The sequence below is a fragment of the Escherichia sp. E4385 genome (genome assembly GCF_963883145.1).
GTDB lineage: Bacteria > Pseudomonadota > Gammaproteobacteria > Enterobacterales > Enterobacteriaceae > Escherichia.
The window spans coordinates 57,672-114,774 of the sequence record NZ_CAWOOJ010000008.1; the positions used below are offsets into that span (position 1 = coordinate 57,672).

Genomic DNA, 57,103 nt, shown 5'->3' on the forward strand with positions numbered 1-57,103 from the left:
TTACATTGGTTTTCTTCAGATTATGCGAGGCGCTTTCCAGAACGAAAGGAGAATTTCAGCGCCGACTCTTTTCTGAGGAGGCGGCGCTGGAGCAGGGATTAAACTTCCAGCCAGTTCATAATGCCGTCTGCCGCTTTGCGACCTTCGGCAATGGCGGTAACGACCAGATCGGAACCACGGACGATATCGCCGCCAGCAAAGATTTTCGGATTGCTGGTCTGGAAAGCGTTGTCGTTGCCTTCCGGGGCGATGATGCGGCCTTGGGAATCCAGCTCGACGCTGTGTTTTGCCAGCCATTCCATGTTGTGCGGGCGAAAGCCAAACGCCATGATCACCGCATCTGCCGGAACGATATGTTCGGAACCTGCCACAATCTCCGCGCGGCGACGGCCTTTGGCATCCGGTTCGCCCATTTCTGTGCGCACCATTTTTACGCCGCTGACTTTGCCGTTGCCGTTCACTTCAATCCCCAGCGGCTGGACGTTGAATTTGAACTCTACGCCTTCTTCCCGCGCGTTTTTCACTTCGCGGCGGGAACCCGGCATGTTCTCTTCATCACGACGATAGGCACAGGTAACGTGCTTCGCCCCCTGGCGTACAGACGTGCGCACGCAGTCCATCGCAGTGTCGCCACCGCCAAGTACCACCACGCGTTTACCTTCCATGCTGACAAACGGTTCGTCGTTGGTTTCACCAAAGCCCATTAACTGTTTGGTGTTGGCGATGAGGAACGGCAGCGCCGCGTATACGCCGTCGGCGTCTTCGTTTTCCAGTCCGCCGCGCATTGATTGATAAGTCCCGACGCCAAGGAATACAGCATCGTAATCGTTCAGTAGATCGTCCAGCTGTACGTCACGGCCCACTTCGGTATTGAGTTTGAACTCAATGCCCATGCCAGTGAAGATTTCACGGCGGCGCGTCATTATCTCTTTTTCCAGCTTGAAGGCCGGAATACCGAAGGTCAGCAGGCCGCCGATTTCCGGGTGACGGTCGAAGACGACCGCTTTTACGCCGTTGCGCGTCAGGACATCCGCACACGCCAAACCTGCCGGACCAGCGCCGATAATCGCCACTTTTTTACCGGTCTGTTTCACGCCGGACATATCCGGACGCCAGCCCATTTCGAACGCTTTATCATTGATATAACGCTCAATGTTGCCGATGGTCACCGCGCCAAACTCATCGTTCAGGGTGCAGGAACCTTCGCACAGACGGTCTTGCGGGCAGACACGTCCGCATACTTCCGGCAGGGTGTTTGTCTGGTGCGACAGTTCCGCCGCTTCAAAAATACGCCCCTCATTGGCGAGCTTCAGCCAGTTTGGGATGTAGTTGTGTACCGGGCATTTCCACTCGCAGTATGGGTTGCCGCACGACAGGCAGCGGTCAGCCTGCGCTTTGGCCTGGCTTTCGGAAAACGGCTCGTAAATTTCAACAAACTCAATTTTGCGGATCTTCAGCGGTTTCTTTGGCGGATCAACACGCTGCAGGTCGATAAATTGATAAACATTCTGACTCATTGTTGCTACCCCTTACTGCGCCTGCACGCGCAACTCTGCTGCGCTACGACTACGGTGACCCAGCAGTGCTTTTACATCACTGGACTTCGGTTTAACCAGCGCGAATTTAGTGGCGAAGGTTGACCAGTTTGCCAGAATCTCTTCACCACGCTGAGAACCGGTATGCTGCACATGCTCGGTGATAAGACCACGCAGATGCTCTTCATGGATAGCCAAATCGTCAACGCTTAAGACCTCGACCAGTTCCGGGTTAACGCGTTTGCGGAAATCGCCGCTTTCATCGAGAACGTAAGCGAAGCCGCCGGTCATGCCTGCGCCGAAGTTAACGCCGGTTTTACCCAGAATACAGACAATACCACCCGTCATATATTCACAGCCGTTGTCGCCAATACCTTCTACCACGGTAATCGCACCGGAGTTACGCACGCCGAAACGTTCACCCGCGCGGCCTGCGGCATACAGACGACCACCGGTCGCGCCATACAGGCAGGTGTTGCCGATAATGCTTGCTTCATGGCTGCGGAAGGCTGAGCCAACCGGAGGACGAATGGCGATTAAGCCGCCCGCCATGCCTTTACCAACATAGTCGTTGGCATCACCGGTCAGGTACAGTTCCACGCCGCCCGCGTTCCACACACCGAAGCTCTGGCCTGCGGTGCCGTTGAAGTACGCTTTGATAGGATCGGCTGCCAGCCCCTGATCGCCGTGCGTTTGGGCGATATAGCCTGAAAGCGACGCGCCGACAGAACGGTCGGTGTTGCGGATATCGAACCAGAAGGTTTTGCTCTGGCGTTCATCGACAAACGGTTTCGCCTGTTGCAGCAACTGCGCGTTCAGCAGGCCGTTATCAAACGGCGGGTTGTTTTCGGTGCAGTAGAGAGCCTTACCTGCATGTGGCTCGGCAGTCTCCAGCAACTTCGACAGCGCCAGTTTCTGCTGTTTGGCGGTGAAACCGTCCAGCTCTTTCAGCAGGTCGGTGCGACCAATCAGATCCACCAGACGCGTTACGCCCAACTGTGCCATCAGCTCGCGGGTTTCACGGGCGATAAACTCAAAGTAATTCGTCACCTTGAACGGCAGGCCGTGATAGTGATTCTTACGCAGTTTGTCGTCCTGAGTTGCCACACCCGTTGCGCAGTTGTTCAGGTGGCAGATTCGCAGATATTTACAGCCGAGCGCCACCATCGGACCAGTGCCGAAGCCAAAGCTTTCTGCGCCGAGAATCGCCGCTTTGATGATATCAACGCCCGTTTTCAGGCCGCCATCAACCTGCAACCGAATTTTATGACGTAGACCGTTAGCAACCAGCGCCTGCTGGGTTTCCACCAGACCGAGTTCCCACGGGCAGCCTGCATATTTCACCGACGACAGCGGGCTTGCCCCCGTACCGCCGTCATAGCCTGCGATGGTGATTAAATCGGCATAAGCTTTCGCCACGCCAGTCGCGATGGTACCGACGCCCGGTTCGGACACCAGTTTTACGGAGATCATCGCTTTCGGGTTGACCTGCTTGAGGTCGAAAATCAGCTGCGCCAGGTCCTCGATAGAGTAGATATCGTGGTGCGGCGGCGGGGAGATCAGTGTCACGCCCGGCACCGAATAGCGCAGTTTGGCGATGTAAGGCGTGACTTTATCGCCCGGCAACTGACCGCCTTCACCCGGCTTCGCGCCCTGGGCGACTTTAATCTGAATGACGTCGGCATTGACCAGGTACGCCGGAGTAACACCGAATCGACCGGAAGCCACCTGCTTGATGCGCGACACTTTGTTGGTGCCATAGCGGGCAGGGTCTTCACCACCTTCACCGGAGTTCGAGTTACCGCCGATGCTGTTCATCGCTTCTGCCAGCGCTTCGTGGGCTTCCGGGCTTAATGCGCCAATAGACATTGCAGCGGTATCGAAGCGTTTAAACAGTTCGCTTGCCGGTTCAACATCAGCAATGTTGATCGCTTCATCACCCGGCGTAATTGCCAGCAGATCGCGCAGCGTTGTTGCCGGACGCTCATTAACCAGCTTCGCGTATTCCTGATAGTCGCTGTACTCGCCACTCTGGACCGCCTGTTGCAGCGTGCGCACCACGTCCGGGTTGTAGGCGTGGTATTCGCCGCCGTGCACATATTTCAGTAGGCCGCCCTGGCTGATGGGCTTGCGCGCCAGCCAGGCACGTTTCGACAGATTCAGCAGATCCTGCTGGAAGTCTTCAAAGCTCGCCCCGCCAATGCGGCTGACCGCCCCCTGGAAGCACAGGCCCACTACATCATCGTGCAGACCGACCGCTTCAAACAGTTTCGAGCAGCGGTAAGAGGCGATGGTGGAGATGCCCATTTTGGACATGATTTTGTACAAGCCTTTGTTGATGCCGTTGCGGTAGTTCAGCATCACGGTACGATAATTTTTGGCAATCGCCTGAGTGTCTACCAGGCGGCCCAGCGTTTCATAGGCAAGGTATGGATAAATAGCCGTCGCGCCGAAGCCCAGCAACACGGCGAAATGGTGCGGATCGCGGGCGCTGGCGGTTTCGACGATGATGTTGGCATCGCAACGCAGACTTTGATCGACCAGACGGGTCTGGATTGCGCCAACCGCCATCGGGGCCGGAACTGGCAGGCGATCTTTGCCGATATTCCGGTCGGAAAGCACCAGCAATACGGTGCCGCTACGTACCATTTTTTCGGCTTTGTCGCACAGCTCTTTGACCGTCGCTTCGAGCGTGGTTTTGGTGACGTCAAAGGTGATATCCAGCGTATCTGCGCGGTAGTGCTCCTCTTTCATCGTCGTGAGCTGTTTGAAATCGGAGTAGAGCAGAATCGGCGATTTAAAGCTTAAACGGTGCGCCTGGCCTTCTGCTTCGCAGAAGACGTTCATTTCACGACCGATGCTGGTGGCGAGCGACATAACGTGCGCTTCACGCAGCGGGTCGATTGGCGGGTTGGTTACCTGCGCAAACTGCTGACGGAAGTAGTCGTAAATAATGCGCGGCTGACTGGAGAGCACGGCGAATGGAGTGTCGTCGCCCATCGAACCGACCGCCTCCTGGCCGTTTTCGCCCAGCACACGGATTACAGAGTCCAGCTCTTCCGCGCTGTAGTTAAACTGTTTCTGGTAGCTGGCAAGCGTGTCGTCGTCCAGTTCGCGGCTACCCACTTCTTCATCGGGCAGATCTTCAAACGGTACCAGACGGCGGACGTTTTTCTCCATCCACTCTTTATATGGATGGCGGCTTTTCAGATCGTCATCGGTTTCTGCCGAGTGCAGAATGCGCCCACTGCGAGTGTCGATTACCATCAGTTCGCCTGGCCCGACGCGGCCTTTTTCGACCACTTCGTCAGGCTGATAATCCCAGATACCGACTTCAGAGGCGCAGGTGATGAGCTTATCTTTGGTGATGACATAGCGCGCCGGACGCAGACCGTTACGGTCAAGGTTACAGGCGGCAAAACGACCGTCAGACATCACGATGCCCGCCGGGCCATCCCACGGCTCCATATGCATGGAGTTAAAGTCAAAGAAGGCACGCAGTTCCGGGTCCATATCCGGGTTGTTCTGCCAGGCGGGTGGTACTAACAGACGCATAGCGCGGATGATATCCATCCCGCCAGCCAGCAACAGTTCCAGCATGTTATCCATTGAGCTGGAGTCGGAGCCGGTTTCGTTGACGAACGGCGCGGCGTCGTGCAGGTCAGGGATCAGTGGCGTCTGGAATTTATAGGTACGCGCACGCGCCCATTGGCGGTTACCGGTAATGGTGTTGATCTCGCCGTTATGCGCCAGATAGCGGAACGGCTGCGCCAGCGGCCAGCGCGGTACGGTGTTAGTGGAGAAGCGCTGGTGGAACAGGCAAATGGCCGATTCCAGACGCAGGTCCGCAAGATCCAGGTAGAAGCGCGGCAGATCCGCCGGCATACACAGACCTTTATAGATGTTCACCAGATTCGACAGGCTACAGACGTAGAAGTCTTTGTCGGCTTCGAGACGCTTTTCAATGCGGCGGCGGGCGATAAACAGACGGCGCTCCATATCACGCGGACGCCAGCCAGCCGGAGCGTTAACGAAAATTTGCTCAATGCGTGGTAGAGAAGAGAGGGCGATTTCACCCAGCACGCCTTCGTTAGTGGGGACATCACGCCAGCCCACAATCGACAAGGTTTCGCGTTGCAGCTCTTCTTCAACGATGCGGCGTGCGGCAGCGGCGAGTTCAGGATCTTTATTCAGGAAGAGCATCCCGACGGCGTAGTTTTTTGCTAAACGCCAGCCGCGCTCCTGCGCAACGATGCGAAAAAAGCGATCCGGTTTTTGTAATAGCAGGCCGCAACCGTCACCGGTTTTACCATCGGCGAGAATCGCACCACGGTGCTGCATTCGGGCCAGTGCGTGTATTGCAGTACGCACTACCTTGTGGCTAGGTTCGCCTTCTATGTGGGCGATCAGGCCGAAACCACAGTTATCCTTCTCAAGGGATTTATCGTACAACATATCAGTGAACCTCCCCAGGCTCTGCGGGAACCCCACTTCCGAACCGCTACGCACGGGCACAGAAAGAGCGTGGCGACGGGGTTTGCGTGTCATACGCGCGCCTCGCATTCGCCCCCTTGTTGTCCTTTTCGCATCGGTTAATACGGTGAAGAGGGGATCTCAATTACTGCATAAATATGATGAGCAGGCTGCTCATCCAGAAAGCTTCCAGCGGATTTCCAACTTATCGGGAAAGCTGATACAGGTCAAATGGCAAGCTTATTGGTACAAAAATGTGCTTTAGCGCAAAATTCTTTATTAATTAGCTGAAATTAAAATAGATTTTCTATTTAAGGCTAAAGAGGACGTCGTTAGAGAAACAGCCAATTCCTGACTGTCATTAAGGCGTGTTAACCCTTATCCTGCCTTGAACTGACGAGAAAACTAGCATTTTATACTGCCTTAATTGGTAATGACGTTTCATGCTACTGTTTTTGCCTAAAATCCATAAGGAGATAAAAAAATCTGACACAAGATAAGCAAAAGTGATTTATGTGATTATGCATGAAATTTCGGTAATTTTGATTGATTATGCAGTTGATAAAAGCAAGCCGGGGCGATTGATCCAGGTCATCGCCGAATTGAGCTAAAAATGGCAGGCTTTGGCCTCTTTTCAAGGCGCGGTCTATCAGATTATGCAGTTACAGAAATTAGTCAATATGTTTGGTGGTGATCTCACCCGTCGCTATGGGCAAAAGGTGCATAAGCTGACGCTGCACGGCGGTTTTAGCTGCCCTAACCGTGACGGTACCATCGGGCGTGGCGGCTGCACATTCTGTAATGTTGCCTCGTTTGCCGATGAAGCGCAGCAGCATCGTTCCATTGCCGAGCAACTGGCGCACCAGGCGAATTTAGTTAACCGCGCGAAACGCTATCTGGCTTACTTTCAGGCGTATACCAGCACCTTTGCGGAAGTTCAGGTGCTGCGTTCTATGTATCAACAGGCGGTAAGCCAGGCCAATATCGTTGGTTTGTGTGTTGGTACGCGCCCGGACTGCGTGCCAGATGCGGTGCTTGATCTGCTTTGTGAATATAAAGACCAGGGCTATGAAGTGTGGCTGGAACTGGGGCTGCAAACCGCACACGACAAAACGCTGCATCGCATCAATCGCGGCCATGATTTTGCCTGTTATCAGCGTACAACCCAGCAGGCACGTCAGCGCGGTCTGAAGGTGTGTTCTCACTTAATTGTCGGACTGCCTGGCGAAGGGCAGGCTGAATGTTTGCAAACGCTGGAGCGAGTGGTTGAAACCGGCGTGGACGGTATAAAGCTGCATCCGCTGCATATTGTAAAAGGCAGCATTATGGCGAAAGCCTGGGAAGCGGGGCGTTTGAACGGTATCGAACTGGAAGATTACACGCTCACTGCCGGAGAAATGATTCGCCATACGCCGCCGGAAGTTATCTACCACCGCATTTCCGCCAGCGCCCGTCGCCCGACGCTACTTGCACCGCTATGGTGTGAAAATCGCTGGACGGGTATGGTTGAGTTGGATCGCTATCTTACTGAACATGGCGTACAGGGATCGGCGCTGGGACGTCCGTGGCTACCTCCAACGGCGTAGGCCATTGAGGGGAATTCCGCATTTCTCACACAATTTATAACGTAACTGTCAGAATTGGGTATTATTGGGGCAGGTTGTCGTGAAGGAATCCCCTAATGAAGCAAATTCGTCTGCTGGCGCAGTACTATGTTGACCTGATGATGAAGTTAGGTCTGGTGCGCTTCTCAATGTTGCTGGCGCTGGCCCTCGTCGTTCTTGCCATTGTGGTACAAATGGCGGTAACCATGGTGCTGCATGGTCAGGTCGAAAGCATTGATGTTATCCGCTCTATTTTCTTTGGTTTGTTGATTACGCCATGGGCGGTCTACTTTCTTTCGGTAGTCGTTGAGCAACTCGAGGAGTCACGGCAACGCCTGTCACGTCTGGTACAAAAGCTGGAGGAGATGCGCGAGCGCGATCTAAGCCTCAACGTTCAGTTAAAAGATAATATTGCCCAGCTAAATCAGGAAATCGCCGTTCGTGAAAAAGCAGAAGCAGAACTGCAGGAAACCTTCGGTCAGCTGAAAATTGAAATCAAAGAGCGCGAAGAGACGCAAATTCAACTCGAACAACAATCTTCGTTCTTACGTTCCTTCCTTGATGCTTCACCCGATCTGGTTTTTTACCGTAACGAAGATAAAGAGTTTTCCGGCTGTAACCGTGCGATGGAACTGCTGACCGGGAAAAGCGAAAAACAGTTGGTGCATTTGAAACCTGCGGACGTTTACTCGCCGGAAGCCGCAGCGAAAGTCATTGAAACCGACGAGAAGGTGTTCCGTCATAATGTGTCACTGACCTATGAGCAGTGGCTGGATTATCCGGATGGACGCAAAGCCTGCTTTGAAATCCGTAAAGTGCCGTACTACGACCGCGTGGGTAAACGCCACGGCTTGATGGGGTTCGGCCGCGACATTACCGAGCGTAAGCGTTATCAGGATGCGCTCGAACGCGCCAGCCGCGACAAAACAACCTTTATCTCCACCATCAGTCATGAGTTGCGTACGCCGCTGAACGGTATCGTCGGCTTAAGCCGAATTCTGCTGGATACAGAGCTCACCGCCGAGCAGGAAAAATATCTCAAAACTATCCATGTTTCCGCCATCACTTTGGGGAATATCTTCAACGATATTATTGATATGGATAAGATGGAGCGACGTAAAGTTCAGCTCGATAACCAGCCGGTTGATTTCACCAGTTTCCTGGCCGATCTGGAAAACCTCTCCGCACTGCAGGCGCAACAAAAAGGCTTGCGCTTTGTTCTTGAACCAACACTGCCGCTGCCACATCAGGTGATTACCGACGGGACTCGCTTACGCCAGATCCTGTGGAACTTAATCAGTAACGCTGTGAAATTTACCCAGAAGGGCCAGGTGACTGTTCGCGTACGTTATGACGAAGGCGACATGCTGCATTTTGAAGTGGAAGACTCCGGCATCGGTATTCCACAGAATGAACTGGATAAAATTTTCGCCATGTATTATCAGGTGAAAGACAGCCACGGTGGCAAACCTGCAACCGGTACGGGTATTGGCCTGGCGGTTTCTCGTCGACTGGCGAAAAATATGGGCGGTGATATCACTGTCACCAGCGAACAAGGTAAAGGCTCTACCTTTACCCTGACGATCCACGCGCCGTCGGTGGCGGAAGAAGTGGATGATGCGTTTGACGAAGATGATATGCCTTTACCGGCGCTGAATGTGCTGTTGGTAGAGGACATTGAGCTGAACGTCATCGTTGCCCGTTCGGTGCTGGAAAAACTGGGCAACAGCGTTGATGTGGCGATGTCTGGTAAGGCAGCACTGGAGATGTTTAAGCCGGGCGAATACGACCTTGTATTGCTGGATATTCAGTTACCAGATATGACCGGGCTGGATATATCACGCGAACTGACGAAGCGTTATCCGCGTGAAGATTTACCACCGCTGGTGGCCTTAACCGCCAACGTGCTGAAAGATAAACAAGAGTACCTCAATGCTGGAATGGATGATGTGCTGAGTAAGCCGCTTTCTGTTCCGGCGCTAACCGCGATGATCAAGAAATTCTGGGATACCCAGGATGATGAGGAGTGCACGGTGACGACAGAAGAGAGTGGTAAATCAGAAGCATTGCTCGATATTCCCATGCTGGAGCAGTATCTCGAACTTGTAGGACCGAAGTTGATTACCGACGGGTTGGCCGTGTTTGAGAAGATGATGCCGGGCTATGTCAGCGTACTGGAGTCGAACCTGACGGCACAGGACAAAAAAGGCATCGTTGAGGAAGGACATAAAATTAAAGGCGCAGCGGGTTCTGTGGGGTTACGCCATTTACAACAGCTGGGTCAGCAAATTCAGTCTCCCGATCTTCCTGCGTGGGAAGATAATGTTGGTGAATGGATTGAAGAGATGAAAGAAGAGTGGCGTCACGACGTAGAAGTGCTGAAAGCGTGGGTGGCAAAAGCTGCTAAAAAATGACCCCGGCTAAACCGGGGTGCGCGAATACTGCGCCAACACCAGGGAAATCTTGGCTGCGCCGTAATTTTTTATGATAAGTAACAAAGGCACAGCACTGTTTTTCAGGCCGCATGCAGTTAAGATAGCAAATCTTAAATGATTTGTTACGTGAATCAGTTAAATGTGTGATGCGTAGCGTTTTTATTAAAAAAATTAATGTGTTTCAGTCAATTGGGAAAGGATGATCACAATGAAGAAAATTGGCGTAGTTCTGAGCGGATGCGGCGTCTATGACGGTTCTGAAATTCATGAAGCGGTATTGACGTTATTAGCGATATCTCGCAGCGGCGCGCAGGCAGTTTGTTTTGCTCCAGATAAGCAGCAGGTTGATGTCATCAACCATTTAACCGGTGAAGCAATGGCGGAAACGCGCAATGTGTTGATTGAAGCGGCGCGTATTACGCGTGGTGAGATCCGCCCTCTGGCACAGGCTGATGCCGCCGAACTGGATGCGTTAATTGTGCCGGGTGGATTTGGCGCGGCAAAGAATTTGAGTGATTTTGCCAGTCTTGGCAGTGAATGCAGCGTGGACCGTGAGTTAAAGGCGCTGGCGCTGGCAATGCATCAGGCCGGAAAACCGCTTGGCTTTATGTGCATTGCCCCGGCAATGTTGCCGAAAATCTTCAATTTCCCGCTGCGTTTGACTATCGGTACTGATATCGATACCGCAGAAGTGCTGGAAGATATGGGCGCGGAGCATGTGCCATGTCCGGTAGATGATATTGTTGTTGATGAAGACAATAAGATTGTTACCACACCTGCGTATATGTTGGCACAGAACATTGCGGAAGCAGCAAGTGGTATTGATAAGCTGGTTTCCCGCGTACTGGTTCTGGCGGAATGAGCAAACGCCGCGTAACGGCGTTCGGTTTCGTTCGCCGTTTCATTCTGCGGTTATCGATTGTCCTCTTTGTGCTCTGGGGCGGAGGTATAGCGCTGTTTAGTATAGCGCCAGTCCCGTTCTCTGCGGTGATGGCCGAGCGTCAGCTAAGTGCCTGGCTGCACGGTAACTTTCGTTACGTGGCGCATTCTGACTGGGTCAGTATGGATCAAATCTCGCCGTGGATGGGGCTGGCGGTGATTGCCGCAGAAGATCAGAAATTTCCCGAGCACTGGGGTTTTGATGTCGCTTCCATTGAGAAAGCCCTGGCGCACAACGAGCGCAATGAAAACCGCATTCGCGGCGCATCAACAATTTCGCAGCAGACAACCAAAAATCTCTTTTTGTGGGATGGGCGAAACTGGGTACGAAAAGGGCTGGAAGCCGGATTAACACTGGGGATAGAAACGGTCTGGAGCAAAAAGCGCATCCTGACGGTTTACCTGAATGTCGCCGAATTTGGCGACGGTGTGTTTGGCGTCGAGGCTGCGGCACAGCGTTATTTCCATAAATCCGCCAGCAAACTTACCCGTTCGGAAGCAGCGTTATTGGCGGCTGTATTACCCAATCCACTTCGTTTCAAAGTTACTGCACCTTCGGGCTACGTGCGTAGCCGTCAGGCGTGGATTTTGCAGCAAATGCATCAGTTAGGCGGTGAGTCGTTTATGCAACAACACCAGCTGTATTAGGCTTCGCGCGAGGTGAGGGAGAGCTTTTTGCTTTCACGCGGTTGCGCCTCTTTTTGCAGAGCAACAGCTAACGCCGGTTGAGTGATAAAACGTCGCCACAACCGCTCTTGCTTACGCAGACAACACCACTTCGACCAGGTCGCCAATGGAATCAACGTGCTTTCACCAATGTTGTCACAGACGACGGGGATAATTTCTGACTCACTGATGCGGTGGCAGAGAATATTCTGCGGCTTCAGCGACATCGTCACGATGTGGTTATTCTGCAAATAACGCTTTAACTGTTTCAATAACTGACGCAGTTGCGCGATATCTTCTTCGTAATGGCATTGTTTAGCAAATTCGCTCAGTGTAATAGACGGTTTGCCATCAAAATCGGCAATCACATCGTAGACATAACCGGTTCCGCAATCAGTCTCAACCGTACCGTGATAGCGCGGAATACTGCTCCAGTCTTTCAAACGACGACCAAGATGTGCATAGTACTTTAACTCACGGCGGATCTCTTTATCACCACCGTCGCCACGGTGGTAGACAATTTTAATACAGCGTTGGGCATCTTCCGGATGCGCATAACATTTTCGATGTCTTCCGGTGCCCAGGGGACTTTGTTCAGATAAGCGAATCATGCCATCTCCTGGAGGTATTTTCTGACCGTCTCCAGTATGAGGGCTTAACTTAAACAAAACCTAAACAAGCTTTTTTAAGGTTTTCTTAAGGTTTTATACTTACAGAAAAGCGCACGAAATGTACAATTTGCGAGAAATTGGGATATTGGGGGTTTGTACTTTTTTCGTACGTTAGGGCGGAAGGGGCGTGTCTGGGGGAATTAAGTGTCGGAATGACGAAGATTAATCTTCGTCAAAACCTGAGTTAAAGAGGGCGATGACGGCGGCCAGCGCCTCAACTTCCTGCGGACCGGTCGCTTCGACTTCAATCTGTCGTCCTTTGGCAGAATCCAGCATCAACAGCGCAATAACGCTGTTGGCTTCAGCCTCGGTGCCTTCGTCATTACGTAAAAGCACTTCGGCGTCAAAACCCTGCATTAATTCAAACAGTTTCATAGCAGGCCGGGCATGCATGCCCAGCTTGTTAGTGATTTCGACAGTTTGTTTGACGGTCATGGTTTACGTTTTTCCAGCGTGCGATGGCGTGACTGGACGTTTTTACCGCGTGAGCGGAAGTAGTCAGCCAACTGTTCTGCAATATACACCGAACGGTGTTTCCCGCCAGTACAACCAATGGCGACCGTCAGGTAGCTACGGTTGTTGGTTTCCAGCATAGGTAACCATAGCTCAAGATAGCTACGCGTCTGGTAGATAAAATTGTGTACTTCTGTGTGCCTATCGAGGAATGCGGCGACAGGTTTATCAAGGCCCGTCATCGGACGCAGTTTCGGATCCCAGTGTGGGTTCGGCAGGAAACGTACGTCAAAGACGTAATCCGCGTCGATAGGAATACCGTGTTTGAAGCCGAAAGATTCAAAGACCATTGTCAGTTCACGCTCGCGTTTACCCAGCAGGCGGGTACGCAGCATTTCTGCCAGTTCATGAACGGACATTTCAGACGTATCGACAATCAGATCCGCCCGTGAACGCAGCGGTTCCAGCAGATCGCTTTCTTTGTCGATAGCACTTTCCAGCGACAGGTTTTTGCTGGAAAGCGGATGCAGGCGGCGCGTATCGCTGTAACGACGAATCAGCGTGTTACGATCGGCATCGAGAAACAGGAGTTGCGGTGAGAAAGCATCAGGCAGATTGCTCATCGCCTGTTCGAATATTTCTGGCGACTCTGGCATATTGCGGACATCAATGCTGACGGCGGCAGAAATCTCGCGATCGGCCAGAGTCCGAGCCAGATCGGGTAACAGCACTACGGGAAGGTTATCCACGCAGTAAAAACCCATATCTTCCAGCGCCCGCAGGGCGACAGATTTGCCTGACCCTGAACGTCCGCTGACGATCATCAGTACCATGTACTGTTTCTCCTCACAACGTCTAAAAGAGACATTACAGAATAACTACGTTTCATCCGGAGTACCTTCGGTATCCGTAATGATTTGATACAGCTCTTCATCGCTCTGGGCTGCACGTAAACGGCGGCAGATAGTTTTGTCCGCCAGACGTTTCGCGACCAGCGAAAGAGTGTGCAGGTGCGTTTTGGTTTGGTCTGCGGGTACCAACAGGGCAAAAAGTAAGTCTACCGGCTGGTTATCGATGGCATCAAAAGCAATGGGTGTTTCTAGCTGAACGAAAACGCCAACCGCGCGTAGGGTATCTTCTTCCAGTTTGCCGTGCGGAATGGCAATGCCATTACCAATACCGGTACTGCCCATTTTTTCCCGCGTCAGAATAGCTTCAAAAACCACCTGCGGTGGCAGGCTAAGTTGTTTTGCCGCCAGTTCGCTGATGATTTCCAGGGCGCGTTTTTTGCTCTGACAGTGGACGCGGCTTCGCGTACATTCCCTGTTAAGAACACTGCTAAGCTGTAGAGTTGTATCATTATTTGTCATAATTTCACCTAAGAATCTGCCCACTCAAACAGTGGGGCAGATTCGGAGCATTAACCGTACAAATGGCCTGTTGTGCCATACAACAGGCCGCCATGCACTTGCTAATTGCCCGGACAATTAGTGTTGTTTCAATTTATCTTTATGCTTGGTTAGCTGACGTGCCAACTTATCAATTAAGCCATCAATGGCGGCGTACATGTCCTGACCTTCCGCGCTGGCATGAATTTCGCCACCGTTAACATGCAGTGTTGCATCTGAAGTGTGGGTGACTTTCTCCACTTTCAGAACAACATAAACCTGGTTGATTCGGTCAAAATATTGCTCAAGTTTGGCAAACTTTGAGGTGACAAATTCGCGCAGGGCCTCGGTGATCTCGACGTTATTTCCGGTAATGTTGAGCTGCATAGTGTCTTCCTTATCGGTTGGGTCAAACGAGCTGTTTACGCTGGTTTGACGGCGGAATGGATAAAGACTCTCGGTACTTCGCAACAGTGCGGCGTGCCACCATGATACCTTGTTCTGACAACAAAGAGGTTAACTTGCTGTCGCTCAACGGTTTCGCTGGGTTTTCCGCCGCGATTAATTTCTTCACCAGTGCACGAATCGCCGTGGAAGAGGCCTCGCCACCCCCTTCGGTATTGACGTGACTGGAAAAGAAATACTTCAGTTCAAAAATGCCTCGTGGACTATGCAGGTACTTTTGCGTGGTCACGCGAGATATCGTCGATTCATGCATCTCGACGGCTTGGGCGATATCAGCCAGCACCATCGGTTTCATATATTCTTCGCCTTGCTCAAAGAAGGCTTGCTGTTGTTCAACAATACAGCGACTGACGCGCAGCAGCGTATCGTTACGGCTTTCCAGGCTCTTAATCAACCATTTAGCATCCTGCAGATTGCTGCGGATAAACTGACTGTCGCCATCGTTACGTGCGTTATTGCACATTGAGGCGTAATGCTGGTTGATTTGCAGACGTGGAATACTGTCGCTGTTCAGTTCAACCGTCCACTGGCCGTTATGCTTACGCACCAGCACATCAGGGATGACATATTCCGGTTCACCGGTCTGGATCGACTGGCCGGGGCGTGGATCGAGTGACTGGATCAGATTGACGGCTTCTTTCAGCACATCTTCTTTCAGACGCGTGACGCGCATTAATGAGCGAAAGTCGTGATTGGCCAGCAGATCGAGATGATCGCTAATGATCAGTCGAGCTTCTTCCAGCCACGGCGTGGTTTTATCGAATTGGGAAAGTTGGATCAGCAGACAGTCACGCAGATCTTTCGCCGCCACACCGACCGGATCAAAACGCTGGATCCGTTTCAGGACTGCTTCAACTTCATCGATGTCGATCTCTTCATCGCCCATACTTTCGAGAATATCTTCCAGCGGGACGGTTAGATAACCGGTGTCATCAACGGCATCGACTATGGAGGTGGCGATAGCGCGGTCAGTGTCGGAAAACGGTGTCAGCTCGACCTGCCACATCAGATAATCCTGCAAGGTCTGCGTCGTTTCGCCCTGATAGACCGGCAGCTCATCGTCGATGTAGTCACCGCTGGTGCCTGATGGCGTACCGGCGGTGTAGATGGTATCCCAACTGGCATCGAGCGGCAGCTCTTCCGGCATCTCTTTTTGTTCGAGTGCGTCAGCGGTATCCAGCGTTTCGCTGTCTGGCGTTTCGTGAGTGTCGATTTCATCATGAGTGTCGATTTGCTCAAGCAATGGATTACTTTCCAGCGCCTGCTGTAGCTCCTGCTGAAGCTCCAGCGTGGACAACTGCAACAGACGAATCGCCTGTTGTAGCTGAGGCGTCATCGCCAGTTGTTGGCTAAGCCTGAGTTGCAAACCTTGCTTCATGTTCAGAATCGTACTCTCCTGCTAAAACGTCGCAAACTTCTACCCTATCAGAGTCTGAAGTCTTCCCCAAGGTATACACGCTTAACATGTTCATCTTGTAAGATTTCTGTCGGCGTGCCATGAGCGATTAAATGCCCCTGGCTGACGATATAAGCGCGTTCACAAACAGCCAGCGTTTCACGCACGTTATGGTCGGTGATAAGCACACCCAGGCCGCTGTCGCGCAGGTGTTCAATGATACGTTTGATGTCGATAACCGAGATCGGGTCAACCCCGGCAAATGGTTCATCGAGGAGGATAAATTTCGGATTCGCAGCCAGTGCGCGCGCAATTTCTACACGACGGCGTTCACCACCGGAGAGCGATTGCCCCATGCTGTCGCGTAAATGCTCAATGTGGAACTCTTCCATCAGCTCGTTCGCGCGATCTTCACGCTGTTCAGCGGATAAGTCGTCACGAATTTGCAGTACCGCCATCAGGTTATCGTAAACGCTGAGGCGACGGAAAATAGAGGCTTCCTGCGGCAAATAGCCGATACCGCGACGCGCACGCGCATGCAGCGGCAGAAGGCTGATATCGTCGTCATCAATAATAATGTTGCCCGCATCGCGCGGCACAATGCCAACGACCATGTAGAAAGTGGTCGTCTTACCGGCACCGTTTGGCCCCAGCAGACCGACAATCTCCCCGGAGTTGACGGTCAGGCTGACGTCTTCCACCACGCGGCGGCCTTTATAGGCTTTTGCAAGGTTCTTTGCAGTTAAAGTTGCCATAACGAATTAATTACCCTTCTTCTGCGCCGGGGTCTGGCCTTTGTTGTTTTTGTCCTGCAACTGTGACGGCACCAGAACGGTGGTCACACGCTTACCTTTGTCACTGAAAGCCTGCATTTTCTGCTCTTTCACCAGGTAAGTGATCTTATCGCCCTTAATATTGCTATCGACCTGCTGCAGATAAGCATTACCCGTCAGAACGACAAAATCTTTTGCCAGTTCGTAATGCATCTGGGAAGCATGGCCTTCGACTGGCTTACCGTTATCCTGCATTTGATAGAAGGTGGCCGGGTTACCGTAACCGTCGATCACTTCCTTGCCTTGTTCACCACCCGGACGGGTGACGACCACTTTATCGGCATTAATTTTAATGGTGCCTTGAGTCACAACGACATTACCGGTAAAGGTAACCACGTTGCCTTGCATATCAAGAGATTGCTGGTCCGACTCAATGTGGATCGGTTGGTCAGTATCTCCGGTAACGGCAAATGCCGGAATGCTGGCGGCCAGAAGTGAGCTGGCAAGCACAAGATTAAGGCTGAGTTTGTTTGTTTTGAATTTCATAGGATGTTCTAACCTTTTCAATCAGCTCGGCATTCTTGCTGCGTAAGTTGCCGCGCATTTTCAGACCGCTGGAGTTAAATGTTGTTCCGTATAACGTGACGAGGTCTTCAGAGGTAACATCCTGCGTCACCAGATTGATCTGCGCGTTATCCGTCGTGATTCTGCGAAGTTGAGAGTCCGGCACGAGTGCGTTGACTTCAACGTGTCCATATAAATAGAGCATCCGGTCATTGGTTAGCTTGGCTTTATCTGCTTTAACCGACCATGTCGGGATTTTATCCTTATCAAACGTGGTAAGTACGGGTTGCGTAAACCACGAAACGGCCTGATCGGAATAATATTCAACGTGTTGAGCAATCAATCGATAGCTTAGGGCTCCTTCTGGGTTATAGACGAGCGTGTCCGTATGCTCGCTTTTATAGGTGGGATCATTGTTGTTGACGACCACCTGGGCGGTATCGTCTTTCTCGGTCATGTTAACGCCGATCATCACCAGTACCGCCAGTGATAGCACAATGATAACCCAACGTCTGGCTTTACTCATATCGATTGCCCTTTGGCTTCATCCAGTTTGCCCTGCGCCAGAAGTAATAAGTCGCAAACTTCACGAACCGCGCCACGACCGCCAGCAATGCGCGTCACGTAATCAGCGCGCGGAATCAATAGCGGATGCGCATCGGCTACGGCCACGCTTAAGCCCACTTTTTCCATCACTGGCCAGTCGATAAGATCATCACCAACGTAAGCCACGTTTTCTGGCGCAATCGCCAGTTTTTCCAGCAGATCGCCAAAGGCGATAAGCTTGTTTGATTGCCCCTGATACAGATGGGTGATCCCTAACGTTGCACACCGATCTTCTACCAGTTTAGCCTTTCGTCCAGTAATGATGGCGACTTCAATATCAGAGGTGAGCGCACAGCGGATACCGTAACCGTCACGAACATTGAACGCTTTCAGCTCTTCGCCATTGTTACCCATATAAATCAGACCATCTGACAATACGCCATCAACGTCGAGGATCAGCAGACGAATGTTCTCTGCTTTTGCCATCACATTGGCGCTAACAGGGCCGTAACAGGTCGCAAGCGACGCACCTGCTTTACTCATTGTTGTTTATCCTTGAATCTTTACACTACGCCAGCACGCAATAAATCGTGCATATGTAACACACCGAGTAAGTGGTCGCCATCGGCAACCATTACGGAAGTGATATGGCGGGACTGCATTAAGTTCAGCGCCTCAACGGCCAGAATGCCAGGACGTACACGAATTCCCCCTGGCGTCATCACATCGGCAATACCTAACTGACGGACATCCACGCCCATATCGAAGACACGGCGTAAATCACCGTCGGTAAAGATGCCTTCAATCATCATATTGTCATCGCAAATGACGGTCATACCAAGATTTTTGCGGGTGACTTCCAGCAGCGCATCGCGCAGGCTGGCCGTTTTCTTGACATGCGGGATCTCGTCGCCCGTATGCATAATATCGCTGACGCGAAGCAGAAGTTTACGACCAAGTGCGCCGCCTGGATGCGAAAGTGCAAAATCTTCGGCGGTAAAGCCGCGCGCTTTCAACAAGGCGACGGCGAGCGCATCTCCCATGACCAGCGTCGCGGTAGTACTGCTGGTTGGTGCCAGCCCTAACGGACAAGCTTCTTTTGCTACTTTAACACACAGATGCACGTCTGCTGCGCGTGCCATGCTGCTCTCCGGACGACCGGTGATGCAAATTAACGGTACATGCAGGCGTTTGAGTACCGGGATTAAGGCCGTGATTTCGCTGGATTCACCTGAGTTAGAAATCGCAATGACCACGTCCTGCGGGGTGACCATGCCTAAATCGCCATGTGCGGCCTCACCGGGATGGACGAAAAATGACGGAGTACCGGTGCTTGCAAAGGTTGCTGCCATTTTGCGCCCAATGTGTCCCGATTTACCCATTCCCATGACCACGACTTTACCTTTACACCAGAACATCTTTTCACAGGCGAGCGTGAAATTCTGATTGATGTATTGATCAAGCTCTGCCAGGCATTCACGTTCAATCGCCAGGACTTCTTTACCTGCTTGCTGAAAGTCAAAACCCGGTTGCAACTCTACGTGCGACATAATGCGTTTCCAGTTATTCAACGAGTATTGGCGATAACCAGTACAACATCGCCAGCCATACGACAAATCCGCCTGTTAATAATACCCCAACACCACGGCCAGATTGCCGGGAGCGCCGCCAACATAGCAACGCAAAAATAATACTGACCAACAGCATCACGCTGCAGTCACGGCTGTACGCCAGTGAGTTAACCTCCCCGGGCGTTATCAGCGCGGGTAAACCCAGCACGATGACAATATTAAAAATGTTTGCGCCAATGATATTACCGACAGCAATGTCGTTTTCACCTTTGCGAAAACCTGCTATCGCGGTTGCCAGTTCCGGCAGACTAGTGCCGATAGCGATTGCCGTCAGACCAATAGTCAACTCGCTGATGGCAAAGTAATTCGCCAGTACGGTGGCGTTGTCAATCACCATCCGTGTTGCTACCGGCATGATAATCAATGCAATGCCGAGCCATAAAAACGCGACAGGTAAACCGCCTTCGCGCGGTAGCTCTGCAAGCTGTTCTCTGGTCAGGCTGTCAGTCCCCTGACGTTCTGCCTGACGTGCAAGTTTAACAATGAACAGCAGCCATAGCACAGCCAGAAAGAGGAGAAAGATACCATCGCTGCGACCAAGTTGTCCGTCATAGAGTACGGAACCGGCCACCACACTGACTAATAACATTAATGGTAATTCACGGCGCAGAACATCGGAATGTACGGTAAAAGGGCGCACCAGCGCAGCCAGACCGAGGATCAGTAAAATATTGATTATGTTTGAGCCGAGTGCTGTGCCGACGGCTAAATCTCGTTGTTCATGCAGCGACGCGGCAAGCGAAACGATTATTTCTGGAAGTGACGTACCAATACTGACTACGGTCATGCCGATGATCAGCGGTGGGATGCCAAAAGTGCGGCAAAGAATTGAGGCGGCAAATACCAGACGGTCGGCACTGTAAACGACCAAAAGTAAACCAACAATTAACAGTGCCGTAGCTAAAAGCATCTAACGTCCTTTCTTCAGGTATACTCGCCGGTCCGCTGAAGATTTTCAGAAAGCCGTAATGAATTCTTAATTTTGACTTTATGCGGCTAAAAAGTAAAACAAATGCCAGCTTTCGCTAACCGCGGCGGGTAATATTCTGTAAATATGTTGGGTTCAAGGTTAAATTGAGCGCCATGCTTAGAAAATCAACGCAAGACAAAGGGTGAATTATGGAGCAGTCTGTGGCGAATTTAGTCGATATGCGCGATGTCAGTTTTACGCGTGGCAATCGCTGCATCTTCGATAATATTTCCCTGACCGTGCCGCGAGGGAAGATCACGGCGATTATGGGGCCATCAGGCATCGGTAAAACGACGCTACTCCGTCTGATTGGTGGGCAAATCGCGCCAGATCACGGCGAGATCCTTTTTGATGGTGAGAATATTCCGGCGATGTCTCGTTCGCGCCTGTATACCGTGCGTAAACGGATGAGCATGTTGTTTCAGTCCGGCGCGCTGTTCACCGATATGAACGTTTTTGACAACGTCGCCTATCCACTGCGCGAGCATACCCACCTTCCCGTGCCGTTGCTGCATAGCACGGTGATGATGAAGCTGGAAGCCGTTGGGCTGCGCGGAGCGGCCAAACTAATGCCATCGGAGCTTTCAGGCGGGATGGCGCGTCGTGCGGCGCTGGCGCGTGCAATTGCGCTGGAGCCGGATCTCATCATGTTTGATGAGCCGTTTGTTGGGCAAGATCCCATCACTATGGGCGTCCTGGTGAAGCTGATTTCCGAGCTGAACAGCGCGCTGGGCGTAACCTGTGTGGTGGTTTCTCACGATGTGCCGGAAGTCTTAAGTATTGCTGATCACGCCTGGATCCTGGCAGACAAAAAGATTGTCGCTCACGGTAGCGCCCAGGCGTTGCAGGCGAATCCTGATCCTCGCGTACGTCAGTTTCTGGACGGGATTGCTGACGGACCAGTTCCGTTCCGCTATCCTGCCGGCGATTATCACGCTGATCTTTTACCAGGGAGTTAAGCCACTCATGCTGTTAAATGCGCTGGCGTCGCTCGGACATAAAGGGATTAAAACCCTGAGAACGTTCGGGCGGGCCGGGTTAATGTTATTCAATGCGCTGGTCGGCAAACCGGAATTTCGCAAACATGCGCCGCTGTTGGTGCGTCAGCTCTATAATGTCGGCGTCCTGTCGATGCTGATTATTGTGGTTTCTGGCGTGTTCATCGGAATGGTGCTGGGTCTGCAAGGTTATCTGGTACTGACCACTTATAGTGCGGAAACCAGTCTGGGGATGCTGGTGGCCTTGTCGCTGCTGCGCGAACTGGGGCCGGTGGTCGCAGCACTGCTGTTTGCCGGACGTGCCGGTTCGGCGTTAACTGCGGAAATCGGTTTGATGCGCGCCACAGAGCAGCTCTCCAGCATGGAGATGATGGCCGTGGATCCACTGCGCCGCGTCATTTCCCCACGTTTCTGGGCTGGGGTAATTTCACTACCGCTGCTGACGATAATTTTCGTCGCCGTGGGGATCTGGGGCGGATCGCTGGTTGGCGTCAGTTGGAAAGGCATTGATAGTGGGTTCTTCTGGTCGGCAATGCAAAACGCCGTCGACTGGCGTATGGATCTGGTCAACTGTCTGATTAAGAGCGTGGTGTTCGCTATTACGGTGACGTGGATTTCGCTGTTTAACGGTTATGACGCCATCCCGACCTCTGCCGGGATTAGCCGGGCAACCACTCGTACCGTTGTCCACTCGTCTCTGGCCGTACTGGGGCTGGATTTTGTGCTGACCGCATTGATGTTTGGGAATTGAGTTCATGCAAACGAAAAAAAATGAAATTTGGGTGGGTATCTTTTTATTAGCAGCACTGCTGGCGGCGCTGTTTGTTTGCCTGAAGGCGGCAAACGTGACGTCAATGCGAACTGAACCGACCTACACGCTTTATGCGACGTTCGATAATATCGGTGGCCTGAAAGCGCGTTCTCCGGTCAGTATTGGTGGTGTTGTCGTCGGCCGGGTTGCAGATATTACGCTGGACCCGAAAACCTATCTACCGCGCGTGACGCTGGAAATTGAACAACGTTATAACCACATTCCTGATACCAGTTCATTGAGCATTCGTACTTCCGGTTTGCTTGGGGAACAATATCTGGCATTAAACGTCGGTTTTGAAGACCCGGAACTGGGGACTGCTATTCTGAAAGAGGGGGATACGATTCAGGACACCAAATCTGCGATGGTTCTGGAAGATCTCATTGGTCAGTTCCTTTACGGCAGTAAAGGTGATGACAATAAGAATAGTGGCGATGCGCCAGCCGCTGTGCCAGGTAATAATGAAACCACTGAACCTGTGGGTACAACGAAATAATTTCAGGAGAACCGACGCATGTTTAAACGTTTAATGATGGTCGCTTTGCTAATGATTGCACCTCTGAGTGCGGCAACCGCGGCAGATCAGACCAATCCGTATAAGCTGATGGACGAGGCGGCACAGAAAACGTTCGATCGCCTGAAGAATGAACAATCGCAAATTCGGGCTAATCCTGATTACCTGCGTACCATCGTCGATCAGGAACTGCTTCCATACGTACAGATAAAATACGCCGGTGCGCTGGTACTGGGTCAGTACTACAAAAGCGCGACCCCAGCCCAGCGTGAAGCCTACTTTGCCGCTTTCCATGAGTATCTGAAGCAGGCTTACGGTCAGGCGCTGGCGATGTATCACGGTCAGACCTATCAGATTGCGCCAGAACAGCCGTTGGGTGATAAAACCATTGTGCCTATCCGCGTCACCATTATTGACCCGAATGGCCGTCCACCGGTACGTCTCGATTTCCAGTGGCGTAAAAACTCTCAGACTGGCAAGTGGCAGGCTTATGACATGATTGCCGAAGGCGTCAGCATGATCACCACGAAACAAAATGAGTGGGGGACTTTACTGCGTACGAAAGGCATCGATGGTCTGACCGCACAACTGAAGTCTATTTCTCAACAGAAAATCACCCTGGAAGAGAAAAAATAATGAGCGAGTCACTGAGCTGGACGCAGACGGGTGACACCCTGGTATTGACCGGAGAGCTGGATCAGGACGTTCTGCTGCCGCTTTGGGAAATGCGTGACGAAGCGGTGAGGGGGATTACCCGCATCGATCTTAGTCGAGTGTCCCGCGTTGATACGGGTGGACTGGCGTTGCTGCTCCATCTGATCGATCTGGCGAAAAAGCAAGGCAACAGCGTGACGCTTCAGGGGGTAAACGACAAGGTGTATACCCTGGCAAAATTGTATAATTTGCCGTCTGATGTTCTGCCTCGTTAATTTTTTTCAGGCTGGATAAGGCGTTACCCGCCAGTCCGGCAAACCTACCAGTAAGTCGAGCCTTGTCTGATTAAACAGCAAGGCTTTTTGCTTATTTATGACAGCGCAACTTTGCTCTAAGATGTTTCGCTGGTTTATTAACTGATGAATGAAGATCCCATGGAAAATAATGAAATTCAGAGCGTGCTGATGAACGCTCTTTCCCTCCAGGAAGTCCACGTTTCCGGCGATGGCAGCCACTTTCAGGTTATTGCCGTGGGTGAGATGTTTGATGGCATGAGCCGGGTTAAAAAACAGCAGACGGTTTACGGTCCACTGATGGAATATATTGCGGATAACCGCATTCATGCTGTGTCGATCAAAGCGTATACCCCTGCGGAGTGGGCGCGTGATCGCAAACTGAACGGCTTTTGAGCTATGGGCGATACGCCGGTAGCGGATATGAATTGTTAACTGAGAACATACTAAATGGATAAATTTCGTGTTCAGGGGCCAACGAAGCTCCAGGGCGAAGTCACAATTTCCGGCGCTAAAAATGCTGCTCTGCCTATCCTTTTCGCTGCACTGCTGGCGGAAGAACCGGTGGAGATCCAGAACGTCCCGAAACTGAAAGACGTCGATACATCAATGAAGCTGCTTAGCCAGCTTGGCGCCAAAGTAGAACGTAATGGTTCTGTGCGTATCGATGCCCGTGACGTTAATGTCTTCTGCGCGCCTTACGATCTGGTTAAAACCATGCGTGCCTCTATCTGGGCGCTTGGGCCGCTGGTGGCTCGTTTTGGTCAGGGGCAGGTTTCTTTGCCTGGTGGTTGTACGATTGGTGCTCGTCCGGTTGATTTACATATTTCCGGCCTTGAGCAATTAGGCGCGACCATCAAACTGGAAGAAGGTTACGTTAAAGCTTCCGTCGATGGCCGTCTGAAAGGCGCGCACATCGTGATGGATAAAGTCAGTGTTGGTGCAACCGTGACCATTATGTGTGCTGCAACCCTGGCGGAAGGCACCACGATTATTGAAAACGCGGCACGTGAACCGGAAATCGTCGATACCGCGAACTTCCTGGTTACGCTGGGCGCGAAAATTAGCGGCCAGGGTACCGATCGTATTGTTATCGAAGGGGTAGAACGTTTAGGTGGCGGCGTTTACCGCGTCCTGCCGGATCGAATTGAAACCGGTACTTTCCTGGTTGCTGCGGCGATCTCTCGTGGAAAAATCATCTGCCGTAACGCCCAGCCAGATACCCTTGACGCTGTGCTGGCGAAACTGCGTGACGCTGGGGCGGACATTGAAGTGGGTGAAGACTGGATTAGCCTGGATATGCACGGCAAACGTCCGAAGGCCGTTAACGTACGTACTGCGCCGCATCCGGCGTTCCCGACCGATATGCAGGCCCAGTTCACGCTGCTGAACCTGGTGGCAGAAGGAACGGGATTCATCACCGAAACGGTCTTTGAAAACCGCTTTATGCACGTACCTGAGCTGAGTCGTATGGGGGCGCATGCTGAAATTGAAAGCAATACCGTTATTTGTCACGGTGTTGAAAAACTTTCCGGCGCACAGGTAATGGCAACCGATCTGCGTGCTTCAGCAAGTCTGGTGCTGGCTGGCTGCATTGCAGAAGGTACTACGGTTGTTGATCGTATTTATCATATCGATCGTGGCTATGAGCGCATTGAAGACAAACTTCGCGCGCTTGGTGCTAACATTGAGCGTGTGAAAGGCGAGTAATCGTCCGATAGCTGGCAGCCCCGTTCGCGGGGCTACCGCCAGGCTACTCATTTTTGCGGTTTGGTGTAGCTGCGCATCAACTGCGATCTGTCGATAAACTCATGGGTCAGCGGGTCATGATAGCGTGATGGCCAGATAACCCAGGGATCAGTTCCTAATGCTTTTGCAATAATCATCTCTCCTTTCGGCCAGGGACGCGATAATGCATTCGCCAGTGTCGAGGAACTCAAACCATTTCTGCGAGATTCCGCCGCCATTGACGTTCCTCTTTTCCGCAAACCCGCAATGATATCGGCGGGATGCCAGTCAATAAAATTATTCTCCATCTTTCCTCACTCCTTAAGTTAGTCGCTTACTTTCAGAACATGCACTCCGGGTAACGCCACTATACTCCTGATGGCGCATTGTTCTAAAAAGTTCCTGTAAGGAGTGTGAATATTCAGAATATATTAAGATAAGTTATCTGTATTTCAGACAATTTTGCGATTGATTGAGAGTTTTTTGGAGTTTATTAGAATTATCCCGCGCAGTACGCGGGATAACAGGAAGGGATTAACGATCGCGTTGAACAGCGATGTGTGCGAGGCCGATTAACGCCTCTCGCCATGGGGTATCCGGCAACACTTGCAATGCAGCAATGGCTTTGTCTGCTTCTTCTTCCGCACGCTGACGTGTCCATTCCAGAGAGCCGCAAGCGTTCATTGCTTCCAGAACCGGTTCCAGAAGATGTCGACCGTTCCCTTGTTCGATGGCGGAACGGATCATCTGTGCCTGTTCTGGTGTGCCATGATGCATCGCATGCAGCAGCGGCAGCGTCGGTTTACCTTCGTTCAGATCATCACCGACATTTTTGCCCAACTGTTCGCCATCGGCATTGTAATCGAGCAAATCGTCGATCAGCTGGAAAGCCGTGCCGAGGTAACGACCATAATCTTGCAGGCCTTTTTCCTCTTCCGGCGTACAGCCTGCCAGAATACCGGAACACTGAGCCGCAGCCTCGAACAGACGTGCGGTTTTGCTGTAAATAACGCGCATGTAGTTCTCTTCGGTGATGTCCGGATCATTAACGTTCATCAGTTGCAAAACTTCACCTTCCGCGATGACGTTTACAGCCTCTGACATCACTTCCAGCACTTTGAGCGAGCCGAGGCTGGTCATCATCTGGAACGCACGGGTATAAATAAAATCGCCTACCAGCACGCTGGCAGCGTTACCAAAAGCGGCGTTGGCGGTAGCTTTACCTCGGCGCATATCTGATTCATCCACAACGTCGTCGTGTAGCAGGGTCGCCGTGTGGATAAACTCAATTAGGGCAGCAATGGTGACATGTGCATTCCCCTCATAGCCAACAGCTCGTGCAGCCAGTACAGCAATCATCGGACGAATACGTTTACCGCCGCCGCTGACGATGTAATAGCCTAACTGATTGATCAGTTGGACGTCGGAATTAAGCTGCTCGAGAATTGCTGCATTAACACCCGCCATATCTTGCGCGGTTAACTCATTGATTTTTTCTAAATTCATCGCAAAAGCCGGGCTTTTCGCCCCGATTACCTTACTGTGAACAGAGGCAACTTAGGGTTTATGGTTAGGAATATAGAGTGATTGTACTGAAAAAATGGCACAGATAAACGTTACCGTACAAGTTGTGTTTTTTTTCTTCGTGTATTGACTGTAGCACTTGTCAAAGGCGTGCGTTTTGCGTAATATTCGCGCCCTATTGTGAATATTTATAGCGCACTCTGAATCATTGAAAAGGTGTGCGCGGAAGCGGAGTTTTATATGTACGCGGTTTTCCAAAGTGGTGGTAAACAACACCGAGTAAGCGAAGGTCAGACCGTTCGCCTGGAAAAGCTGGACATCGCAACTGGCGAAACTGTTGAGTTCGCTGAAGTGCTGATGATCGCAAACGGTGAAGAAGTCAAAATCGGCGTTCCTTTCGTTGATGGCGGCGTAATCAAAGCTGAAGTTGTTGCTCACGGTCGTGGCGAGAAAGTTAAAATCGTTAAGTTTCGCCGTCGTAAACACTATCGTAAGCAGCAGGGCCATCGTCAGTGGTTCACTGATGTGAAAATTACTGGCATCAGCGCCTAAGACCTGAGGAGAGATTTCAAATGGCACATAAAAAGGCTGGCGGCTCCACACGTAACGGTCGCGATTCAGAAGCTAAACGCCTGGGCGTTAAGCGTTTCGGTGGCGAATCCGTTCTGGCGGGTAGCATCATCGTTCGTCAACGTGGTACCAAATTCCACGCTGGCGCTAACGTAGGTTGCGGTCGTGACCACACTCTGTTTGCTAAAGCAGACGGTAAAGTGAAATTCGAAGTTAAAGGCCCGAAAAACCGTAAATTTATCAGCATCGAAGCTGAATAAGTTTTTCGCGTCCCGGTAACGGATGAAAGCCCCGCAACACGTTGCGGGGCTTTTTACATTCGATAACCGGTAAAATGCGCATGGTGCGGCGTTAATCCGCAAATGCGCTTTGCAGGGAATACGGTATGAAGCAGCAGGCAGGCATTGGCATTCTTTTGGCGCTCACCACAGCAATTTGCTGGGGGGCGTTGCCAATCGCAATGAAGCAGGTGCTGGAGGTGATGGAGCCTCCGACAATCGTGTTTTACCGTTTCTTGATGGCGAGTATTGGTCTTGGTGCCATTCTTGCACTGAAGAAGAGGTTGCCGCCATTACGCGTGTTTCGTAAGCCACGCTGGTTGATTTTGTTGGCAGTGGCGACCGCTGGGCTGTTTGGGAACTTCATCCTGTTCAGTTCATCCTTGCAATACCTGAGCCCGACCGCTTCGCAGGTGATTGGGCAACTCTCGCCGGTTGGCATGATGGTTGCCAGCGTATTTATCCTGAAAGAGAAAATGCGCAGCACTCAGGTTGTAGGGGCATTGATGCTCCTGAGCGGCCTGGTGATGTTTTTTAATACCAGTCTGGTCGAGATATTTACAAAGCTCACCGATTATACCTGGGGAGTTATCTTTGGGGTCGGTGCGGCGACGGTCTGGGTGAGTTATGGCGTGGCGCAAAAGGTTTTATTGCGTCGGCTGGCCTCACCGCAGATTCTGTTTTTACTGTACACTTTATGTACAATTGCGCTCTTCCCTCTGGCAAAGCCAGGGGTGATAGCGCAGCTTAGCCACTGGCAGCTCGCATGTTTAATTTTTTGCGGACTGAATACCTTGGTAGGATATGGCGCCCTGGCGGAAGCGATGGCTCGCTGGCAGGCAGCGCAGGTGAGCGCGATCATCACGCTCACCCCACTGTTTACGCTGTTTTTTTCAGATCTTTTATCACTGGCCTGGCCCGATTTCTTCGCCAGACCGATGTTAAACCTTTTAGGTTATCTCGGTGCGTTTGTCGTGGTTGCGGGCGCGATGTATTCCGCCATTGGTCATCGTATTTGGGGCGGATTACGTAAGCATACAACGGTGGTATCGCAACCCCGCGCAGGCGAATGATTTACGGAGAATAAAATGAAGTTTGTTGATGAAGCATCGATTCTGGTCGTTGCAGGTGATGGCGGTAATGGTTGCGTGAGCTTCCGCCGCGAAAAATATATTCCGAAAGGCGGCCCGGATGGCGGCGACGGCGGTGACGGTGGTGACGTATGGATGGAAGCCGACGAGAACCTGAACACGCTTATCGATTATCGTTTTGAAAAATCTTTCCGTGCAGAGCGCGGTCAGAACGGCGCAAGCCGCGATTGTACCGGTAAGCGCGGTAAAGACGTGACGATTAAAGTGCCGGTAGGTACGCGTGTAATCGACCAGGGTACCGGTGAAACCATGGGCGATATGACCAAACACGGTCAGCGTCTGCTGGTTGCCAAGGGCGGCTGGCACGGTCTGGGCAATACCCGTTTCAAATCGTCCGTTAACCGTACACCACGGCAGAAAACCAACGGTACGCCGGGCGATAAGCGCGAGCTGCTGCTGGAGCTGATGCTGCTGGCTGATGTCGGTATGCTGGGGATGCCAAATGCCGGTAAATCGACATTTATCCGCGCTGTCTCGGCGGCTAAACCGAAAGTAGCGGACTATCCGTTTACCACTCTGGTGCCAAGCCTGGGCGTGGTACGTATGGACAACGAGAAGAGCTTCGTTGTTGCTGATATCCCGGGGTTGATTGAAGGCGCTGCGGAAGGCGCAGGTCTGGGCATTCGCTTCCTGAAGCACCTGGAACGTTGCCGCGTCCTGTTGCACCTCATCGATATCGATCCGATTGACGGCACCGATCCGGTTGAAAACGCGCGTATTATTATCAGCGAGCTGGAAAAATACAGCCAGGATCTGGCGGCGAAACCACGCTGGTTAGTCTTCAACAAGATCGACCTGCTGGATAAAGCAGAAGCTGAAGAGAAAGCGAAAGCGATCGCTGAGGCGCTGGGCTGGGAAGATAAATATTATCTGATCTCTGCGGCGAGCGGACTGGGCGTGAAAGATCTCTGCTGGGATGTGATGACCTTTATCATTGAAAACCCGGTCGTGCAGGCAGAAGAAGCGAAACAGCCTGAGAAAGTCGAATTCATGTGGGATGATTATCACCGTCAGCAGCTTGAAGAGATTGCTGAAGAGGATGATGAAGACTGGGATGACGACTGGGACGAAGACGACGAAGAAGGCGTTGAGTTCATTTACAAGCGTTAATCAGCAAAACCCCGGCCATGTGCCGGGGTTTCTTTTTGACTAATTGTTCTGGTAAATATCTTTATACAAACGGCTTTCAAAACGTACCAACGGAATACGGCGATTACGCTGATCCGCGGGTTCTACTGCATAACCAGAAAGATATTGTACGAACGCCATTCGTTGCCCGCTTGCTGTGGTGATGAATCCTGCCAGGTTATACACGCCCTGCAACGAACCTGTTTTCGCTGAAACTTTACCATCTACGCCCGCTTGATGCAGACCTGCACGGTACTGCAACGAACCATCGTAGCCTGCTAAAGGTAGCATTGAGATAAAGTTAAGCTCATTGTCGTGTTGGGCAATGTATTGCAGCACCTGCATCATGGTGGCTGGTGCAATCAGGTTATGCCGTGAAAGCCCCGAACCATCTGCAATAATCGTGTTGCCAATATCCACACCCGCCTGCTTACGCAGGATCTGACGCACGGCGTCCGACCCGGCCCGCCATGTCCCCGGGACATTAAAGCGCGCATGACCAATCATGCGAAAGACGGTATCGGCGATCATGTTGTCGGACTTTTTCAGCATAATCTTAAGCAGATCGTGCAAAGGGGCCGACTGTTTACTGGCTACCACCGTTCCTGGGTCGTTAACCTGCGTTTGTCGCAGTAGCGTGCCGGAATAGGTAATGCCTGCCTGTTTTAACTCATCTTTCAGAATCGCTCCGGCGTAGCTGGCGCCATCCTGTACGGCAAAAGCCAACGGTAGCGGCTCTGAACGTTGTGGTAGGCATCCGGTTAACGTAAAGCGGTTAAGGTCGCCTGGCACCACATCCAGCTCGCAATATTGCGCTTCGGCTGAACCTCGGGGGAGAGTGCGTACCTGGCTGAACATAGTTACAGGGTAATAAGAGGCCACGCGAACAAAGGCCATATCACCGGGTTTTTGGGCACTGTAGAGCGAGACGGAAAAGCAATTGCGGTCAACAATGGCGGCGGCAGGCGGGGCGCTAAAGCATTGTGTCATATCGTTCCAGGGCCAGCCGGGGGCTTTATCGTGACTGGCAAAAATGGACGTGTCTATGAACACATTGCCATCGATTTGGGAGACGCCTGATTTTTTCAGGGTCGCCACCATATTACGAATATCCTGACGTTTTAGCGTCGGATCGGCACCAAATCGCGCCACTAAGTCACCCTTGAGTACGCCGTTCTCCACATTGCCTTTGGTTTCAAGTGTAGTGGTGAAACGAAAATCGGGGCCAAGTTGAATCAACGCCGCCAGCGCAGTGATCACCTTCTGCGTACTGGCGGGCAGCGCCATTTGCTGACTATGATAATCAATAGCGGGGGCAGACGCGCCGACTTTTTGCACCATCAGGGCAAGGTTGGCGCCAGCGGGGAGTTGAGTAATGTACTCATCAACATTCGCGGCCTGAACACTGAACGCTATACAGCTGGTCAATCCGATGATAAATCTGGAAAATCGCATAATCTCGCGCTAACAACCTGGAATCGAGCCGTCATACTACGGCGCAACGCCCTATAAAGTAAACGATGACCCTTCGGGAACTTCAGGGTAAAATGACTATCAAAATGTGAATTATTGCTGGCCTGGGACCTGTTCCCGGGTCGGTATTTTTTTGCTTCTGGCCCCGACGAGGAGTTGTGCCGGGCATGCCGAACAGCCGGGGCGAGTGGAGACTCTCCCCATCAGGAATATTCAAGAGGTATAACAAATGCAAGCTATTCCGATGACCTTACGCGGCGCTGAAAAATTACGCGAAGAGCTGGATTTTCTGAAATCTGTGCGCCGTCCTGAAATCATTGCTGCTATCGCGGAAGCGCGTGAGCATGGCGACCTGAAAGAGAACGCCGAATACCACGCTGCGCGTGAGCAGCAGGGTTTTTGCGAAGGCCGTATCAAAGATATCGAAGCCAAGCTGTCGAACGCGCAGGTAATTGATGTCACCAAAATGCCAAACAATGGTCGCGTGATTTTTGGCGCTACCGTGACGGTTTTGAATCTGGATTCTGATGAAGAACAGACCTATCGCATCGTAGGCGATGACGAAGCTGACTTTAAACAGAACCTGATTTCTGTAAACTCGCCTATCGCTCGTGGACTGATTGGCAAAGAAGAAGATGATGTAGTGGTCATCAAAACGCCGGGCGGCGATGTAGAATTTGAAGTAATTAAGGTGGAATACCTGTAAGAATTACCCAATACTCAAAATGTTGATGTATTGTAAAGAAAGGAAAAAGGCCGCTATGCGGCCTTTTATCAACGAACAGAGCGTGGCATTTTGCTCTCCTGCTTGCGGAAAATCCCTCGTTTTACACAGCAAATGTGTGTAACTTTAGGATAATCTTAGCGTGGCAGCGAGATTTTACGTTCTTTAGTTGGACGATAAAGCACCAGCGTTTTACCGATGACCTGTACATTACAGGCGCCGGTTTCGCGCACGATAGCTTCCACGATCAAGGTTTTAGTTTCGCGATCTTCAGTGGCGATTTTCACCTTGATGAGTTCATGGTGCTCTAACGCTTGTTCAATCTCGGCCAGCACCCCTTCGGTCAAACCATTACTGCCAAGCAGAACAACTGGCTTGAGCGGATGTGCCAGACCTTTCAGGTGCTGTTTTTGTTTAGTACTCAGATTCATCGTATTTTTTTGCTTACGTTGGGATTGAAAACGGGTCATTCTACCGCCATCTCCCATATATCGCCAAATAGGCGCGTAAAAATTTACGCAATTGGTTACGATGAGTTATCCCAATGGGAAAGTTAAATGACAGGTAAGAAGCGTTCTGCCAGCTCCAGTCGCTGGCTTCAGGAACACTTTAGCGATAAATATGTTCAACAGGCACAGAAAAAGGGGTTACGTTCCCGTGCCTGGTTTAAACTTGATGAAATACAGCAAAGTGACAAACTCTTTAAACCGGGAATGACGGTTGTCGACCTTGGTGCTGCGCCAGGTGGTTGGTCACAATATGTGGTCACCCAAATTGGCGGCAAAGGCCGTATCATCGCTTGCGATCTTTTACCTATGGATCCTATCGTTGGTGTGGACTTTCTTCAGGGCGATTTTCGTGATGAACTGGTGATGAAAGCACTGCTGGAGCGCGTAGGCGACAGCAAAGTCCAGGTTGTCATGTCCGATATGGCACCAAACATGAGCGGAACACCGGCGGTGGATATCCCCCGTGCCATGTATCTGGTGGAACTGGCGCTAGAAATGTGTCGTGATGTATTAGCGCCAGGTGGCAGTTTTGTAGTGAAGGTGTTCCAGGGCGAAGGTTTCGATGAGTATCTAAGGGAAATTCGCTCCCTGTTTACGAAGGTCAAAGTTCGTAAGCCGGACTCTTCTCGTGCACGTTCGCGGGAAGTGTATATTGTAGCGACCGGGCGTAAACCCTAACCGGGAGATTTCAGACGAAAGTTTGAAAGATGCTGGATATAGAGTATCCTGACGCTGTTTTTAACACAGTTGTAATAAGAGGTTAATCCCTTGAGTGACATGGCGAAAAACCTAATACTCTGGCTGGTCATTGCCGTTGTGCTGATGTCAGTATTCCAGAGCTTTGGGCCCAGCGAGTCTAATGGACGTAAGGTGGATTACTCTACCTTCCTACAAGAGGTCAATAACGACCAGGTTCGTGAAGCGCGTATCAACGGACGTGAAATCAACGTTACCAAGAAAGATAGTAACCGTTATACCACTTACATTCCGGTTCAGGATCCGAAGTTACTGGATAACCTGCTGACCAAGAACGTCAAGGTTGTCGGTGAACCGCCTGAAGAGCCAAGCCTGCTGGCTTCTATCTTCATCTCCTGGTTCCCGATGCTGTTGCTGATTGGTGTCTGGATCTTCTTTATGCGTCAAATGCAGGGCGGCGGTGGTAAAGGTGCCATGTCGTTCGGTAAGAGCAAAGCGCGCATGCTGACGGAAGATCAGATCAAAACGACCTTTGCTGACGTTGCGGGCTGCGACGAAGCAAAAGAAGAAGTTGCTGAACTGGTTGAGTATCTGCGCGAGCCAAGCCGCTTCCAGAAACTCGGCGGTAAGATCCCGAAAGGCGTCCTGATGGTCGGTCCTCCGGGTACCGGTAAAACGCTGCTGGCGAAAGCGATTGCAGGCGAAGCGAAAGTTCCGTTCTTTACTATCTCCGGTTCTGACTTCGTAGAAATGTTCGTCGGTGTGGGTGCATCCCGTGTTCGTGACATGTTCGAACAGGCGAAGAAAGCGGCACCGTGTATCATCTTTATCGATGAAATCGACGCCGTCGGCCGCCAACGTGGCGCAGGCCTGGGCGGTGGTCACGATGAACGTGAACAGACTCTGAACCAGATGCTGGTTGAGATGGATGGCTTCGAAGGTAACGAAGGTATCATCGTTATCGCCGCGACTAACCGTCCGGACGTTCTGGACCCGGCGCTGCTGCGTCCTGGCCGTTTCGACCGTCAGGTTGTGGTTGGCTTACCAGATGTTCGCGGTCGTGAGCAGATCCTGAAAGTTCACATGCGTCGCGTACCATTGGCACCCGATATCGACGCGGCAATCATTGCCCGTGGTACTCCTGGTTTCTCCGGTGCTGATCTGGCGAACCTGGTGAACGAAGCGGCACTGTTCGCTGCTCGTGGCAACAAACGCGTTGTGTCGATGGTTGAGTTCGAAAAAGCGAAAGACAAAATCATGATGGGTGCGGAACGTCGCTCCATGGTGATGACGGAAGCGCAGAAAGAATCGACTGCATACCACGAAGCAGGCCATGCGATTATCGGTCGCCTGGTGCCGGAACACGATCCGGTGCACAAAGTGACGATTATCCCGCGCGGACGTGCGTTGGGTGTGACTTTCTTCTTGCCTGAGGGCGACGCAATCAGCGCCAGCCGTCAGAAACTGGAAAGCCAGATTTCTACGCTGTACGGTGGTCGTCTGGCAGAAGAGATCATCTACGGGCCGGAACATGTTTCTACCGGTGCGTCCAACGATATTAAAGTTGCGACCAACCTGGCACGTAACATGGTGACTCAGTGGGGCTTCTCCGAAAAACTTGGTCCGCTGCTGTACGCGGAAGAAGAGGGTGAAGTGTTCCTCGGTCGTAGCGTGGCGAAAGCGAAACATATGTCCGATGAAACTGCGCGTATCATCGACCAGGAAGTGAAGTTACTGATTGAGCGTAACTACAATCGTGCGCGTCAGTTGTTGAACGACAACCTGGATATTCTGCATGCAATGAAAGATGCGCTCATGAAATATGAAACCATCGATGCACCGCAGATTGACGACCTGATGGCACGTCGAGATGTACGTCCGCCAGCGGGCTGGGAAGAACCTGGCGCTTCTAACAATTCTGGCGACAATGGTAGCCCAAAGGCTCCGCGTCCGGTTGATGAACCGCGTACGCCGAACCCGGGTAACACCATGTCAGAGCAGTTAGGCGACAAGTAAGTTCCCGCATCAGATGACTGTATTTGTACCGAAAACCCCGGGGCGTGCTCCGGGGTTTTTTCTTATCAATTCATACCAGGGATAACACCATGAAACTCTTTGCCCAGGGCACTTCACTGGACCTTAGCCATCCTCACGTAATGGGGATCCTCAACGTCACGCCTGATTCTTTCTCCGATGGCGGCACGCATAATTCGCTGATTGATGCGGTGAAACATGCGAATCTGATGATCAATGCTGGCGCAACGATCATTGACGTTGGCGGCGAGTCCACACGTCCAGGGGCTGCGGAAGTGAGCGTTGAAGAAGAGTTGCAACGTGTTATTCCTGTGGTTGAGGCAATTGCGCAACGCTTTGAAGTCTGGATCTCAGTGGATACATCCAAACCAGAAGTGATCCGTGAGTCAGCGAAAGCAGGCGCTCACATCATTAATGATATCCGCTCCCTTTCCGAACCCGGCGCCCTGGAAGCTGCTGCTGAAACTGGTTTGCCAGTTTGCCTGATGCATATGCAGGGAAACCCAAAGACCATGCAGGAAGCACCAAAGTATGACGATGTCTTTGCCGAGGTAAATCGCTACTTTGTTGAGCAAATAGCACGCTGCGAACAGGCTGGTATCGCAAAAGAGAAATTGTTGCTCGACCCCGGATTCGGTTTCGGTAAAAATCTCCATCACAACTATGCATTACTGGCGCGTCTGGCTGAATTTCATCATTTCAACCTGCCGCTGTTGGTGGGTATGTCACGAAAATCGATGATTGGACAGCTGTTGAACGTGGGGCCGTCCGAGCGCCTGAGCGGTAGTCTGGCCTGTGCGGTCATTGCCGCAATGCAAGGCGCGCACATTATTCGTGTTCATGACGTCAAAGAAACCGTAGAAGCGATGCGAGTGGTGGAAGCCACTCTGTCTGCAAAGGAAAACAAACGCTATGAGTAATCGTAAATATTTCGGTACCGATGGGATTCGTGGTCGTGTTGGGGATGCGCCGATCACGCCTGATTTTGTGCTTAAGCTGGGGTGGGCTGCGGGTAAAGTGCTGGCGCGCCACGGCTCCCGTAAGATTATTATTGGTAAAGACACCCGTATTTCTGGCTATATGCTGGAGTCGGCGCTGGAAGCGGGTCTGGCGGCTGCCGGTCTTTCCGCGCTCTTTACCGGTCCAATGCCAACACCGGCCGTGGCTTATCTGACGCGTACCTTCCGCGCCGAAGCTGGGATTGTAATTTCTGCATCACATAACCCATTCTATGATAACGGGATCAAATTCTTTTCTATTGACGGCACCAAGCTGCCGGATGCAGTTGAAGAAGCCATTGAAGCTGAAATGGAAAAAGAGATCAGCTGCGTTGATTCGGCAGAACTGGGTAAAGCCAGCCGTATCGTTGATGCTGCGGGCCGCTATATCGAGTTTTGCAAAGCCACGTTCCCGAACGAACTTAGCCTCAGTGAACTGAAGATTGTGGTGGATTGCGCAAACGGTGCGACTTATCACATCGCGCCGAACGTGCTGCGTGAACTGGGGGCGAACGTTATCGCTATCGGTTGTGAGCCGAACGGCGTAAACATCAATGCCGAAGTGGGCGCAACTGATGTTCGTGCGTTACAGGCGCGCGTACTGGCTGAAAAAGCAGATCTCGGTATCGCCTTTGACGGTGACGGCGACCGCGTGATTATGGTTGACCATGAAGGCAATAAAGTCGATGGCGATCAGATCATGTATATCATCGCGCGTGAAGGTCTTCGTCAGGGCCAGCTGCGTGGTGGCGCGGTGGGTACATTGATGAGCAACATGGGGCTGGAACTGGCGCTGAAACAGTTAGGTATTCCATTTGCTCGTGCGAAAGTGGGCGACCGCTACGTACTGGAAAAAATGCAGGAGAAAGGCTGGCGCATCGGTGCCGAGAACTCCGGTCATGTGATCCTGCTGGATAAAACCACTACCGGTGACGGCATCGTTGCTGGTTTGCAGGTGCTGGCGGCGATGGCGCGTAACCATATGAGCCTGCACGACCTTTGCAGCGGCATGAAAATGTTCCCGCAGATTCTGGTTAATGTGCGTTACACCGCAGGTAGCGGCGATCCGCTTGAGCATGAGTCAGTTAAAGCCGTGACCGCAGAGGTTGAAGCTGCACTGGGCAACCGTGGACGCGTGTTGCTGCGTAAATCTGGCACCGAGCCGTTAATTCGCGTGATGGTAGAAGGTGAAGACGAAGCGCAGGTAACCGAATTTGCGCATCGCATCGCTGACGCGGTAAAAGCCGTTTGATTCGATTGCTAACTGGCTAAAAAGGCGGCGCTTGTCGCCTTTGTTCTTCTTAAGCACATCGGTTTTGCTGTTTTTTTCCGCAGTTGATACAATGCGATAAAATTGCCCTTGCGAAGGTCATTCGCTTTGGTTAGTATTCACACCCGCTTCAGTGGGAAAGATTAAAAACTCCCGCTTTATTGGTTGAAGCACTGGTACGCGGCAACTCCGCAAGGAACAGGTTGATTATGTACGAAGCTCTTTTAGTAGTTTTCCTTATTGTAGCAATTGGTCTTGTAGGTCTGATCATGCTGCAGCAAGGTAAAGGCGCTGATATGGGAGCCTCCTTCGGAGCAGGCGCTTCCGCTACGCTGTTTGGTTCAAGTGGTTCTGGTAACTTCATGACCCGCATGACGGCGCTGCTGGCAACGTTATTCTTCATCATCAGTCTGGTGCTGGGTAACATCAACAGCAACAAAACCAATAAAGGTAGCGAATGGGAAAACCTGAGTGCGCCGGCGAAAACCGAACAAACTCAGCCAGCTGCTCCGGCTAAGCCGACCAGCGATATCCCGAACTAAAAAGTAGTATCCGTGCCGAGGTGGTGGAATTGGTAGACACGCTACCTTGAGGTGGTAGTGCCCAATAGGGCTTACGGGTTCAAGTCCCGTCCTCGGTACCAAATTCCAGAAAAGAGACGCTGAAAAGCGTCTTTTTTCGTTTTAATGACCCGTCCTGAATGTCATCAACTTGACCAATTTCCGTAGTCTTTCGAACGTCAAACGAATCGGCGCAATAGTTCGTTCAGCTTCAGTTTTGCATGCGACAAGCGATATTAATCAACTCATGACATTGGCCAGCTTTGCTGGAACAGACATCTAAATCGTTATGCGCGATCACATTATATTGGTCGTAAAAAAGGCCGCATCGGCGGCCTTTAGCATGAAAGCTCTGAGATTACTTAACTTTATTTTCCAGATTCTCCACCTGCGGCACGCCCGAAGAGGCGGAGGAGGAGAGCAGTCCAGTTTTGGCATAACCGAACAGCTTCTCGCGGGTATCGGTAATATCCAGGTTACGCATGGTCAGTTGACCAATACGATCTTCAGCCGTAAACATAGAGTCGCCTTTCTCCATGGTCAAACGCTCTGCTTTATAGGTCAGGTTGTCAGAGACGGTATTGAGGATCGAGTAGTCGTTCCCGCGACGCAGTTCCAGCGTCACTTCACCAGTGATCTGGCTGGCAACCCAGCGTTGCAGAGAGTCCCGCAGCATCAGCGCCTGGGAGTCAAACCAACGCCCCTGGTACAGCAGACGGCCCAACTGACGACCATGTGCATGATACTGCTCAATGGTGTCTTCGTTGTGAATACCGGTCAACAGACGTTCATAAGCGATATGTAGCAGTGCCATCCCCGGAGCCTCGTAAATACCACGGCTTTTCGCTTCGATGATACGGTTTTCAATCTGGTCGCTCATGCCCAGGCCGTGACGACCGCCGATACGGTTAGCTTCCAGCATCATTTCTACGTCGTCGCTAAAGGTTTTACCGTTCAGCGCCACTGGATGACCTTGCTCAAAGCGTACTGTGACTTCTTCTGCCGGGATCTTCACGCTCTCATCCCAGAACTTCACGCCCATAATCGGGTTGACGATTTTGACGCTGGAGTTGAGGTATTCCAGATCCTTCGCTTCATGCGTTGCACCAAGCATGTTGGAGTCCGTGGAGTAGGCTTTTTCGACAGACATTTTGTAGTCGAAACCGCAGGCAATCATAAATTCAGACATTTCATGACGGCCGCCCAGTTCATCAATAAAGTCAGTATCAAGCCACGGTTTGTAAATCTGCAGTTCAGCATTGGTCAGCAGACCGTAACGATAGAAACGTTCGATATCGTTTCCTTTATAGGTGCTGCCGTCACCCCAGATATTCACGCCATCTTCTTTCATGGCAGCAACCAGCATGGTGCCGGTCACGGCGCGGCCCAGCGGCGTCGTGTTGAAATAGGTCAGGCCGCCAGTAGTGTTATGGAAAGCGCCACACTGAATAGCGGCAATACCTTCGGCGACCAACTGCTTGCGGCAGTCGATCAGACGAGCGTTCTCCGCGCCGTATTCCATGGCACGACGAGGGATCGCATCATAATCCTCTTCGTCTGGCTGGCCCAGGTTTGCAGTATATGCATAAGGAACCGCTCCCTTTTTTCGCATCCACAGCAGTGCGGCACTGGTGTCCAGACCGCCAGAAAAAGCGATACCAATACGTTGACCTACCGGGAGATGCTTGAGAATCGTCGTCATAAAATAACACCCTGCTTAATTAACTGATGATGAGCCTGGATTTCCGCTCTAACTGAATTTTTATGCAAAATAAATGAGTTTTCATTTAATCATCTTTTATCGGAGACAGGAAGAGTTTAGTGTGTTTTTTGTAAAATAATGCGCTTAAGGGAGAGCAGGAGAAGACAAAAGTATTCAACAAATGAAAGTGAACTGGATATTCATTCATGTGATTAGCAATAAATGTTGACAAAATGTGGCATGGATCACTATAATGCCTGCAGATTTTACGTCCCGTCTCGGTACACCAAATCCCAGCAGTATTTGCATTTTTTACCCAAAACGAGTAGAATTTGCCACGTTTCAGGCGCGGGGTGGAGCAGCCTGGTAGCTCGTCGGGCTCATAACCCGAAGGTCGTCGGTTCAAATCCGGCCCCCGCAACCACTTTCCCTTAGAGTTCTTTTTCAAATATACTGTGAAGACTTCGGCCTTCGTAGTGGGATTTGAAAAAATCCTTCTGGAAAGTGCTCCAGACCGCAGTTGCGGTTATAGGGTTCAGTTATATAAAGCCCCGATTTATCGGGGTTTTTTGTTATCTGACTACAGAATAACTGGGCTTTAGGCCCTTTTTTTATGTCTTGGGGGTGGGCTTGTCCACATTAGAGCAAAAATTAACAGAGATGATTACTGCGCCAGTTGAGGCCCTGGGTTTTGAGCTGGTTGGCATCGAGTTTATTCGCGGTCGCACATCCACACTGCGCATCTATATTGATAGTGAAGATGGCATCAATGTTGATGATTGTGCTGATGTGAGCCACCAGGTAAGTGCTGTGCTGGATGTTGAAGATCCCATCACCGTTGCTTATAACCTGGAAGTCTCCTCACCGGGTCTCGATCGCCCACTGTTCACGGCTGAACACTACGCCCGTTTTGTCGGAGAAGAGGTGACTCTGGTTCTCCGTATGGCGGTACAAAACCGTCGTAAATGGCAGGGCGTTATCAAAGCGGTAGACGGTGAAATGATCACAGTTACCGTCGAAGGTAAAGATGAAGTGTTCGCGCTGAGTAATATCCAGAAGGCGAACCTGGTTCCCCACTTTTAATAGTCTGGATGAGGTGAAAAGCCCGCGATGAACAAAGAAATTTTGGCTGTAGTTGAAGCCGTATCCAATGAAAAGGCGCTACCTCGCGAGAAGATTTTCGAAGCATTGGAAAGCGCGCTGGCGACAGCAACAAAGAAAAAATATGAACAAGAGATCGACGTCCGCGTACAGATCGATCGCAAAAGCGGTGATTTTGACACCTTCCGTCGCTGGTTAGTTGTTGATGAAGTCACCCAGCCGACCAAGGAAATCACCCTTGAAGCCGCACGTTATGAAGATGAAAGCCTGAACCTGGGCGATTACGTTGAAGATCAGATTGAGTCTGTTACCTTTGACCGTATCACCACCCAGACGGCAAAACAGGTTATCGTGCAGAAAGTGCGTGAAGCCGAACGTGCGATGGTGGTTGATCAGTTCCGTGAACACGAAGGTGAAATCATCACCGGCGTGGTGAAAAAAGTAAACCGCGACAACATCTCTCTGGATCTGGGCAACAACGCTGAAGCCGTGATCCTGCGCGAAGATATGCTGCCGCGTGAAAACTTCCGCCCTGGCGACCGCGTTCGTGGCGTGCTTTATTCCGTTCGCCCGGAAGCGCGTGGCGCGCAACTGTTCGTTACCCGTTCCAAGCCGGAAATGCTGATCGAACTGTTCCGCATTGAAGTGCCAGAAATCGGCGAAGAAGTGATTGAAATTAAAGCAGCGGCTCGCGACCCGGGTTCTCGTGCGAAAATCGCGGTGAAAACCAACGATAAACGTATCGATCCGGTAGGTGCTTGCGTAGGTATGCGTGGCGCGCGTGTTCAGGCGGTTTCTACTGAACTGGGCGGCGAGCGTATCGATATCGTTCTGTGGGATGATAATCCGGCGCAGTTCGTGATTAATGCGATGGCACCGGCAGACGTTGCTTCTATCGTGGTGGATGAAGATAAACACACCATGGATATCGCCGTTGAAGCCGGTAACCTGGCGCAGGCGATTGGCCGTAACGGTCAGAACGTGCGTCTGGCTTCGCAGCTCAGCGGTTGGGAACTCAACGTGATGACCGTTGACGACCTGCAGGCTAAGCATCAGGCGGAAGCGCATGCAGCGATTGACACCTTCACCCGTTATCTCGACATTGACGAAGACTTCGCGACTGTCCTGGTAGAAGAAGGTTTCTCAACGTTGGAAGAACTGGCCTATGTGCCGATGAAAGAGCTGTTGGAAATCGAAGGCCTTGATGAGCCGACCGTTGAAGCACTGCGTGAGCGTGCTAAAAATGCACTGGCCACCATTGCACAGGCCCAGGAAGAAAGCCTCGGTGATAACAAACCGGCTGACGATCTGCTGAACCTTGAAGGGATAGATCGTGATTTGGCATTCAAACTGGCCGCCCGTGGCGTTTGTACGCTGGAAGATCTCGCCGAACAGGGCATTGATGATCTGGCTGATATCGAAGGGTTGACCGACGAAAAAGCCGGAGCACTGATTATGGCTGCCCGTAATATTTGCTGGTTCGGTGACGAAGCGTAATAAACTGTAGCAGGAAGGAACAGCATGACAGATGTAACGATTAAAACGCTGGCCGCAGAGCGACAGACCTCCGTGGAACGCCTGGTACAGCAATTTGCTGATGCAGGTATCCGGAAGTCTGCTGACGACTCTGTGTCCGCACAAGAGAAACAGGCTTTAATTGACCACCTGAACCAGAAAAATTCAGGTCCGGACAAATTAACGCTGCAGCGTAAAACACGCAGCACCCTTAACATTCCTGGTACCGGTGGAAAAAGCAAATCGGTACAAATCGAAGTCCGCAAGAAACGCACCTTTGTGAAACGTGACCCGCAAGAGGCCGAGCGCCTTGCGGCGGAAGAGCAAGCGCAGCGTGAAGCGGAAGAGCAAGCCCGTCGTGAGGCAGAAGAATCGGCCAAACGCGAGGCGCAACAAAAAGCTGAACGTGAGGCCGCAGAACAAGCTAAACGTGAAGCCGCTGAACAAGCGAAACGTGAAGCTGCGGAAAAAGACAAAGTGAGCAATCAACAAGACGATATGACTAAAACCGCCCAGGCTGAAAAAGCCCGCCGTGAGCAGGAAGCTGCAGAGCTCAAGCGTAAAGCTGAAGAAGAAGCGCGTCGTAAACTCGAAGAAGAAGCACGTCGCGTTGCTGAAGAAGCACGTCGTATGGCGGAAGAAAATAAATGGACTGATAACGCGGAACCAACTGAAGATTCCAGCGATTATCACGTTACTACCTCTCAACATGCCCGTCAGGCAGAAGACGAAAGCGATCGTGAAGTCGAAGGCGGCCGTGGCCGTGGTCGTAACGCGAAAGCAGCGCGTCCGAAGAAAGGCAATAAACACGCTGAATCAAAAGCTGATCGCGAAGAAGCGCGTGCAGCGGTACGTGGCGGCAAAGGCGGAAAACGTAAAGGTTCTTCGCTGCAGCAGGGCTTCCAGAAGCCTGCTCAGGCCGTTAACCGTGATGTAGTGATTGGCGAAACCATCACCGTTGGTGAACTGGCTAACAAGATGGCGGTTAAAGGCTCTCAGGTCATCAAAGCGATGATGAAACTGGGCGCAATGGCAACCATCAACCAGGTTATCGATCAGGAAACCGCACAGCTGGTTGCTGAAGAGATGGGCCACAAAGTTATCCTGCGTCGTGAAAACGAGCTGGAAGAGGCGGTAATGAGCGACCGTGACACGGGTGCTGCGGCTGAACCGCGCGCGCCGGTGGTGACCATCATGGGTCACGTTGACCACGGTAAAACCTCTCTGCTGGACTACATTCGTTCAACGAAAGTGGCCTCTGGCGAAGCGGGCGGCATTACCCAGCACATTGGTGCATACCACGTTGAAACTGAAAACGGCATGATCACCTTCCTGGACACCCCGGGGCACGCCGCGTTTACTTCAATGCGTGCACGTGGTGCGCAGGCAACGGACATCGTAGTCCTGGTTGTTGCTGCAGACGACGGCGTAATGCCGCAGACCATCGAAGCTATCCAGCACGCGAAAGCGGCGGGTGTTCCGGTGGTGGTTGCTGTGAACAAAATCGATAAGCCAGAAGCCGATCCGGATCGCGTTAAGAACGAACTCTCTCAGTACGGCATCCTGCCAGAAGAGTGGGGCGGCGAAAGCCAGTTCGTACACGTATCTGCAAAAGCGGGTACCGGTATTGATGAACTGCTGGATGCTATCCTGCTGCAGGCTGAAGTCCTGGAACTGAAAGCCGTACGTAACGGGATGGCGAGCGGTGCGGTTATCGAATCCTTCCTCGATAAAGGTCGTGGTCCGGTTGCTACTGTACTGGTACGCGAAGGTACTCTGCATAAGGGCGATATCGTTCTGTGTGGCTTCGAATACGGGCGTGTTCGTGCGATGCGTAACGAACTGGGTCAGGAAGTGCTGGAAGCGGGTCCGTCCATTCCGGTGGAAATCCTCGGCTTGTCCGGTGTTCCGGCTGCGGGTGATGAAGTTACCGTTGTACGTGACGAGAAGAAAGCACGTGAAGTTGCACTGTACCGTCAGGGCAAATTCCGCGAAGTTAAACTGGCTCGTCAGCAGAAATCTAAACTCGAGAACATGTTCGCCAACATGACCGAAGGCGAAGTTCACGAAGTGAATATCGTCCTGAAGGCAGACGTACAGGGTTCTGTGGAAGCGATCTCCGACTCCTTGCTGAAACTGTCTACTGACGAAGTTAAAGTGAAGATCATCGGTTCTGGTGTAGGTGGTATCACCGAAACCGACGCCACCCTGGCTGCGGCGTCCAACGCCATCCTGGTTGGCTTTAACGTTCGTGCTGATGCCTCTGCACGTAAAGTGATTGAAGCGGAAAGCCTGGATCTGCGTTACTACTCCGTCATCTATAACCTGATCGACGAAGTGAAAGCGGCGATGAGCGGTATGCTGTCTCCTGAACTGAAACAGCAGATTATCGGTCTGGCGGAAGTTCGTGACGTGTTCAAATCGCCGAAATTTGGTGCCATCGCAGGCTGTATGGTTACCGAAGGTGTGGTTAAACGTCACAACCCGATCCGCGTTCTGCGCGACAACGTTGTTATCTACGAAGGCGAGCTGGAGTCCCTGCGCCGCTTCAAAGATGACGTTAACGAAGTCCGTAACGGTATGGAATGTGGTATCGGCGTTAAGAACTACAACGACGTCCGCACTGGCGATGTGATCGAAGTATTCGAAATCATCGAGATCCAACGTACCATCGCTTAAGGTTTTTAGGGTTCCATGCGGGATAAGGCGTTTACGCCGCATCCGGCATGGATTGCCTGATGCGACGCTGGCGCGTCTTATCAGGCCTATGTGAACAGCCCTTCCACCTGAAATTAATTTTAAAAAGGGGCTAACAGCCCCTTTTTTGTCAGGAGAATTTATTATGGCGAAAGAATTTGGTCGCCCGCAGCGCGTAGCGCAGGAAATGCAAAAAGAGATCGCTCTCATCCTGCAGCGTGAAATTAAAGATCCTCGTCTGGGCATGATGACCACCGTTTCCGGTGTCGAAATGTCTCGTGACCTGGCGTATGCCAAAGTATATGTGACGTTCCTCAACGACAAAGATGAAGACGCGGTTAAAGCGGGCATCAAAGCGTTGCAGGAAGCTTCTGGTTTCATCCGCAGCCTGCTGGGTAAAGCGATGCGTCTGCGTATCGTGCCGGAACTGACCTTCTTCTACGACAACTCACTGGTTGAAGGGATGCGTATGTCAAACCTGGTGACCAGCGTGGTCAAACATGACGAAGAGCGTCGTGTTAACCCGGACGACAGCAAGGAGGACTAATGAGTCGTCCTCGTCGTCGCGGTCGCGACATTAACGGCGTTTTGTTGCTGGATAAACCGCAGGGGATGTCCAGCAACGATGCGCTGCAAAAAGTGAAACGTATATATAACGCCAACCGTGCCGGACACACCGGTGCGCTGGACCCGCTGGCAACTGGCATGTTGCCGATTTGCCTCGGGGAAGCGACGAAGTTTTCCCAGTATCTGCTGGACTCCGACAAACGCTATCGGGTGATTGCGCGTCTTGGACAGCGTACCGATACTTCTGACGCCGATGGACAAATCGTTGAGGAGCGTCCGGTAACCTTTAGCGCAGAGCAACTGGCGGCGGCGCTGGATACTTTCCGTGGCGATATCGAACAGATCCCTTCGATGTATTCAGCACTGAAATATCAGGGCAAAAAACTGTACGAATACGCGCGTCAGGGCATTGAAGTTCCACGTGAAGCGCGCCCGATTACCGTTTATGAATTGCTGTTTATTCGCCATGAAGGCAATGAGCTGGAGCTGGAAATTCACTGCTCAAAAGGCACTTATATCCGCACTATCGTTGACGACCTGGGTGAGAAACTCGGCTGTGGCGCGCATGTTATTTACCTGCGCCGTCTGGCGGTAAGTAAATATCCGGTTGAACGGATGGTGACCCTGGAGCACCTGCGTGAACTTGTTGAGCAAGCTGAACAGCAGGATATTCCGGCTGCGGAGTTACTTGATCCATTACTGATGCCAATGGACAGTCCAGCTTCGGACTATCCGGTGGTGAATCTTCCGTTAACGTCTTCTGTTTACTTCAAAAATGGTAACCCAGTTCGTACATCTGGTGCGCCGCTGGAAGGACTGGTTCGTGTTACAGAAGGTGAGAATGGCAAGTTTATCGGTATGGGTGAAATTGACGATGAAGGCCGCGTAGCGCCTCGTCGCCTGGTGGTTGAATATCCGGCGTAATGTTAACCGTCTTGCGATAACAGGTCGCTACGAGTAGAATACTGCCGCTTAACGTCGCGTAAAATATTTAACACTTTGCGTAACGTACACTGGGATCGCTGAATTAGAGATCGGCGTCCTTTCATTCTATATACTTTGGAGTTTTAAAATGTCTCTAAGTACTGAAGCAACAGCTAAAATCGTTTCTGAGTTTGGTCGTGGTGAAAACGACACCGGTTCTACCGAAGTTCAGGTAGCACTGCTGACTGCACAGATCAACCACCTGCAGGGCCACTTTGCAGAGCACAAAAAAGATCACCACAGCCGTCGTGGTCTGCTGCGCATGGTTTCTCAGCGTCGTAAACTGCTCGACTACCTGAAACGTAAAGACGTAGCACGTTACACCCAGCTCATCGAGCGCCTGGGTCTGCGTCGCTAATTCTTGCGAGTTTCAGAAAAGGGGCCTGAGTGGCCCCTTTTTTCAAACTGACGGCAGCAATTCACTGGAAACTAATGTATTGTTGCTATGAATGATCTTCCGTTGCAGAGGTTCGCGCGGCTAATGAGAGGCTTTACCCACATTTGGCTGGGTTAGGGTTGTCATTAGTCGCGAGGATGCGCAGAAGATCGGGTATTAACACCAGTACCGTAAGGTGCTGTCTAAGAAAGAAAAGGGTATTACATTGCTTAATCCGATCGTTCGTAAATTCCAGTACGGCCAACACACCGTGACTCTGGAAACCGGCATGATGGCGCGTCAAGCCACTGCCGCTGTTATGGTTAGCATGGATGACACCGCGGTATTTGTTACCGTTGTCGGCCAGAAAAAAGCCAAACCAGGTCAGGACTTCTTCCCACTGACCGTTAACTATCAGGAGCGTACCTACGCTGCTGGTCGTATCCCGGGTAGCTTCTTCCGTCGTGAAGGCCGCCCAAGCGAAGGCGAAACCCTGATCGCGCGTCTGATTGACCGCCCGATTCGCCCGCTGTTCCCGGAAGGCTTCGTCAACGAAGTTCAGGTTATCGCCACCGTGGTTTCTGTTAACCCGCAGGTTAACCCAGATATCGTCGCGATGATTGGTGCTTCCGCAGCACTGTCTCTGTCTGGTATTCCGTTCAATGGTCCGATTGGTGCTGCCCGCGTAGGTTACATCAATGACCAGTATGTACTGAACCCGACTCAGGACGAGCTGAAAGAGAGCAAACTGGATCTGGTTGTTGCGGGTACTGAAGCCGCTGTACTGATGGTTGAATCTGAAGCTGAACTGCTGAGCGAAGACCAGATGCTGGGCGCAGTAGTGTTCGGTCATGAACAACAGCAGGTTGTTATTCAGAACATCAATGAACTGGTGAAAGAAGCCGGTAAACCGCGTTGGGACTGGCAGCCGGAGCCGGTAAACGAAGCGCTGAACGCGCGCGTTGCTGCACTGGCTGAAGCTCGTCTGAGCGATGCTTACCGCATCACCGACAAACAAGAGCGTTATGCGCAGGTTGATGTCATCAAATCTGAAACCATCGCTACGCTGCTTGCTGAAGATGAAACCCTGGACGAAAACGAACTGGGTGAAATTCTGCACGCTATCGAGAAAAATGTTGTTCGTAGCCGCGTACTGGCAGGCGAACCGCGTATCGACGGTCGTGAAAAAGATATGATCCGTGGTCTGGATGTGCGTACTGGCGTGCTGCCGCGTACTCACGGTTCTGCGCTGTTCACCCGTGGTGAAACGCAGGCGCTGGTTACCGCAACGCTGGGTACTGCACGTGACGCGCAAGTTCTTGATGAACTGATGGGCGAACGTACTGACACCTTCCTGTTCCACTACAACTTCCCTCCGTACTCCGTAGGCGAAACCGGCATGGTCGGTTCTCCGAAGCGTCGTGAAATTGGCCACGGTCGTCTGGCGAAGCGCGGCGTGCTGGCAGTAATGCCGGATATGGACAAATTCCCGTACACCGTACGTGTTGTGTCTGAAATCACCGAATCCAACGGTTCCTCTTCTATGGCTTCCGTGTGCGGCGCGTCTCTGGCGCTGATGGACGCAGGTGTGCCGATCAAAGCCGCCGTTGCGGGTATCGCAATGGGTCTGGTGAAAGAAGGCGACAACTACGTTGTACTGTCTGACATTTTGGGTGACGAAGATCACCTGGGTGATATGGACTTCAAAGTTGCGGGTTCCCGCGACGGTATCTCTGCATTGCAGATGGATATCAAAATTGAAGGTATCACCAAAGAGATCATGCAGGTTGCGCTGAACCAGGCTAAAGGTGCGCGTCTGCACATCCTGGGTGTAATGGAACAGGCGATCAACGCGCCGCGTGGCGATATCTCTGAGTTCGCACCGCGTATCCATACCATCAAGATCAACCCGGACAAGATCAAAGATGTTATCGGTAAAGGCGGTTCTGTAATCCGTGCTCTGACCGAAGAAACCGGCACCACCATCGAAATTGAAGATGACGGTACTGTGAAGATCGCAGCGACCGACGGCGAGAAAGCGAAACACGCTATTCGTCGTATCGAAGAGATCACTGCAGAAATCGAAGTGGGCCGCGTCTACAATGGTAAAGTGACCCGTATCGTTGACTTTGGCGCATTTGTTGCCATCGGCGGCGGTAAAGAAGGTCTGGTCCACATCTCTCAAATCGCTGACAAACGCGTTGAGAAAGTGACCGATTACCTGCAGATGGGTCAGGAAGTACCGGTGAAAGTTCTGGAAGTTGATCGCCAGGGCCGTATCCGTCTGAGCATTAAAGAAGCGACTGAGCAGTCTCAACCTGCTGCAGCACCGGAAGCTCCGGCTGCTGAACAGGGCGAGTAAGGTTGCCATTTGCCCTCCGCTGCGGCGGGGGGCTTTTAACCGGGCAGGACGCCTTGTTAGCAACCGGGAACAGGACGTTCATTCAACCGTGGTCTTCGGGAGTGGGAAATGAAGCCTTTTTTGCGCTGGTGTTTCGTTGCGACAGCACTTACGCTTGCAGGATGCAGTAATACTTCCTGGCGTAAAAGTGAAGTCCTCGCGGTACCATTGCAACCGACTTTACAGCAGGAAGTGATTCTGGCACGTATGGAACAAATCCTTGCCAGTCGGGCTTTAACCGATGACGAACGCGCACAGCTTTTATATGAGCGCGGAGTGTTGTATGATAGTCTCGGTCTGAGGGCATTAGCGCGTAACGATTTTTCGCAAGCGCTGGCAATCCGACCGGATATGCCTGAAGTATTCAATTACTTAGGCATATATTTAACGCAGGCAGGCAATTTTGATGCTGCCTATGAAGCGTTTGATTCTGTACTTGAGCTTGATCCAACTTACAACTACGCGCACTTGAATCGCGGGATCGCATTATATTACGGCGGTCGTGACAAGTTAGCGCAAGATGATCTGCTGGCGTTTTATCAAGACGATCCCAATGATCCTTTCCGTAGTCTGTGGCTTTATCTCGCCGAGCAGAAGCTCGATGAGAAGCAGGCTAAAGAAGTGTTGAAACAGCACTTCGAAAAATCGGACAAGGAACAGTGGGGATGGAACATTGTCGAGTTCTACCTGGGCAACATTAGCGAACAAACGTTAATGGAAAGGCTCAAGGCGGACGCAACGGATAACACCTCGCTCGCTGAGCATCTCAGTGAAACCAACTTCTATTTAGGTAAGTACTACCTAAGTCTGGGGGATTTGGACAGCGCCACGGCACTGTTCAAACTGGCGGTTGCCAACAACGTTCATAACTTTGTTGAGCACCGATACGCATTGTTGGAATTATCGCTCCTGGGCCAGGACCAAGATGACCTGGCAGAATCGGACCAGCAATAGCTGACGTACACATCAGCCCGTAATCTTATTTGATTGCCATCACCTTAACGGGTGAGGGCGTTGTTGTTCGTTAATACACCTACTTTGAGCCGGTTCACACTTTTCAATGAAAATTGCTGATCAATTTCATGATGAGTTATGTAGACTGGCCGCCATTAATTTTGAGGCACACGTACTACATGGCTGAATTCGAAACCACTTTTGCAGATCTGGGCCTGAAGGCTCCTATCCTTGAAGCCCTTAACGATCTGGGTTACGAAAAACCATCTCCAATTCAGGCAGAGTGTATTCCACATCTGCTGAATGGCCGCGACGTTCTGGGTATGGCCCAGACGGGGAGCGGAAAAACTGCAGCATTCTCTTTACCTCTGCTGCAGAATCTTGATCCTGAGCTGAAAGCACCACAGATTCTGGTGCTGGCACCGACCCGCGAACTGGCGGTACAGGTTGCTGAAGCAATGACGGATTTCTCTAAACACATGCGCGGCGTAAACGTGGTTGCCCTGTACGGCGGCCAGCGTTATGACGTGCAATTACGCGCCCTGCGTCAGGGGCCGCAGATCGTTGTCGGTACTCCGGGCCGTCTGCTGGACCACCTGAAACGTGGCACTCTGGACCTCTCTAAACTGAGCGGTCTGGTTCTGGATGAAGCTGACGAAATGCTGCGCATGGGCTTCATCGAAGACGTTGAAACCATTATGGCGCAGATCCCGGAAGGTCATCAGACCGCTCTGTTCTCTGCAACCATGCCGGAAGCGATTCGTCGCATTACCCGCCGCTTTATGAAAGAGCCGCAGGAAGTGCGCATTCAGTCCAGCGTAACGACCCGTCCTGACATCAGCCAGAGCTACTGGACTGTCTGGGGCATGCGTAAAAACGAAGCACTGGTACGTTTCCTGGAAGCGGAAGATTTTGATGCGGCGATTATCTTCGTTCGTACCAAAAACGCGACTCTGGAAGTGGCTGAAGCTCTTGAGCGTAACGGCTACAACAGCGCCGCGCTGAACGGTGACATGAACCAAGCGCTGCGTGAGCAGACACTGGAACGCCTGAAAGATGGTCGTCTGGACATCCTGATTGCGACCGACGTTGCGGCCCGTGGCCTGGACGTTGAGCGTATCAGCCTGGTGGTTAACTACGATATCCCGATGGATTCTGAGTCTTACGTTCACCGTATCGGTCGTACCGGTCGTGCGGGTCGTGCTGGCCGCGCGCTGCTGTTCGTTGAGAACCGCGAGCGTCGTCTGCTGCGCAACATTGAACGTACTATGAAGCTGACTATTCCGGAAGTAGAACTGCCGAACGCAGAACTGCTGGGCAAACGCCGTCTGGAAAAATTCGCCGCTAAAGTACAGCAGCAGCTGGAAAGCAGCGATCTGGATCAATACCGCGCACTGCTGAGCAAAATTCAGCCGACTGCAGAAGGTGAAGAGCTGGATCTCGAAACTCTGGCAGCCGCACTGCTGAAAATGGCACAGGGTGAACGTACTCTGATTGTTCCGCCAGATGCGCCGATGCGTCCGAAACGTGAATTCCGTGACCGTGATGATCGTGGTCCGCGCGATCGTAACGACCGTGGCCCGCGTGGCGACCGTGAAGATCGTCCGCGTCGTGAACGTCGTGACGTTGGCGATATGCAGCTGTACCGCATTGAAGTGGGCCGTGATGATGGTGTTGAAGTTCGTCATATCGTTGGCGCGATTGCTAACGAAGGCGACATCAGCAGCCGTTACATCGGTAACATCAAGCTGTTTGCTTCTCACTCCACCATCGAACTGCCGAAAGGTATGCCGGGTGAAGTGCTGCAACACTTTACGCGCACTCGCATTCTCAACAAGCCGATGAACATGCAGTTACTGGGCGATGCACAGCCGCATACTGGTGGTGAGCGTCGTGGCGGTGGTCGTGGTTTCAGTGGCGAGCGTCGTGAAGGTGGTCGTGAAGGCGGTCGTAACTTCAGCGGTGAACGCCGTGAAGGTGGTCGTGGTGATGGTCGTCGTTTTAGCGGCGAACGTCGTGAAGGCCGCGCACCGCGTCGTGATGACTCTACCGGTCGCCGTCGTTTCGGTGGTGATGCGTAATCATCGCTGAACAGCGAACACAATCTGTAAAATAATATATACAGCCCCGATTTTAACAATCGGGGCTTTTTTTCTGTCTTTTGTACTCGTGTACTGGTACAGTACAATGCATAACAACGCAGTCGCACTATTTTTCACTGGAGAGAAGCCCACATGGCAACACTAACCACCACCCAAACGTCACCGTCGCTGCTTGGCGGCGTGGTGATTATCGGCGGCACCATTATTGGCGCAGGGATGTTTTCTCTGCCAGTGGTCATGTCCGGTGCGTGGTTCTTCTGGTCAATGGCGGCGCTGATCTTCACTTGGTTCTGCATGCTGCATTCCGGATTGATGATTCTGGAAGCTAACCTGAATTACCGGATCGGTTCGAGTTTTGACACCATCACCAAAGATTTGCTGGGCAAAGGCTGGAACGTGGTCAACGGCATTTCCATTGCCTTTGTGCTCTATATCCTGACCTATGCCTATATTTCTGCCAGTGGTTCGATTCTGCATCACACCTTCGCGGAGATGTCGCTGAACGTCCCGGCACGCGCGGCGGGTTTTGGTTTTGCACTGTTGGTGGCGTTTGTGGTGTGGTTGAGCACCAAAGCGGTCAGCCGGATGACGGCGATTGTGCTGGGGGCGAAAGTCATTACCTTCTTCCTCACCTTCGGCAGTCTGCTGGGGCATGTACAGCCTGCGACATTGTTCAACGTCGCCGAAAGCAATGCGTCTTATGCGCCGTATTTGCTGATGACCCTGCCGTTCTGCCTGGCGTCGTTTGGTTATCACGGTAACGTGCCGAGCCTGATGAAGTATTACGGCAAAGATCCGAAAACCATCGTGAAATGCCTGGTGTACGGTACGCTGATGGCGCTGGCGCTGTATACCATCTGGTTGCTGGCGACGATGGGTAACATCCCTCGTCCGGAGTTTATCGGCATCGCCGAGAAGGGCGGCAATATTGATGTGCTGGTACAGGCATTAAGCGGCGTGCTGAACAGCCGTAGCCTGGACCTTCTGCTGGTCGTGTTCTCAAACTTTGCGGTAGCGAGTTCGTTCCTTGGCGTAACGCTGGGTTTGTTTGACTATCTGGCAGATCTGTTTGGTTTCGACGACTCGGCTATGGGCCGTTTGAAAACAGCATTGCTGACCTTTGCCCCGCCTGTCGTTGGTGGTCTGCTGTTCCCGAACGGATTCCTGTACGCCATTGGTTATGCCGGTTTAGCGGCTACCATCTGGGCGGCAATAGTTCCGGCGTTGCTGGCCCGCGCATCACGTAAACGCTTTGGCAGCCCGAAATTCCGCGTCTGGGGCGGCAAACCGATGATTGTGCTGATTCTGGTGTTTGGCGTTGGTAACGCATTGATCCATATTTTATCGAGCTTTAATTTGCTGCCGGTGTATCAGTAATCAGCGGTGCCTTATCCGACATGTCTGCTGCCTACACAATGCCTGATGTGCTTCGCTTATCAGGCCTACGTAGGACAGCGTTGCCAGCTCGGATAAGGCTTCCCGCGTTAAAACACACTATCCCAACAACTCTTCCTTCACATCCATCGCCAGCTCAAACGAATGCAGCCGCGCCTGGTGGTCGAAAATCTGCCCGTTAACCATAATCTCATCAGCGTCGGTTTCGCGCAGGATCGACTGCAAGCCATGACGCACTTTCGCTTTATCACCTACCAACGACATACTCAGTGCCTGCTGCACGCCATACTGCTCGGATGGCGACCAGAACTGATCCATATTTTGAATCGGTGGCGGCAGTTGCCCGGTTTCGCCGCGGCGCAGCTTCACAAAGGCTTGCTGCATCGAGGTAAACAGGAATTCGGCATCGCGGTTGCTGTCGGCAGCGATAATATTGATGCACACCATCGCGTACGGTTTTTCCAGCCGTGCCGATGGTTTGAAGTTGCTGCGATAAAGATGCAGCGCCTGGAACAGCATATCCGGCGCGAAGTGTGAGGCAAACGCGAACGGCAGACCAAGCTGCGCTGCCAGTTGTGCACTGTAAAGGCTGGAGCCTAGCAACCACACCGGGATTTTCTCGCCATAGCCCGGTACTGGGCGCACATGCGGATTGGGATCGCGGGCGTCAAACCAGTCCACCAGTTCTGCGACATCGCGGGGGAAATTATCAATATCGCCGCTCATATGACGACGTAGCGCCATCATGGTTCGTTGATCGCTACCCGGTGCACGACCCAGCCCCAAATCGATTCGCCCCGGATAGAGTGTATTAAGCGTGCCGAACTGTTCGGCAATGACCAACGGTGAGTGGTTAGGCAACATCACGCCGCCGGAACCCAGATGCAGCGTGGTGGTATTCGCCGCCAGATAGCCAATCAATACCGACGTTGCAGCACTGGCAATGCCGGTCATATTGTGGTGTTCAGCCAGCCAGTAGCGATGATAGCCGCGCTTTTCAGCCAGACGGGCGAGGTCGAGAGAGTGGGAGAACGCTTCTCGTGCTGAAGAACCTTCGGGAATGGGGGCCAGATCGAGTAGCGAAAACGCAATGGTTTTATCAGTCATAACAGCTCACTTTGTTACCGATTAATCTTTAATACTGCATTAAAGAGTAGTTAAAGTTGTTAACAAAGTGAGCTATATACTTACGCTTGCAGCTCCAGCCCAGCCAGCCGCCGCCAGTAGCCGTTACAGTCGCTGTTTGCCGTCAACGGTAGTGCCGCAGCGCCATTTTCATTAGCGCGGAAGGCGTCGAGCATCGCGAAAGTGTCAGTACCCTGCGGTGACAGGCGGACCACATCAACCAATCCCTGCATGGATGCCAGCTCGTTACCGAGGTTGTAAACGTAGCCGCTCATGGTCTGAATGCCGTTGAGCACAAACACTTGTTGGTTTTCCTGCGATAGCACGTTGCGCCCGTTGGGATACTTAATGCAGCAGGTTTCACACTCATCTTTCGGGCGGTCTTCCGAACGCGCGGTAAAGCAGCGGGCGGAGTAGGCCAGTGGCAGATGACCGTAGCTCAAGACTTCCACTTCAAACTGGTTGCGAATGCCCAGTTCATCGCACTGATTAAGCAGATTCACCAGCCAGTCGCGGGAAAGTTCCACCGGCATACACCAGCGCATCATGCCCTGTTTAAGCAATATTTTCAGCGTCACCGCGTTGTAGCAGTTCAGCGCATGCCCGGCGACGAACGGCAGTTTGCGCTCAGCGCACATATTCACCACGCCGAGATCGCTGGCTTCAATCAGAAACTCACCGTTCTCAACATAGCGTTTCAGTTCGCCCAGTTCGGAGGATGCCTGCACAAGCGCCAGCGTGGAGAGCACAATCTGCTTGCCACTTCCGGCGAGCGATTTTGCCATCTCCAGCCAGTCGCCAACTTTGGTTGCCCGGCGCTTGCTGCATACCGCTTCACCAAGATAAATCACGTCGGCGCTGCTGGCTGCGGCCTGCTGATAAAATTCTTCCAGCGTCTCTTTTGGCCAGTACCACAGCACCGGCCCTAAGGAATATTTCATTGCTTTTCTCACTGCCATTTACGGTGATACGCGCCAAGGGTGGTCTGCGTGCCTTCGGACATCGACCCGAGCGTCTCCATCCACGCGCTTTGCGGTACGAAGTTTTGCGGATCGGCCTTACAACGGTCGATAGCCTGACGCCAGACTTTCGCCACCTGGCTGACATACGCCGGGCTACGCTGGCGGCCTTCAATTTTCACCGAAGCAATATTCGCTGCCATTAACTCCGGCAGCAGTTCCAGGGTATTGAGACTGGTTGGTTCTTCCAGCGCGTGATAGCGCTCGCCGTCCACCAGATAACGCCCTTTACACAGCGTCGGATAACCTGCGTTTTCGCCGTCCTGATAACGGTCAATCAGCACTTCGTTCAGGCGGGATTCCAGCCCCTGCGGCGTTTGTTGCCAGCGCACGAAACGGGCCGGAGAACACGCACCCACAGTGTTGGGCGACTCACCCGTCAGATACGACGACAGATAGCAACGCCCTTCCGACATAATGCACAGGCTGCCGAAAGCGAACACTTCCAGCGGTACAGGAGTAACCCGCGCCAGTTGTTTCACCTGATGAATCGACAACACGCGCGGTAGCACCACGCGGGCAACGTCAAAATGGCGATGATAGAAGTTAATCGCCTCTTCATTGGTTGCCGAAGCCTGCACTGACACATGACGCTCAATATGAGGGTAACGCTCGGCGGCGTACTCCAGCATGGCGAGGTCGGCGAGGATCAGCGCGTCGGCACCCAGCTGCGCCGCCATATCCACGGCACGCTGCCAACGGGCGTAACCGTCCGGATGCGCAAAAGTGTTAATTGCGATGTG

General features: G+C 52.0%; 54 protein-coding genes and 2 tRNA genes (1 of these 56 running past the window's edge). 34 read left to right on the forward strand and 22 right to left on the reverse strand.

What is annotated here, in order from left to right; genetic code table 11:
* Positions 1–98: 98 nt before the first annotated feature.
* Both gltD and gltB read right to left on the reverse strand, forming a co-directional pair.
* Positions 99–1,517 (reverse strand): glutamate synthase subunit GltD, encoded by a 1,419-nt coding sequence (gene gltD, locus AACS80_RS07630; RefSeq protein ID WP_135410506.1) that lies wholly within the window; start codon positions 1,515–1,517, stop codon positions 99–101.
* Positions 1,518–1,529: 12 nt separating this feature from the next.
* Complete coding sequence (gene gltB, locus AACS80_RS07635) at positions 1,530–5,990, reverse strand: glutamate synthase large subunit (protein ID WP_135410505.1); 4,461 nt, start codon at positions 5,988–5,990, stop codon at positions 1,530–1,532.
* A 674-nt stretch (positions 5,991–6,664) separates the two neighbouring features.
* Between gltB and AACS80_RS07640 the strand changes: the two genes are divergently transcribed.
* The 4 genes from AACS80_RS07640 (at position 6,665) to mtgA (ending at position 11,634) form a co-directional block, all read left to right on the forward strand.
* Positions 6,665–7,594 (forward strand): TIGR01212 family radical SAM protein, encoded by a 930-nt coding sequence (locus AACS80_RS07640; protein ID WP_131160904.1) that lies wholly within the window; start codon positions 6,665–6,667, stop codon positions 7,592–7,594.
* Positions 7,595–7,689: 95 nt separating this feature from the next.
* Positions 7,690–10,026 (forward strand): aerobic respiration two-component sensor histidine kinase ArcB, encoded by a 2,337-nt coding sequence (gene arcB / locus AACS80_RS07645; RefSeq protein WP_135410504.1) that lies wholly within the window; start codon positions 7,690–7,692, stop codon positions 10,024–10,026.
* 229 nt (positions 10,027–10,255) lie between these two features.
* Positions 10,256–10,909: an isoprenoid biosynthesis glyoxalase ElbB gene (gene elbB, locus AACS80_RS07650; RefSeq protein ID WP_130204562.1), complete on the forward strand. Its 654-nt coding sequence runs from the start codon at positions 10,256–10,258 to the stop codon at positions 10,907–10,909.
* Positions 10,906–11,634 carry a monofunctional biosynthetic peptidoglycan transglycosylase gene (mtgA, locus tag AACS80_RS07655; protein ID WP_135410503.1) on the forward strand — a complete coding sequence of 243 codons (729 nt, stop codon included), beginning with the start codon at positions 10,906–10,908 and terminating at the stop codon, positions 11,632–11,634. The genes elbB and mtgA overlap by 4 nt, the downstream gene beginning before the upstream one ends.
* Here mtgA and yrbL read toward each other — a convergent pair.
* From yrbL to AACS80_RS07715, 12 genes are all read right to left on the reverse strand, one after another.
* The gene (yrbL, locus tag AACS80_RS07660; RefSeq protein WP_135410502.1) at positions 11,631–12,263 is read right to left on the reverse strand and encodes a PhoP regulatory network protein YrbL; all 633 of its coding nucleotides are present in this window, start codon (positions 12,261–12,263) and stop codon (positions 11,631–11,633) included. The two genes, mtgA and yrbL, sit on opposite strands and share 4 nt — an antisense overlap.
* 222 nt (positions 12,264–12,485) lie before the next feature.
* Positions 12,486–12,758: a PTS phosphocarrier protein NPr gene (gene npr / locus AACS80_RS07665; protein ID WP_000216792.1), complete on the reverse strand. Its 273-nt coding sequence runs from the start codon at positions 12,756–12,758 to the stop codon at positions 12,486–12,488.
* Positions 12,755–13,609 carry an RNase adapter RapZ gene (gene rapZ, locus AACS80_RS07670; RefSeq protein ID WP_000243741.1) on the reverse strand — a complete coding sequence of 285 codons (855 nt, stop codon included), beginning with the start codon at positions 13,607–13,609 and terminating at the stop codon, positions 12,755–12,757. Before rapZ ends, npr begins: the two co-directional genes overlap by 4 nt.
* A gap of 45 nt (positions 13,610–13,654) precedes the next feature.
* Entirely contained in the window at positions 13,655–14,146 is a 492-nt protein-coding gene (gene ptsN / locus AACS80_RS07675) for a PTS IIA-like nitrogen regulatory protein PtsN (protein ID WP_000183677.1), read from the reverse strand.
* A gap of 117 nt (positions 14,147–14,263) precedes the next feature.
* Entirely contained in the window at positions 14,264–14,551 is a 288-nt protein-coding gene (gene hpf / locus AACS80_RS07680; protein WP_001176602.1) for a ribosome hibernation promoting factor, read from the reverse strand.
* A gap of 22 nt (positions 14,552–14,573) precedes the next feature.
* Positions 14,574–16,007: an RNA polymerase factor sigma-54 gene (gene rpoN, locus AACS80_RS07685; protein WP_105281056.1), complete on the reverse strand. Its 1,434-nt coding sequence runs from the start codon at positions 16,005–16,007 to the stop codon at positions 14,574–14,576.
* 47 nt (positions 16,008–16,054) lie between these two features.
* Positions 16,055–16,780: an LPS export ABC transporter ATP-binding protein gene (lptB, locus tag AACS80_RS07690; RefSeq protein WP_000224099.1), complete on the reverse strand. Its 726-nt coding sequence runs from the start codon at positions 16,778–16,780 to the stop codon at positions 16,055–16,057.
* Positions 16,781–16,786: 6 nt separating this feature from the next.
* Positions 16,787–17,344, reverse strand: a complete 558-nt coding sequence (lptA, locus tag AACS80_RS07695) for a lipopolysaccharide ABC transporter substrate-binding protein LptA (RefSeq protein ID WP_064529517.1) — start codon at positions 17,342–17,344, stop codon at positions 16,787–16,789.
* Positions 17,313–17,888 carry an LPS export ABC transporter periplasmic protein LptC gene (gene lptC, locus AACS80_RS07700; protein ID WP_064529518.1) on the reverse strand — a complete coding sequence of 192 codons (576 nt, stop codon included), beginning with the start codon at positions 17,886–17,888 and terminating at the stop codon, positions 17,313–17,315. The genes lptA and lptC overlap by 32 nt, the downstream gene beginning before the upstream one ends.
* Positions 17,885–18,451: a 3-deoxy-manno-octulosonate-8-phosphatase KdsC gene (gene kdsC, locus AACS80_RS07705; RefSeq protein WP_130204570.1), complete on the reverse strand. Its 567-nt coding sequence runs from the start codon at positions 18,449–18,451 to the stop codon at positions 17,885–17,887. The genes lptC and kdsC overlap by 4 nt, the downstream gene beginning before the upstream one ends.
* 20 nt (positions 18,452–18,471) lie before the next feature.
* The gene (gene kdsD, locus AACS80_RS07710; RefSeq protein WP_130204572.1) at positions 18,472–19,458 is read right to left on the reverse strand and encodes an arabinose-5-phosphate isomerase KdsD; all 987 of its coding nucleotides are present in this window, start codon (positions 19,456–19,458) and stop codon (positions 18,472–18,474) included.
* A 13-nt stretch (positions 19,459–19,471) separates the two neighbouring features.
* Complete coding sequence (locus AACS80_RS07715) at positions 19,472–20,449, reverse strand: calcium/sodium antiporter (RefSeq protein ID WP_138183735.1); 978 nt, start codon at positions 20,447–20,449, stop codon at positions 19,472–19,474.
* A 209-nt stretch (positions 20,450–20,658) separates the two neighbouring features.
* Between AACS80_RS07715 and mlaF the strand changes: the two genes are divergently transcribed.
* The 7 genes from mlaF (at position 20,659) to murA (ending at position 25,489) form a co-directional block, all read left to right on the forward strand.
* Positions 20,659–21,468, forward strand: coding sequence for a phospholipid ABC transporter ATP-binding protein MlaF (gene mlaF / locus AACS80_RS07720; RefSeq protein ID WP_130204576.1), 810 nt, complete (start codon positions 20,659–20,661; stop codon positions 21,466–21,468).
* A gap of 7 nt (positions 21,469–21,475) precedes the next feature.
* Positions 21,476–22,258: a lipid asymmetry maintenance ABC transporter permease subunit MlaE gene (gene mlaE / locus AACS80_RS07725; protein ID WP_000925792.1), complete on the forward strand. Its 783-nt coding sequence runs from the start codon at positions 21,476–21,478 to the stop codon at positions 22,256–22,258.
* Between the two features lie 4 nt (positions 22,259–22,262).
* Positions 22,263–22,814: an outer membrane lipid asymmetry maintenance protein MlaD gene (gene mlaD, locus AACS80_RS07730; protein ID WP_130204578.1), complete on the forward strand. Its 552-nt coding sequence runs from the start codon at positions 22,263–22,265 to the stop codon at positions 22,812–22,814.
* 18 nt (positions 22,815–22,832) lie between these two features.
* Positions 22,833–23,468, forward strand: a complete 636-nt coding sequence (mlaC, locus tag AACS80_RS07735; protein WP_130204580.1) for a phospholipid-binding protein MlaC — start codon at positions 22,833–22,835, stop codon at positions 23,466–23,468.
* On the forward strand, positions 23,468–23,761 hold the full coding sequence (gene mlaB / locus AACS80_RS07740; protein WP_130260171.1) for a lipid asymmetry maintenance protein MlaB: 294 nt from the start codon (positions 23,468–23,470) through the stop codon (positions 23,759–23,761). Before mlaC ends, mlaB begins: the two co-directional genes overlap by 1 nt.
* A 159-nt stretch (positions 23,762–23,920) precedes the next feature.
* Entirely contained in the window at positions 23,921–24,175 is a 255-nt protein-coding gene (gene ibaG, locus AACS80_RS07745) for a BolA family iron metabolism protein IbaG (protein ID WP_010379217.1), read from the forward strand.
* Between the two features lie 54 nt (positions 24,176–24,229).
* A complete protein-coding gene (gene murA, locus AACS80_RS07750; protein ID WP_130204584.1) occupies positions 24,230–25,489 on the forward strand; it encodes a UDP-N-acetylglucosamine 1-carboxyvinyltransferase in 1,260 nt (419 codons plus the stop codon).
* 47 nt (positions 25,490–25,536) lie between these two features.
* Here murA and sfsB read toward each other — a convergent pair whose 3' ends face one another.
* Together sfsB and ispB are read right to left on the reverse strand one after the other, a co-directional pair.
* Positions 25,537–25,815: a DNA-binding transcriptional regulator SfsB gene (gene sfsB, locus AACS80_RS07755; RefSeq protein ID WP_064529526.1), complete on the reverse strand. Its 279-nt coding sequence runs from the start codon at positions 25,813–25,815 to the stop codon at positions 25,537–25,539.
* A gap of 226 nt (positions 25,816–26,041) precedes the next feature.
* Complete coding sequence (gene ispB, locus AACS80_RS07760) at positions 26,042–27,013, reverse strand: octaprenyl diphosphate synthase (protein ID WP_130204586.1); 972 nt, start codon at positions 27,011–27,013, stop codon at positions 26,042–26,044.
* A 258-nt stretch (positions 27,014–27,271) separates the two neighbouring features.
* Between ispB and rplU the strand changes: the two genes are divergently transcribed.
* The 4 genes from rplU to cgtA all read left to right on the forward strand — a co-directional run bounded on the left by rplU (position 27,272) and on the right by cgtA (position 30,140).
* A complete protein-coding gene (rplU, locus tag AACS80_RS07765) occupies positions 27,272–27,583 on the forward strand; it encodes a 50S ribosomal protein L21 (protein WP_000271401.1) in 312 nt (103 codons plus the stop codon).
* A gap of 20 nt (positions 27,584–27,603) precedes the next feature.
* The gene (gene rpmA / locus AACS80_RS07770) at positions 27,604–27,861 is read left to right on the forward strand and encodes a 50S ribosomal protein L27 (protein ID WP_000940595.1); all 258 of its coding nucleotides are present in this window, start codon (positions 27,604–27,606) and stop codon (positions 27,859–27,861) included.
* A gap of 125 nt (positions 27,862–27,986) precedes the next feature.
* The gene (locus tag AACS80_RS07775) at positions 27,987–28,952 is read left to right on the forward strand and encodes a DMT family transporter (RefSeq protein WP_130204588.1); all 966 of its coding nucleotides are present in this window, start codon (positions 27,987–27,989) and stop codon (positions 28,950–28,952) included.
* A gap of 15 nt (positions 28,953–28,967) precedes the next feature.
* Positions 28,968–30,140: an Obg family GTPase CgtA gene (gene cgtA, locus AACS80_RS07780; protein ID WP_000673561.1), complete on the forward strand. Its 1,173-nt coding sequence runs from the start codon at positions 28,968–28,970 to the stop codon at positions 30,138–30,140.
* A 39-nt stretch (positions 30,141–30,179) separates the two neighbouring features.
* Here cgtA and dacB read toward each other — a convergent pair whose 3' ends face one another.
* On the reverse strand, positions 30,180–31,613 hold the full coding sequence (gene dacB, locus AACS80_RS07785; protein ID WP_130204590.1) for a serine-type D-Ala-D-Ala carboxypeptidase: 1,434 nt from the start codon (positions 31,611–31,613) through the stop codon (positions 30,180–30,182).
* A gap of 247 nt (positions 31,614–31,860) precedes the next feature.
* On the opposite strand from dacB, the gene greA reads away from it, so the two are divergent.
* A complete protein-coding gene (gene greA / locus AACS80_RS07790) occupies positions 31,861–32,337 on the forward strand; it encodes a transcription elongation factor GreA (protein ID WP_064529530.1) in 477 nt (158 codons plus the stop codon).
* Between the two features lie 155 nt (positions 32,338–32,492).
* On the opposite strand, the gene yhbY is transcribed toward greA, so the two are convergent.
* Entirely contained in the window at positions 32,493–32,786 is a 294-nt protein-coding gene (gene yhbY, locus AACS80_RS07795; protein ID WP_001054420.1) for a ribosome assembly RNA-binding protein YhbY, read from the reverse strand.
* A gap of 126 nt (positions 32,787–32,912) precedes the next feature.
* On the opposite strand from yhbY, the gene rlmE reads away from it, so the two are divergent.
* The 6 genes from rlmE (at position 32,913) to AACS80_RS07825 (ending at position 38,505) form a co-directional block, all read left to right on the forward strand.
* Positions 32,913–33,542: a 23S rRNA (uridine(2552)-2'-O)-methyltransferase RlmE gene (gene rlmE / locus AACS80_RS07800; protein ID WP_000145975.1), complete on the forward strand. Its 630-nt coding sequence runs from the start codon at positions 32,913–32,915 to the stop codon at positions 33,540–33,542.
* A 99-nt stretch (positions 33,543–33,641) separates the two neighbouring features.
* Positions 33,642–35,576 (forward strand): ATP-dependent zinc metalloprotease FtsH, encoded by a 1,935-nt coding sequence (gene ftsH / locus AACS80_RS07805; RefSeq protein WP_064529531.1) that lies wholly within the window; start codon positions 33,642–33,644, stop codon positions 35,574–35,576.
* Positions 35,577–35,665: 89 nt separating this feature from the next.
* On the forward strand, positions 35,666–36,514 hold the full coding sequence (gene folP, locus AACS80_RS07810) for a dihydropteroate synthase (protein ID WP_115204343.1): 849 nt from the start codon (positions 35,666–35,668) through the stop codon (positions 36,512–36,514).
* On the forward strand, positions 36,507–37,844 hold the full coding sequence (gene glmM, locus AACS80_RS07815) for a phosphoglucosamine mutase (RefSeq protein WP_000071134.1): 1,338 nt from the start codon (positions 36,507–36,509) through the stop codon (positions 37,842–37,844). Before folP ends, glmM begins: the two co-directional genes overlap by 8 nt.
* 227 nt (positions 37,845–38,071) lie before the next feature.
* Positions 38,072–38,404, forward strand: a complete 333-nt coding sequence (gene secG / locus AACS80_RS07820; protein ID WP_001295556.1) for a preprotein translocase subunit SecG — start codon at positions 38,072–38,074, stop codon at positions 38,402–38,404.
* 14 nt (positions 38,405–38,418) lie between these two features.
* Positions 38,419–38,505: transfer RNA gene (locus tag AACS80_RS07825), tRNA-Leu, on the forward strand.
* Positions 38,506–38,780: 275 nt separating this feature from the next.
* On the opposite strand, the gene argG is transcribed toward AACS80_RS07825, so the two are convergent.
* Complete coding sequence (argG, locus tag AACS80_RS07830) at positions 38,781–40,124, reverse strand: argininosuccinate synthase (RefSeq protein ID WP_130204596.1); 1,344 nt, start codon at positions 40,122–40,124, stop codon at positions 38,781–38,783.
* A gap of 347 nt (positions 40,125–40,471) precedes the next feature.
* On the opposite strand from argG, the gene AACS80_RS07835 reads away from it, so the two are divergent.
* The 12 genes from AACS80_RS07835 (at position 40,472) to mtr (ending at position 54,198) form a co-directional block, all read left to right on the forward strand.
* Positions 40,472–40,548, forward strand: a tRNA-Met gene (locus AACS80_RS07835).
* A 206-nt stretch (positions 40,549–40,754) separates the two neighbouring features.
* Entirely contained in the window at positions 40,755–41,207 is a 453-nt protein-coding gene (gene rimP, locus AACS80_RS07840) for a ribosome maturation factor RimP (protein ID WP_001300397.1), read from the forward strand.
* Between the two features lie 27 nt (positions 41,208–41,234).
* Positions 41,235–42,722: a transcription termination factor NusA gene (nusA, locus tag AACS80_RS07845; protein WP_130204598.1), complete on the forward strand. Its 1,488-nt coding sequence runs from the start codon at positions 41,235–41,237 to the stop codon at positions 42,720–42,722.
* Between the two features lie 24 nt (positions 42,723–42,746).
* Positions 42,747–45,419, forward strand: a complete 2,673-nt coding sequence (gene infB / locus AACS80_RS07850) for a translation initiation factor IF-2 (RefSeq protein ID WP_130204600.1) — start codon at positions 42,747–42,749, stop codon at positions 45,417–45,419.
* Between the two features lie 163 nt (positions 45,420–45,582).
* Complete coding sequence (rbfA, locus tag AACS80_RS07855; RefSeq protein WP_001040205.1) at positions 45,583–45,984, forward strand: 30S ribosome-binding factor RbfA; 402 nt, start codon at positions 45,583–45,585, stop codon at positions 45,982–45,984.
* Complete coding sequence (gene truB, locus AACS80_RS07860; RefSeq protein WP_130204602.1) at positions 45,984–46,928, forward strand: tRNA pseudouridine(55) synthase TruB; 945 nt, start codon at positions 45,984–45,986, stop codon at positions 46,926–46,928. The genes rbfA and truB overlap by 1 nt, the downstream gene beginning before the upstream one ends.
* Before the next feature lie 148 nt (positions 46,929–47,076).
* Positions 47,077–47,346 (forward strand): 30S ribosomal protein S15, encoded by a 270-nt coding sequence (rpsO, locus tag AACS80_RS07865; protein WP_000059470.1) that lies wholly within the window; start codon positions 47,077–47,079, stop codon positions 47,344–47,346.
* A 244-nt stretch (positions 47,347–47,590) separates the two neighbouring features.
* Positions 47,591–49,726: a polyribonucleotide nucleotidyltransferase gene (gene pnp / locus AACS80_RS07870; RefSeq protein WP_001298330.1), complete on the forward strand. Its 2,136-nt coding sequence runs from the start codon at positions 47,591–47,593 to the stop codon at positions 49,724–49,726.
* Between the two features lie 108 nt (positions 49,727–49,834).
* Entirely contained in the window at positions 49,835–50,719 is an 885-nt protein-coding gene (gene nlpI, locus AACS80_RS07875) for a lipoprotein NlpI (protein ID WP_000802080.1), read from the forward strand.
* 106 nt (positions 50,720–50,825) lie between these two features.
* Complete coding sequence (yrbN, locus tag AACS80_RS07880; protein WP_010723222.1) at positions 50,826–50,906, forward strand: protein YrbN; 81 nt, start codon at positions 50,826–50,828, stop codon at positions 50,904–50,906.
* Complete coding sequence (gene deaD, locus AACS80_RS07885) at positions 50,899–52,800, forward strand: ATP-dependent RNA helicase DeaD (RefSeq protein WP_130204606.1); 1,902 nt, start codon at positions 50,899–50,901, stop codon at positions 52,798–52,800. The genes yrbN and deaD overlap by 8 nt, the downstream gene beginning before the upstream one ends.
* Before the next feature lie 153 nt (positions 52,801–52,953).
* On the forward strand, positions 52,954–54,198 hold the full coding sequence (mtr, locus tag AACS80_RS07890; protein ID WP_130204608.1) for a tryptophan permease: 1,245 nt from the start codon (positions 52,954–52,956) through the stop codon (positions 54,196–54,198).
* Positions 54,199–54,315: 117 nt separating this feature from the next.
* Here mtr and AACS80_RS07895 read toward each other — a convergent pair whose 3' ends face one another.
* The 3 genes from AACS80_RS07895 to ubiU all read right to left on the reverse strand — a co-directional run.
* On the reverse strand, positions 54,316–55,323 hold the full coding sequence (locus tag AACS80_RS07895; RefSeq protein WP_000130380.1) for a luciferase-like monooxygenase: 1,008 nt from the start codon (positions 55,321–55,323) through the stop codon (positions 54,316–54,318).
* A gap of 80 nt (positions 55,324–55,403) precedes the next feature.
* Positions 55,404–56,282 (reverse strand): U32 family peptidase, encoded by an 879-nt coding sequence (locus AACS80_RS07900; RefSeq protein ID WP_135410501.1) that lies wholly within the window; start codon positions 56,280–56,282, stop codon positions 55,404–55,406.
* 8 nt (positions 56,283–56,290) lie between these two features.
* Positions 56,291–57,103 carry the 3' portion of a ubiquinone anaerobic biosynthesis protein UbiU gene (ubiU, locus tag AACS80_RS07905; protein ID WP_059270998.1) on the reverse strand. It continues 183 nt past the right edge of the window, so only the last 813 of its 996 coding nucleotides appear in the window; the start codon falls outside the window, past its right edge; its stop codon occupies positions 56,291–56,293.

Bases quoted from the DNA above. Each gene is read 5' to 3' on its own strand.
- gltD (WP_135410506.1), bottom strand. From the start codon at position 1,517: ATGAGTCAGAATGTTTATCAATTTATCGACCTGCAGCGTGTTGATCCG.
- gltB (WP_135410505.1), bottom strand. From the start codon at position 5,990: ATGTTGTACGATAAATCCCTTGAGAAGGATAACTGTGGTTTCGGCCTG.
- AACS80_RS07640 (WP_131160904.1), top strand. From the start codon at position 6,665: ATGCAGTTACAGAAATTAGTCAATATGTTTGGTGGTGATCTCACCCGT.
- arcB (WP_135410504.1), top strand. From the start codon at position 7,690: ATGAAGCAAATTCGTCTGCTGGCGCAGTACTATGTTGACCTGATGATG.
- elbB (WP_130204562.1), top strand. From the start codon at position 10,256: ATGAAGAAAATTGGCGTAGTTCTGAGCGGATGCGGCGTCTATGACGGT.
- mtgA (WP_135410503.1), top strand. From the start codon at position 10,906: ATGAGCAAACGCCGCGTAACGGCGTTCGGTTTCGTTCGCCGTTTCATT.
- yrbL (WP_135410502.1), bottom strand. From the start codon at position 12,263: ATGATTCGCTTATCTGAACAAAGTCCCCTGGGCACCGGAAGACATCGA.
- npr (WP_000216792.1), bottom strand. From the start codon at position 12,758: ATGACCGTCAAACAAACTGTCGAAATCACTAACAAGCTGGGCATGCAT.
- rapZ (WP_000243741.1), bottom strand. From the start codon at position 13,609: ATGGTACTGATGATCGTCAGCGGACGTTCAGGGTCAGGCAAATCTGTC.
- ptsN (WP_000183677.1), bottom strand. From the start codon at position 14,146: ATGACAAATAATGATACAACTCTACAGCTTAGCAGTGTTCTTAACAGG.
- hpf (WP_001176602.1), bottom strand. From the start codon at position 14,551: ATGCAGCTCAACATTACCGGAAATAACGTCGAGATCACCGAGGCCCTG.
- rpoN (WP_105281056.1), bottom strand. From the start codon at position 16,007: ATGAAGCAAGGTTTGCAACTCAGGCTTAGCCAACAACTGGCGATGACG.
- lptB (WP_000224099.1), bottom strand. From the start codon at position 16,780: ATGGCAACTTTAACTGCAAAGAACCTTGCAAAAGCCTATAAAGGCCGC.
- lptA (WP_064529517.1), bottom strand. From the start codon at position 17,344: ATGAAATTCAAAACAAACAAACTCAGCCTTAATCTTGTGCTTGCCAGC.
- lptC (WP_064529518.1), bottom strand. From the start codon at position 17,888: ATGAGTAAAGCCAGACGTTGGGTTATCATTGTGCTATCACTGGCGGTA.
- kdsC (WP_130204570.1), bottom strand. From the start codon at position 18,451: ATGAGTAAAGCAGGTGCGTCGCTTGCGACCTGTTACGGCCCTGTTAGC.
- kdsD (WP_130204572.1), bottom strand. From the start codon at position 19,458: ATGTCGCACGTAGAGTTGCAACCGGGTTTTGACTTTCAGCAAGCAGGT.
- AACS80_RS07715 (WP_138183735.1), bottom strand. From the start codon at position 20,449: ATGCTTTTAGCTACGGCACTGTTAATTGTTGGTTTACTTTTGGTCGTT.
- mlaF (WP_130204576.1), top strand. From the start codon at position 20,659: ATGGAGCAGTCTGTGGCGAATTTAGTCGATATGCGCGATGTCAGTTTT.
- mlaE (WP_000925792.1), top strand. From the start codon at position 21,476: ATGCTGTTAAATGCGCTGGCGTCGCTCGGACATAAAGGGATTAAAACC.
- mlaD (WP_130204578.1), top strand. From the start codon at position 22,263: ATGCAAACGAAAAAAAATGAAATTTGGGTGGGTATCTTTTTATTAGCA.
- mlaC (WP_130204580.1), top strand. From the start codon at position 22,833: ATGTTTAAACGTTTAATGATGGTCGCTTTGCTAATGATTGCACCTCTG.
- mlaB (WP_130260171.1), top strand. From the start codon at position 23,468: ATGAGCGAGTCACTGAGCTGGACGCAGACGGGTGACACCCTGGTATTG.
- ibaG (WP_010379217.1), top strand. From the start codon at position 23,921: ATGGAAAATAATGAAATTCAGAGCGTGCTGATGAACGCTCTTTCCCTC.
- murA (WP_130204584.1), top strand. From the start codon at position 24,230: ATGGATAAATTTCGTGTTCAGGGGCCAACGAAGCTCCAGGGCGAAGTC.
- sfsB (WP_064529526.1), bottom strand. From the start codon at position 25,815: ATGGAGAATAATTTTATTGACTGGCATCCCGCCGATATCATTGCGGGT.
- ispB (WP_130204586.1), bottom strand. From the start codon at position 27,013: ATGAATTTAGAAAAAATCAATGAGTTAACCGCGCAAGATATGGCGGGT.
- rplU (WP_000271401.1), top strand. From the start codon at position 27,272: ATGTACGCGGTTTTCCAAAGTGGTGGTAAACAACACCGAGTAAGCGAA.
- rpmA (WP_000940595.1), top strand. From the start codon at position 27,604: ATGGCACATAAAAAGGCTGGCGGCTCCACACGTAACGGTCGCGATTCA.
- AACS80_RS07775 (WP_130204588.1), top strand. From the start codon at position 27,987: ATGAAGCAGCAGGCAGGCATTGGCATTCTTTTGGCGCTCACCACAGCA.
- cgtA (WP_000673561.1), top strand. From the start codon at position 28,968: ATGAAGTTTGTTGATGAAGCATCGATTCTGGTCGTTGCAGGTGATGGC.
- dacB (WP_130204590.1), bottom strand. From the start codon at position 31,613: ATGCGATTTTCCAGATTTATCATCGGATTGACCAGCTGTATAGCGTTC.
- greA (WP_064529530.1), top strand. From the start codon at position 31,861: ATGCAAGCTATTCCGATGACCTTACGCGGCGCTGAAAAATTACGCGAA.
- yhbY (WP_001054420.1), bottom strand. From the start codon at position 32,786: ATGAATCTGAGTACTAAACAAAAACAGCACCTGAAAGGTCTGGCACAT.
- rlmE (WP_000145975.1), top strand. From the start codon at position 32,913: ATGACAGGTAAGAAGCGTTCTGCCAGCTCCAGTCGCTGGCTTCAGGAA.
- ftsH (WP_064529531.1), top strand. From the start codon at position 33,642: ATGGCGAAAAACCTAATACTCTGGCTGGTCATTGCCGTTGTGCTGATG.
- folP (WP_115204343.1), top strand. From the start codon at position 35,666: ATGAAACTCTTTGCCCAGGGCACTTCACTGGACCTTAGCCATCCTCAC.
- glmM (WP_000071134.1), top strand. From the start codon at position 36,507: ATGAGTAATCGTAAATATTTCGGTACCGATGGGATTCGTGGTCGTGTT.
- secG (WP_001295556.1), top strand. From the start codon at position 38,072: ATGTACGAAGCTCTTTTAGTAGTTTTCCTTATTGTAGCAATTGGTCTT.
- argG (WP_130204596.1), bottom strand. From the start codon at position 40,124: ATGACGACGATTCTCAAGCATCTCCCGGTAGGTCAACGTATTGGTATC.
- nusA (WP_130204598.1), top strand. From the start codon at position 41,235: ATGAACAAAGAAATTTTGGCTGTAGTTGAAGCCGTATCCAATGAAAAG.
- infB (WP_130204600.1), top strand. From the start codon at position 42,747: ATGACAGATGTAACGATTAAAACGCTGGCCGCAGAGCGACAGACCTCC.
- rbfA (WP_001040205.1), top strand. From the start codon at position 45,583: ATGGCGAAAGAATTTGGTCGCCCGCAGCGCGTAGCGCAGGAAATGCAA.
- truB (WP_130204602.1), top strand. From the start codon at position 45,984: ATGAGTCGTCCTCGTCGTCGCGGTCGCGACATTAACGGCGTTTTGTTG.
- rpsO (WP_000059470.1), top strand. From the start codon at position 47,077: ATGTCTCTAAGTACTGAAGCAACAGCTAAAATCGTTTCTGAGTTTGGT.
- nlpI (WP_000802080.1), top strand. From the start codon at position 49,835: ATGAAGCCTTTTTTGCGCTGGTGTTTCGTTGCGACAGCACTTACGCTT.
- yrbN (WP_010723222.1), top strand. From the start codon at position 50,826: ATGAAAATTGCTGATCAATTTCATGATGAGTTATGTAGACTGGCCGCC.
- deaD (WP_130204606.1), top strand. From the start codon at position 50,899: ATGGCTGAATTCGAAACCACTTTTGCAGATCTGGGCCTGAAGGCTCCT.
- mtr (WP_130204608.1), top strand. From the start codon at position 52,954: ATGGCAACACTAACCACCACCCAAACGTCACCGTCGCTGCTTGGCGGC.
- AACS80_RS07895 (WP_000130380.1), bottom strand. From the start codon at position 55,323: ATGACTGATAAAACCATTGCGTTTTCGCTACTCGATCTGGCCCCCATT.
- AACS80_RS07900 (WP_135410501.1), bottom strand. From the start codon at position 56,282: ATGAAATATTCCTTAGGGCCGGTGCTGTGGTACTGGCCAAAAGAGACG.